Consider the following 57411-nt stretch of genomic DNA (forward strand, 5'->3'; position numbering starts at 1 on the left):
CTCCCGCCGCACCGTCCACCACCACCCCGAAGAACCGCGGCACCAGCCCGAAATCCCAGGCGACGCCCAACGAATCCGAGCTCGATCTGAGCACGCTCGGCGGTCCGATCACCACCGTCATGACGCTGCTCATGCCGCTGGCTCAAGCGCTCGGCATGGACGAGTCGACCATCCCCGGCCAGCTGATCAATCTCGCGTACACCCTGGTAGGCATGGTTTTCAGCCCGTCCTGACAACGGTTCGCCGCACGTCGACCCGCCCACCTCTGATCGCAGGGGTGGGCGGTGTGCCGCTTGGGGGCGGACGGAGCGAGTCCGGGCGTGGTGGACCGGTCGCCTTCGCCGCGGTGACGTGGTGGCAGCATGGGTGCGGTGATTCCTGTCGTGATCGTTGCTGGGTTTCTCGGTTCGGGGAAGACGACCCTGCTCAATTACCTGTTGCGCAACAATCGGGGGACCCGGATCGGGGTGGTGGTCAACGATTTCGGGGCGGTGAACATCGACGCGATGCTGGTGGCGGGGCAGGTCGACGCGATGGTGTCGCTCGGCAACGGGTGTGTGTGCTGCGCGGTGGACGTGTCCGAACTCGACGATCTGTTCGCGCAGCTGGCGCAACCGCGCAGCGCGGTGGACGTGATCGTGGTCGAGGCCAGCGGACTGGCCGAGCCGCGCAACCTGATCCGGATGGTGATCGCCAACCCCAACCCGCGCATCGCCTACGGTGGCCTGGTCGAAGTGGTCGATGCCGAGCAGTTCGCCGCCACCAGCACGCGACATCCCGAGCTGGTGACGCATCTGCGGATGGCGGATCTGGTGCTGGTGAACAAGGCCGATCGAGTCGGGGCCGAGGCGCTGGCCGGTTTGCGCGCCCAGCTGACCGACTGGGTGGGGCAGGTGCCGGTCTACGCGACGACGCACGGCCGCATCGACCCCGGCCTGCTGTTCGACGATCGGGCACCCGAGCAGCCGAAAACAGCCGAGCAACTGAGCTTCGACACGCTGCTCGACGACCATGATCACGACGACCCCGACCATCGCCACCTTCACGACGACTACGTCTCGGTAGCGTTCACGAGCGAGCGCGCGTTGAATCCGCGTGCGCTGGTGGCCTTTCTGGAAGATCCGCCGTCAGGACTGTTCCGTGCCAAGGGATGTGTCGCGTTCGCGGTGGCAGGCGAGCGCCGCAAGTTCGAAGTGCACCTGGTGGGCCGGCACGTGGTCGTCACCCCTGGAAGCTGGGCGCGCGGCGAGCGCCGTGTCTCGAATCTGGTGCTGATCGGTGCCGGACTGGATACGGTCGCGGCGTTGAAACGCTTGCACGACACAGTCTTCGACGGTGAGACGCCGTTGGACGAGCAGGAGATGCTCGGTGTGTGGCGGTACGCCACGCAGTAGCGTCAGCCGCAGGCGTTGACCCATTCGGAAAGCCCGTCGGCGAACAACTGCCGCTTCCAGATCGGCACCTCGTGCTTGATCCGGTCGACCAGCTCGGCACAGACCGTGAACGCCTCGGCCCGATGCGGCGCGGCCACCGCCACCACGATCGCCAGCCCGCCGATCGTGAGCGACCCGATGCGATGCGTCGCCGCGACCGGAAGTCCACTCGCCTGCGCCACTTCCGCGCAGATCGCGTGCAGGAAGCGCTCGGCCTGGGGATGCGCGGAGTACTCCAGCGACGTCACCGCCTGGCCGCCGTCGTGGTTGCGCACCTTGCCGGTGAACACCACCACCGCGCCGAATTCCGGTCCGTCGACCGCCTTCTCGACGGCGAGGGGATCGAGGTCCTGATCGCTGATGGTCGCCAGCCGAACCGCACCGAAGTCACTCATGGTTGCCGCCTCCGGCTACTTGCGCGAGCAGATGATCCAACAGCGGTTCCAGCACCGCCGTCCCGTCCTTCACCCCGCCGGGCGAACCGGGCAGGTTCACGACAACGGTCCCACCGGCCAGCCCGGCAACGCCGCGGCTCAGCGCGGCGAGGGGGAACTTCGCGGTCCCGCGCTGCCGAATGGCATCGGCGACACCGGGTAGCTCACGATCGAGCACGGCGCGGGTGGCCTCGGGCGTCGCGTCGGTGGGTGAGGCGCCGGTGCCACCGGTGGTGACGACGAGCGCCGGCGCCCCGCTGAGTGCGTCGGCCAGCCCGGCGGCGATCTCGGCATCGGCGTAGACCAGTGGCCCACGCACCGAAAAACCTCGCGCCGTCAGCCAGTCGACGAGGACGGGCCCGGTGGTGTCGGTGCGGGTACCGGCCGCGGTACCGGTAGACGCGACAACCACGACCGCGGTCCGCGAAAAGGTCGGGGCGTCAGGCGATTCCGCCGCAGCGCCGTCCCGGGATTCGGTGGTCGCCGGCAGCGCGGACTCGGCGCCGGCACCCGCGTCCACCTGTGCCGATCGGTCGAGCGCCGGTGTGCCGGTGTCGGATCGACCCTCGGGTCGCACCCAATGCCCGTGCTTTCCACCCTCTTTGGTGACCAGCCGAACCCCGTTCATCACGGCAGCGGGATCCACCGCCTTCACCATGTCGTGCAGGGTCAGCCCGGCCACGGCGACAGCGGTCAGTGCTTCCATCTCGACCCCGGTGGGCCCCTTGGTCTTCGCGGTCGCCTCGACTGTGATGGTGGTCTCGGTGAACCCGAACTCCACCTTCACCGACGACAACGCCAGCTGATGGCACAGCGGGATCAGCTCGGAAGTCTTTTTCGCACCGGCGATTCCGGCCAGTCGTGCCGTGGACAGCACATCGGCCTTGGGCATTCCCTCGGCCCGCACCAACGCGACCACTTCCGCGGTCGTCTGCAATTCGCCTGCGGCGACAGCGATCCGGGTGGTGTCGGCTTTCGCGCTGACGTCGACCATGCGCGCGCGACCCTCGCGGTCGACGTGGGACAACTCGCTCATAGCGATAAGATTCGCACAGCGACACCGGCAGCCAGCGAGGTGACCTCGGCGGGAACGTCGACGAGGACATCGGCCCAGGCCATCCCCGCGATGAGATGTGAGCCGGGGCCCGAGATCACTTCCACCCCGTCCTCGGTCAGCAGGCCGCGCAGGTATTGGCGACGACCGGCGGGGGAGCGAAGCGGCGTGAGCAGGGTGGTCTCGCCGCTCACGAGCTCCGGCAATCCGGCCAGCGCGCGCACGGCGGGGCGCGCGAACACGGCGTACGACACCATCGTGCTCACCGGATTGCCCGGGAAGCTGAGCACGGGGACCTCGTCGACCACGGTGTAGCCCTGCGGTCCGCCCGGCTGCACCGCGACCGAGCCGAAGGTCCCGCCGAGCGGACCCAACACATCCTTGACGACCTCGAAGTCACCCTTGGACACGCCACCGGAGGTGAAGACCAGGTCGGCGACGGCGGTCGCGGCGTGCAATACCGAGGTGAACACCGCGGGGTCGTCGGTGCTGTGCGCGACCTCGACCACCTCGACACCGTCGGCCCGCAACGCGGCGGCCAGCGCGATGCCGTTGGAGTTGTAGATCTGGCCAGGGGCCAGCGCGGTGCCCGCGGGCTGGAGTTCGTCCCCGGTGGTGATGCAGACAGCGCGTAATCGACTCAGGGCAGGCACCGTGGGCAGGCCGACAGCGGCCAGTGCGGCGATATGGCGGGGCGCGAGCACCGTGCCCGCCCGCGCGACGAGCTCGCCGGTGCGCACATCGGTACCGGCTTCACGCACGAATTCGCCACGTCCGCGGCCACGTTCGACCACGATCCGGCCCTCGACCGCCTGCACATCCTCGACCGGCACCACACAGTCGGCGCCGGGGGGCATCGGCGCACCGGTCATCACCTTCACCGCGGATCCGGCGGGCAGCGCGTCGGTGCCCGGCTTACCCGCCGCCACCACGCCGGCCACCGGCAGGGTGACCGGGGTGACGGCCACATCGGCCGCCCGCACCGCGTAGCCGTCCATCGCCGAGTTGCGGAACACCGGCAGATCGATCGGCGACACCACATCGGCCGACAGCGTGCGGCCGAGCGCCTCGGGTACCGGCACCTGTTCATCCGGGCGGTCGGCGAGGCGGGCCAGCAGCGCGGCGACGGTGTCGCGGTACTCGTCGACGCTGCGCGCCGACGCGGTAGCGGGCCGGGGAGTCATGCTGCCAGCTTAATCGCCGGCGTCGGGGCCGGTCGGCGTCGCGTTGCTCACGGTGGTAGGCGGTCGGCGGTGAGCTGACGAGTTCGCGAAGAATCGGCCCGGCGCACGGAATGTGACGGGCCTTACGGGTCATACTGTAGAGATGACGCTGGTCGAAATGGGGATACCCGCCGTGCGATCGGAGCGGCCGTCCCTGGACGGCAGGCCCGAGACGCCGTTCCTCGTCGACCGCTTCGGCCGGGTCGCCCGCGACCTGCGCGTATCCATCACCGAGAAGTGTTCGCTGCGCTGCACCTATTGCATGCCCGAAGAGGGCTTGCCGCCGATCCCGCGCCAGGAACTGCTCACCGCCGACGAGATCGTGCGGCTGGTGTCGCTGGCGGTGCGCGAGCTGGGTGTGCGGGAGGTGCGGTTCACCGGCGGCGAACCGCTGATGCGCCGTGAGCTGGAGCAGATCATCGCGGGCTGTCATGCGGCGGTGCCCGGCACCCCGCTGGCTATGACGACGAACGGCGTCGGCCTGGAACATCGCATCCATAAGCTCGCCGCGGCCGGGCTGACCAGGGTCAACGTCTCCCTCGACACCGTCGACCGGGAAGATTTCACCCGCCTCACCCGCCGCGACCGGCTGGAGTCGGTCCTCAACGGCATCCGTGCCGCGCGCGACGCGGGGATGGCGCCGGTGAAGGTCAACGCCGTGCTGATGCGCCAGAATCTGGCGGGCGCGGCCGACCTGCTCGCGTGGTGCCTGGCCGAACAGTGCGAACTGCGCTTCATCGAGGAGATGCCCCTCGACGCCGACCACGAGTGGGCCCGCGATCACATGGTGACCGCCGCCGACCTCCTCGACGTCCTCGGCGAGCGCTTCACCCTGACCCCCACCGCCCGCGCCGACCCGTCCGCCCCGGCCGAGAAATGGCTGGTCGACGGTGGACCGGCGACTGTCGGGATCATCGCCACGGTCACGCGCAAGTTCTGCGACAGCTGCGACCGCACCCGGCTCACCGCCGACGGCATGCTGCGTTCGTGCCTGTTCAGCGACCAGGAGTTCGACGTGCGCACCGCGCTGCGGGCAGGCGCCGACGACGACGAGGTCGCCGAGCTGTGGCGCGGTGCGATGTGGCAGAAGTGGGCCGGTCACGGTATCGACGCCGCCGGTTTCGTCCCCCCGGAACGCACGATGGGAGCCATCGGTGGTTGAGGTCCGCTATTTCGCCGCCATCGCCGACGCGGTCGGCAAGAACACCGAATCCCTCGACCTACCCGACGGCGCCACCGTCGCCGACCTGCGCGCCACCCTCGCCGCCACCTACGGCTCCGATATCGACAGCCTCGTCGGCGTCTGCGCCTTCCTCATCGGCGACGAACTCACTCGCGACCCGTCGGCCATGCTCCGCGACCGAGTCGACGTTCTCCCGCCTTTCGCGGGCGGCTAGCCGTGGTCCAGAGCAAGGCCCCCGACGTAGCGACCTACCTCGCCGAACTCCCGGCCGATCGCCGCGAGGCGCTCACCAGGCTGCGCGACCTGTGCCTCCAGGAACTGCCGGGCTTCACCGAGGTGATGTCCTACGGGATGCCCGCCTACGAACGCGACGGCACCGGCGAGGTCGCCTTCGCCAGCCAGAAGCAGTACATCTCCTTCTACCTCCTGCGCTCCGACGTCCGCGCGGCCTTCGCCGACCGTCTCGCGAGCCAGGACATGGGCAAAGGATGCCTGCGTTTCCGCAAAGAACCGGACTACGAGCTGGTTCGGGACCTGCTGCGAGCCACCGCCTCCGGTGAAGGCGCCCAGATCTGCTGATCCGGTGGGGCCGGGATCACGCCCCTAGCGCCACCAGGTGTCGAGCGGGGTCACCGGGACGGTGCGCTTGTGGCGGGTGTTGGTGAAGATCGACTCCACGCGGGCGGCCACCTCGGGGGTGACGTCCTTGCCTTCGAGGTAGTCGTCGATCTCGGCGTAGCGCAGGCCGAGTGCGTCCTCGTCTGCGAGGGCGGGGCGGTCGTCTTCGAGGTCGGCGGTGGGGACCTTGGACCAGATGCTCGACGGGGCGCCGAGTTCTTGCAGGAGGGCCGCGCCCTGGCGCTTGGTGAGACCGGTGAGGGGAGTCAGGTCGACACCGCCGTCGCCGAACTTGGTGAAGAACCCGGTGACCGCTTCGGCCGCGTGATCGGTGCCGACCACCAGCAGGCTTTCCTGGCCCGCGAGGGCGTACTGGGCGACCATCCGCTCACGCGCCTTGATGTTGCCGCGCACGAAGTCGCGCAGGCGCTCGTGATCGAGCGCGCCCGCCACCTCGATGCCCACCGCGTCGGCGCTGGGCCGGATGTTCACCACGACCGTGCGATCGGGGTCGATGAAATTCAAGGCGGTCTGCGCGTCGTGCTCGTCGGCCTGCACGCCGTAGGGCAGCCGGACCGCCAGGAACTTCGCCTCGACACCGTCGGCGCGCAGCTCCTCGACGGCCAGCTGGCACAGCCGACCGGCCAGCGCACTGTCCTGCCCGCCACTGATCCCGAGGGCGAATCCCTTGGCCGGGGTGGTGGCCAGGTAGTCCTTCAGGAAGTCGACGCGCCGCCGGACCTCCTGCTTCGCCTCGATCTCGGGCAGCACACCCAATTCGGCAATGATCTGTTCACGCAGTGTCCCCATGCGGTCTCACTCTACTTGGGGGACAGGCGAAACGACCCGGCGAACGAGCCATTCCCAGTTGTCGCCGATCTGATCGCGGGTGTAGCCGAGCACCTCGACCTGGTGGATGACCAGCGCCGCCGACAGTGTGGACAGCAGGGTGTCGGCGATCAGCGGCACCTCACCGTCGACGCCGATCGCGCGAAGGAGCAGCATGATGTGCGCCTTGTGCAGGGCGTAGGGTCCACCACCGAAACGCCCGTCCTTCTCCGCGGCCTGGTGTAGATCGCCCTCCACCTCGATGTCGAGCAGCCGGGTTCGCCCGAAGGCGATCAGCCGCTCGACCGGGCCTGCCTCGGGACCGAGCGGCGCGGGCCCGAACATGAACGCGGCCTGGAATTTCTGCTCGGAGTGATCCAGCAGGGCCAGCATGAGCCCGGTCCGGTTGCCGAACCGGCGGAAGACCGTGCCCTTGCCGACGCCCGCGCGCTTGGCGAGCGCGTCCATCGTGAGTCCGTCGACGCCGTGCTCACGCACCAACTGCTGGGCCGCGTCGAGCAGCAGCGCGCGATTGCGCGCGGCGTCGGCACGTTCGACGGGTTCCGCGCTGCCGGGCAGCGGCCGTCCGATTCCCAGCAGGGGTGGCTCGTCGGACTTGGGTGTGCCATAGCTCACGCCGCTCACGCGTCCTCCGCGGGAAGTAATCGGACCGGGGTCCGGTTAATGTCGGATGAAACTTGGATCATTCCACTGAGTACACCAGGAGTCGCAATGAGCGAGACCCGCATCCTTACTCTTGTCGGAAGCCTGCGCGCGGGCTCCATCAATCGCCGCCTGGCCGAGGCTGCCGTACAGACCGCGCCCGCCGGTGTCGACATCACCATCTACGAGGGTCTCGGCGAGATCCCGTTCTACAACGAAGACCTGGACGTACCCGGTGAGGTACCGGCGCGGGCCGAGGCGCTGCGTGCCGCCGTCGCCGCCGCCGACGCCGTCCTGCTGGTCACCCCCGAGTACAACGGCACCCTGCCCGCCGTGCTGAAGAACGCCATCGACTGGGCCTCGCGTCCGTACGGCGCCGGTGCGATCAAGGGTAAGCCGGTCGCCGTGGTGAGCGCGTCGATCAGCCCGAACGCCGCGGCGTGGGCACACGGCGACACCGTCAAGTCCGTCGGCGTGGCGGGCGGCGTCGTCGTCGAGTCGGCGCACGCGCAGTTCGCGACCATCGGCGAGCGTTTCGCGCAGACCCATCCGGCCGAGGACGCCGAGGCGCTGACCCAGCTCGGCGCGACCGTGCACGAGTTGGTCGCCGCGGTGAACGGCACGTTGATCACGGCGTAAGCTGGTCCTTCGGCAGGGCGTCGCATCCGTCACGGATGCGACGCCCTTTCGCTGTCCACGAAGTTTGCTGAAGACTCGCCGGTAGATGAAATCGTGATCTGAACCACTGTTTTCCCTGCTGGTCGGCGGCCCGTCCTGGGACTTACCGCGTGGGAATTACATCCGTGCGACTCGCAACACCTTGTGTTGTTCCCATCTGTCGGACACTAGGTGTAGTGTCTGTCGTACTGGAAGACGGTGTGGAGCCACCACTGATCGGGCCCAAGGGAAGGGGTTGCGAGCAGGGCTTTCTTCGCCAGATCCAGGAGTTTGCGCAGCATCACCCGTTCGTGCATTGCATACGGATCACAGGCTGTGGATCAGGCATAGGAGAGAGGGACTTCCATCATGACCATCACCGTGTACACCAAGCCCGCTTGCGTGCAGTGCAACGCCACCTACAAGGCTCTCGACAAGGTCGGCGTGGACTACGACGTCATCGACATCTCGGAGAACGACGAGGCGCGTGACTTCGTCATGGCCCTGGGCTACCTGCAGGCGCCGGTCGTCGTCGCGGGTGACGATCACTGGTCGGGCTTCCGTCCCGACCGCATCAAGTCGCTCGCCGTCGCGGCTGCGTAGTTCGCGCCGGTTCGCCGGTAAGGAGGCGCCATGCCCGAGCAGATGACTCCGGGCGGGCTGGTCTACTTCTCCAGCGCTTCGGAGAACACTCATCGTTTCGTCGAGAAGCTCGGTCTCCCGGCAACTCGACTTCCGCTACACACCACCGCTGAACCGCCGCGGATCGACGAACCCTACGTGCTGATCACCCCCACCTATGGTGGTGGTCGGCACGTCATGGGCGGACAACGTCCCGACAAGGACCTCGTTCCACGGCAAGTCGCCAAGTTCCTCAACGACCCACACAACCGCGCGCTGCTGCGCGGGGTGATCGCGGCCGGCAACACGAACTTCGGCGATACCTATTGCGTTGCAGGAGACATCATCTCGCAAAAATGCGGGGTGCCGTATCTGTATCGCTTCGAACTCATGGGAACCGCTGAGGACGTCGCGCGCGTCCGAGAGGGATTGGGATTGTTTTGGCAACAGCAACCACAGCACCGGCAGGCAAGTCAGCACGCCTAGAGCAGTCGGCGGTGCGCGGCGAGGCGGGCGAGGTGCTCGACTACCACGCCCTCAACGCGATGCTGAACCTGTACGGCCCCAACGGCGAGATCCAGTTCGACAAGGATCGCGAGGCCGCGCACCAGTACTTCCTGCAGCACGTGAACCAGAACACCGTCTTCTTCCACAATCTGGACGAGAAGCTGGACTACCTGGTCAAGGAGAACTACTACGAGACCGAGGTGCTCGACCAGTACGGTCGGCCCTTCGTCAAGCAGCTGTTCCAGCAGGCCTACGCCAAGAAGTTCCGGTTCCCGACCTTCCTCGGCGCGTTCAAGTACTACACCTCGTACACGCTGAAGACCTTCGACGGTAAGCGCTACCTGGAGCGTTTCGAGGATCGCGTCTGCATGGTCGCGCTGACGCTGGCCGCCGGCGACGAGGTGCTGGCGAGCAACCTGGTCGACGAGATCATCGACGGCCGGTTCCAGCCCGCCACCCCCACCTTCCTCAACTCCGGCAAGAAGCAGCGCGGCGAGCCCGTGTCCTGCTTCCTGCTGCGTATCGAGGACAACATGGAGTCCATCGGGCGCTCCATCAACTCCGCGCTGCAGCTGTCCAAGCGTGGCGGCGGTGTGGCGTTGCTGCTCAGCAACATCCGTGAGCACGGTGCCCCGATCAAGAAGATCGAGAACCAGAGCTCGGGTGTCATCCCGATCATGAAGCTGCTGGAGGACTCCTTCTCCTACGCGAACCAGCTGGGTGCGCGTCAGGGCGCGGGCGCGGTGTACCTGCACGCCCACCACCCCGACATCTACCGCTTCCTCGACACCAAGCGTGAGAACGCGGACGAGAAGATCCGCATCAAGACGCTCTCGCTGGGTGTGGTGATCCCCGACATCACCTTCGAGCTGGCGAAGAAGAACGAGGACATGTACCTGTTCTCGCCCTACGACGTCGAGCGCATCTACGGTGTGCCGTTCGCCGATGTGAACGTCACCGAGAAGTACTACGAGATGGTCGACGACAAGCGCATCCGCAAGTCGAAGATCAAGGCGCGCGAGTTCTTCCAGACCATCGCCGAGCTGCAGTTCGAGTCGGGCTACCCCTACATCATGTTCGAGGACACGGTGAACCGGGCCAACCCGATCAAGGGCAAGATCACCCACTCGAATCTGTGCTCGGAGATCCTGCAGGTCTCCACCCCTTCGGAATTCAACGACGATCTGTCGTATTCCAAGGTGGGCAAGGACATCTCGTGCAACCTGGGTTCGCTCAACATCGCCAAGGCGATGGATTCGCCCGACTTCGGTCAGACGATCGAGACCTCGATCCGCGCGCTCACCGCCGTCTCGGACCAGACGCACATCTTCTCGGTGCCCTCGATCGAGCAGGGCAACAACGAGTCCCACGCCATCGGCCTCGGCCAGATGAACCTGCACGGATACCTGGCGCGTGAGCGGGTCCACTACGGCTCCGAAGAAGGTGTGGACTTCACCAACATCTACTTCTACACCGTGGTCTACCACGCGATTCGGGCCTCGAACCTGATCGCCAAGGAACGAGGCTCCGCGTTCGGTGGGTTCGCCGACTCCAAGTACGCCAGCGGCGAGTACTTCGACAAGTACACCGACCAGGCATGGGAGCCCAAGACCGACAAGGTGGCTCAGATGTTCGCCGACGCCGGCGTGCGCATCCCCACCCAGGACGACTGGCGGCTGCTCAAGGCCTCGGTGCAGGAATACGGTATCTACAACCAGAACCTGCAGGCCGTGCCGCCGACCGGTTCGATCTCCTACATCAACCACTCGACCAGCTCGATCCACCCGGTGGCGTCGAAGATCGAGATCCGCAAGGAAGGCAAGATCGGCCGCGTCTACTACCCGGCCCCTTACCTGGACAACGACAATCTCGAGTACTACGACGACGCCTACGAAATCGGCTACGAGAAGATCATCGACACCTACGCCGCGGCCACCCAGCACGTGGACCAGGGCCTGTCGCTGACGCTGTTCTTCAAGGACACCGCCACCACCCGTGACTTGAACAAGGCGCAGATCTACGCATGGCGCAAGGGCATCAAGACGCTCTACTACATCCGCCTGCGTCAGATGGCTTTGGAGGGCACCGAGGTGGAGGGTTGCGTCAGCTGCATGCTGTGAGCTGAGCTCGAAAAAGGGGCGGTCTCCCGAGGGAGACCGCCCCTTTCGTGTCAGCGGGCACTGTCGAAGAGATCGAAGCAGGACCAGCCGCCGCGGAACCACTGGGCGGTCAGCTGCCAGGTCGACGGGTAGGTGCCGTCGGCGTGGCGCAGTCGGAGTCCGTACCGGCACTTGCCGATCGTTGTCCGGGTGAGGTGCTGGATGACGGTGCGGTGCAGGAAAGACGCGCTCAGCCAGGCGAGGATGCCGTACAGAACGGCTGTCGTGCCGGGCGCGAGGTACCAGGCGGTGACGCCGATCGCGGCGTGCAGCGCCATATCGATGAGGAACGCGGGGATCACGCCGGTCTCGTCGCCGCTGGAAGTGCGCCCGGTGAGCGGGAATTCGTCCTTCGGTCGTGCGGGGCCGCGCTCGTATCCGCTGTTCCTCGCCGCGTGCCGGGGCGGTGCTGCGTTGCTCATGGGGCTCAGCGTGGTCGACGCCGCTTAACAAGCACCCGGTGTCGACCTTGCCGACCTGATCACCTCCGGTGTCAGCCCGCGGACCCGGACGACAACCAGGGGAATCCCGAGGCCGATCCCGTGCCGCCGCCGGTGGGAAGGTCCGCGCCCGCCGAGCCAGGGCGGTGGATGCGAACGGTGACCGGGTCGGTGCCCTCGGCTTCCACGGTGACGATGCGCGCGCCGGGCGCCGAGGTGACCCGACCGCCGGTGACCTTCACCTCGTAGCTGTCCGGATGGAACAGATCCGAGACGTAGATCTCGGTCGGCGCCGAGGCTGGGCGAGGGCGGTACCGGTAGGCGAAATCGCCTGTGCCGGAATCGAAGATCATGCCGTCGGGGGTTCCCGCGGTGGCCTGTGGATAAGTGCGGATCAGTTCGCGGCCGAGTTCACCGCGGAAGGGATCACCGTCGCGGGCGCTGTAATGCCAGTAGTGCCAGCCGACGAACCGTTCGTCGGCCCGGGTGGTGGTGTTGCGCAACACGGTCGGATCGCCGTCGCCGAATTCGGTAACCATGGTGGGGATATCGGTGCGGTCGGCGAACGCGTCGATGTTCGACCAGGTCCGGTCCTGCTGCGGTGGGCACAGTGCGCGCAGCTCCTCGGGCAGGCCGAGGTAGATCGCGAGCTGGCTGGGAATGCAGTAATCGTGCGGGGAGAAAACGATATTCGGGCTGGTGATCGGTGGATTCTTGCCCAGGTGGCTCGGCATGGTCTCGTTCCAGGTGACGTTCGGCTCCCAGAACACCGGCACCGTGGCATTGCGTGCCCGGACCGCATCGGTCAGCTGTTGCAGTGCCCGTTGATATTTCACGTCGAAGTCGGGGCAGCCGTCGGGATAGCAGGTGAGAAACGGTGAACCGGGCCACGGTTCGTTGAGCAACTCGATCCCGAGCACGCTCGCTCGCCCGTTCATCCGCTCGGCGAGCGCGCCCAGCGCCACTCCCAGATGGTTCAGCACCCCGTAGGGGTTGTTCCACACCTCGTCCCACCCGGCATTCATGCTCGGCATCAGGTAGTACAGCGGGAATCCGGGATTCGGCTCACCGTCCGAGGGCCGGGCGCGGATCGCCCATTCGGGAAATCCGTTGCCGTTCCAGATCTTCGACAATCCGTCCTGGTGATTGTCGAGCAACGTGTAGATGCCGTGCGCGGCAAGGGTATCCACGACATTCTCGACCCGGTCGAGGTAGGCGGTATCGACAACACCCGCTGTCGGCATCAGCCCGTCGAACGACACCCCGAGCCGGACCGTGGTGAACCCGTGCCGGGCCAGTATCGCCGCCGATTCGTCGGTGAGGGTGAATCCGTCGCCGGGTTGCAGGTAGGGCGCGTCCTTGTCGACGGTGTTCACCCCGTGGAGCAGCACGGTGCGTCCGTACCCGTCGATCAACGCGGACCCCTGTGCCCGCAGCGGCGTCAGCGGTGTCGCGGGGTCGGCGGTCACCGGGGCGCTGCTCACGGCCAGCCCGGCTGCGAGTGCGACCGCCGTCAGCCAGCGCACCGGTCGCCTCATCGTCCTCATCATCTGCGTCCTCGATCCCCAGGTGGACGCTCGTTCAACTGAACGAATGTCCAAGTCTGTTGGCGGGAGAACATAGCCGGATCCCACCGATGTGGTCAAGGCCACAATCGCGAAAGAGCGTGAATCGCTTCGTGTTCGATGCCGAAGGCGCTGGGTGGGTGTTCGTCACAGTCGCGGTGTGAGGGGGGTGGTGATCGGACCAAGTCTTGTCGAACGATCGCTCGGTGAGGTTGCGAGCCTTGTTAACGTGGCCGCGTTTTGCGATGCACGGTGAGAGGGAACGGATGAAGCGCGCGCTCATGGTGGTGGCGACCGGGGGATTGGCGTTGGCGACGCTCGTCGGATGCTCGAGCGAGGAGTCCCAGGCCGCGCAGCCGAAGGCATTGTTCGAGCCGTGCACCGGAGTCACCGCGGACGCACTACGCAAGGCCGGTGTCGACCCCGCGACGAAGGTGGCGGCAGGTGCGGTGTCCGCCGGTTGGCAGACCTGCGAATGGACCGGCGCCACCGCCTACCTGAGGGTGTTCTCGACCTCGCGAACTCTCGAGGAGTTCGAAAAGGAAGCAGGTCCGACACCCTTCACCGACTACACAGTCGCGGGCCGCACCGGCCGTCGCCTCGGCGACACCCCCACCGCCTGCGACATCCTCTTCGCCGCGTCCCAAGGCGTCATCCGCATGGTGGTCGTGAACAACCCCACCCAGCAGACCGCCGACGCCTGCACCACCCTGCGCCACATGGGCGATTCGATCATTCCGACCTTCCCGACCTGAGCCGGGTCCGCGCCCTGCGAAGCGAGGCCGCGGACTGCCCGAGTTCACCGGCCGCGGATTATGCCAATGCCGGAATCACCTCGCGTTCGAAGAGTTCGATGCCGGAGGTGTCGTAGGCGGCTTCGGGGAAGTTGACGATGGTGTAGGCGAGGCCGAGGTTCTTGACCTCCGTGAGGCGTTCGACGATTTGTTCCGGAGTGCCGACCGCCGCGCTGGTCGCGAACTGTTCGTGCACGCGGGCTTTCGCCTCATCGGCGCCGAGGAAGGGGGTGAAGCGGTCGACGATGGTCGAGAGTCGTTCCTGCACTTCGGTTTCGGTGGTACCCACGATGGCGTTGAAGTTCGAGCTGCGGGTGATGGCGGAGAAATCGGTGCCGACCTCTTCGCAGTGCTGGCGCAGGATGTCGGACTTGCGGGCGAACTCGTCGGGGTCGCCGCTGAAGTTGGTGTAATCGGCGTATTTGGCGGCGATGCGCAGGGTCTTCTTCTCGCCGCCACCGGCGATCCAGATCGGAATCCCGTTCTCCTGCAACGGTCGTGGGTGCACGATGGCGTCGTCGACCTGGTAGTACTTGCCGTCCAATGTCGCTCGGCCGGTCTTCCACGCCTCGCGGAAGATCTGGACTCCTTCGTCGAGGCGGCCGAGGCGCTCACCGGCGGACGGGAAGCCGTAACCGTAAGCGCGCCACTCGTGTTCGTACCAGCCGCCGCCGATGCCCATCTCCACCCGGCCACCCGAGATGAGATCGACGGTGGCGGCCACCTTGGCGAGGTAGGCGGGGTTGCGGTAGCTCATGGCAGTACACATCTGGCCCAGCCGCACCCGGGAGGTGGTGGCCGCGAACGCCGCCATCAACGTCCACGCCTCGTGGGTGGCTTCGTCGGTGGGAACGGGCGTGGTGTGGAAGTGGTCGTAGACCCAGATCGACTCCCAGTCGGTGCCCGCGTCGAACCGCTGGGCCAGTTCGCGCATCACCGACCACTGGTCGGCCGGTTCGATACCGACCAGATCTAGCCGCCAGCCCTGGGGAACGAAGATGCCGAAGCGCACAGGTTTTCTCCTGGAGTGAGTAGAGCTCGAGCGGCGCCACACGCCGCGGCTGTCGAGATCCACTGTTCCACTTCTGCGCGCTCAGGCAACTATTGTGCGCGCACCGCGCTGAACCCTGGACCGGCCGTTATGCGCCGAAAATCTGTTGGCACGCGGGGAGAATCCGGGCATGCTTGCGGGCGTATGAACAATATTTCTCCACCCCGCCTCGGCGTCGACTTCGGCCGAGTGATCCAAGGGGCAGCGCTCGAACCGGGCGCCGCGGATACCGTATTCCTGTCGGGTGGCTTCGACGAAGCGATGAGCACTCCACCCGGTCCTGATGCGTTCGCCGTGCTCAACCGGCTGGTGAGAGCCTTCGACGGCAACGCCTGGGTGATCTCCAAATGTGGTCCGCGCATCGAACAGCGCACCAGGCAATGGCTCGACCATCACGACTTCGCCGCCCGCACCGGAATCCCCCGAGAACACCTGCGCTTCTGCAGAACTCGCGCGGGCAAGGCGCCGCACTGCGCCGAACTCGGCATCACGCACATGATCGACGACCGGCTCGACGTGCACGTGATCCTGCGCGACCTGGTGCCCCGGCTGTACCTGTTCGGCGCGCAGACCGGGCCGATCCCGCCGTGGCTGACCCACACGCCCGACTGGCCTGCCGTCGAGCGTGCGGTGGGCGCTGATCTCGCAGGTCAGGCGCTCGGGTCGCCGTAGGACGCGGCGATGTCCTTGCTGCTCGGCCAGCCGCTGTAGGTCGGTGACTGCGGCCAGCCCTCGGGGCTGTCCTGCCATTGCTCCTGGCGGCCGTAGGGGAGCGCGTCGATGAGGCCGAAAGTGTAGGCGAGTTGTTCGGTGCCGCGGCCGTCGGTGTGCCAGCTGCGGTAGACGGTGTCGCCGTCGCGCAGGAATGTGTTCACGGCGAAACCCGCGCCGGGGCCTGCGCCCATGTCGGCGCCGAACGGGCTGTCGGCGGTCGAATACCAGGTCATCGCGTTGCCGACGCGCTTCTTGTAGGCGAGTACCTCGTCCATCGGCCCCTGCGTCACGATGACGAATCGCGCGTCGTAGTCGTCGAGGAAGTCCAGTCGTGCGTACTGCGCGGTGAGGCCGGTGCAGCCGGGGCACTGCCAGGTGTTCCCCGGTGTCCACATGTGGTGGTAGGTGATCAGTTGTGAGTGTCCGTCGAAGACCTCGGCGAGCGAAACATCTTTGCCGTCTTCGGCTTCGAGCGTGTAGTCGGGCAAGCGGACGGCGGGCATGCGCCGGCGTTGGGCGGCGACGGCGTCGAGTTCGCGGGTCGCGGCCTTCTCCCGGATCCGGAGCTGATCGAGTTCGGCCTGCCAGACGTCTTGATCGACGATGGTGGGCAATGCGGTCATGGTGAGCCACCCTTCGATGTGTACGGCGTGCACATTTGATATGTTCACACCGTACACTTCGTCGAAAGGGGGTTCAAGAGTTGGCCTATCACCACGGTGACCTCGCGGCGGCACTGGTCGAGGCCGGGCTGGAACTCACCAGGGCCGGCGGCCCCGACGCCTTGACCATCCGTGCGGTCACCCGACAGGTCGGCGTCACGCCGAACGCCGCCTACCGGCACTTTCCCGACCGGCGTGCCCTGCTGCGCGCGGTCTCGGCCGCGATCGAGTCCAGGATGGCCGAGGGGATGGAGCGCGGCCCCGCGACCGGTCGTGCGAGCCTGCGCGCGGTCGGTCTCGGCTATATCGGCTTCGCGCTGCTCGAGCCCGGCTGGTTCGCGGTCGCGTTCTTCGGCGCCGGTGACACCTCGCCCGAGTCGGTCGTCGACTCGCCCGCCTACCTCGCCCTCGCCGACGCCCTCGACATGATGGTGCACATCGGCGATCTCGCACCGGCGGCGCGTGCGGGTGCGACCTGGAGTTGCTGGTCCACCGTGCACGGATTCGCGGAACTGGCGTTGCGCGGGCCGTTGCGGCACCTGGACCCCACCGAGCTGTGGCCGCTCGCCGAACAGGCGGTCGACACGGTCATCGCGGGGCTGCCGTCGGTGGTGTGATCGGTATCACTGTGACCAGTGGTACGCGCGCTGAAGGTGAAACGATCGGCCCTCGCATGTAGTCTCATCAGTGGAAGGGTGTGCCCGAGTGGGTACTCCAAGCGATCCGCGGAGCGATCACCCGCGGCGACTGCGAGGAGGTGGGGTTGCAATGCGCAATGAACCTCCCAGTCGAAGGCCGCGCGGCGTCACCCCTTCGTCCTCGTACTGCCGATCCTGACCTGCTCGGTCCGGTCTGTGCGTGCCGGCCTCGGTGGTGGACGCCCCGCGGTGTGAACCACCGTCACTCGTTCCACTTCTCGCGCATCCTGTAGCTGTTGTGCCGCAGGCGTGTGCGCTGTCACGCCAGAGGACTCGATCATGTCGAACGTCGATCTCGTCACCACCCGTCATGTACCCACCGAAACCGTTGTGCCCGAGGTGGTTTCAGCGCGACGCGCAGCCGTGGAGGACCACGCTGTCACCGAGGCGCTCGCGATCCTGTCCGAATCGGTGCGCGACATCGTCGAGACCCACCGGGTCTGTGGCGGCCTGGACTGGCTGGACAACCGTCCGCCGCACGTCATCGCCGACGCGCTGGCCCGCATGGACGCCGTGCAGGCCGGTGTCGTGTTCCGGCTGCTCGACAAGGAGCGCGCGCTCAGCGTGTTCGAGGAGCTCGAGCCGGTCGACCAGCAGCAGATCCTGCAGGGCCTGCGCGAGAAGAGCTTTCGCGATCTCGTCGAGGCGATGGACCCCGACGACCGCGCCCGCATGCTGCACGAAGCGCCCGCCAAGGTCGCCAAGAAGGTCCTCGCCGGGCTGAGCCCGCGTGAGCGCCGGATGACCGCCACGCTGCTCGGCTACCCCGAGGGCTCGGTCGGGCTGTACATGACGCCGGAAGTCGTTGCGCTGCCGGACAATCTGACCGTCGCGCAGGCGCTGGGTTGTGTGCGCGCCAAGGGCGCCAACGCCGAAACCGTCTACACGCTGCCCGTGGTCGATCGTGGCCGCCGCCTCACCGGCATCGTCGAACTGCGCGAGCTGGTGCTGCACGCGCCGGACGCGATGGTGTCCGAGCTCGTCGTCACCGAGCCGCCGTTCGTGCGGGCAACCGACGCCGCGGAGAAGGCCGCCCGGCTGATGAGTTCCACCAACCTCATCAACCTGGTGGTCGTCGACAGCGAGGACCGGGTGGTCGGGCTGCTCACCATCGACGACGCGATGGAGGTGCTCGAGGCCGCCGACAGCGAGGACGTCGCCAAGCAGGCCGGTTCGGCGCCGTGGGAGGGCCACTACATGGCCGCCAAGGTGTTCCAGCTGGCGCGGTATCGGGCGCTGTGGTTGATGTTGCTGCTGTTCGCGGCGACCCTGACGGTGAGTGTCACCGACATGTTCGCCACGACGCTCGAACAGGCCGCGAGCCTGGCGTTGTTCATCCCGTTGCTGATCGGCGCGGGCGGCAACGCGGGTGCGCAGGCGGCGACGGCGTGCGTGCGCGCGCTGGCCGTCGGCGAGGTGCGGGTCTCGGACCTGTTCAAGGTGATCTGGCGCGAATGCCGGGTCGGGCTGGTGCTCGGCAGCATGCTGGCCGCGGCCGGGCTGCTGATCGGCACGGTGTTCGTGGGGCCGAAGATCGCCATCGTCGTGGCCATCACATTGGTGGTCATCTGCGGCTGGGCGGCGACCATCGGCGGCACGATGCCGTTGCTGGCCAAGAAGTTCCGGATCGACCCCGCGGTCGTGTCGGCGCCGATGGTGACCACCCTGGTCGACGCGACCGGGCTGATCATCTACTTCACGACCGCGAAGCTCGTGCTGGGGATCTAACGCTGCGGAAAGAGCGTGAGCGCCTGTGCCATGACGTCTTTCGCGACGTCGTCGGTGGCGGCGACCACCTCGACCACTGGGATGCGCCTGCCGAAAACGGTGGATTCGGCGGGCAGCTCCGGGCCGACGGCCGCGGTGTAGATCGGGATCGAGCTGTCGTACACCGAGACCGAGCGGTGCACGGTGCGGCCGTTGATGTGGTCCTCGGTGCTGTTGGCGGCCAGATACTCGGGTACCCGGTACTCGTAACTCACGGTGATCTTCTCGCCGCGGTATCCGAACAGGCACTGGGTGAGCCGCTGTTCGTCGTCGGGGACGGCGCCGGCCAGTTTGCCCCGGACCGTGCACGGATCCGCGCCCAGCAGCACGGTCGGCGCGGTGTCGGGGGAGGTGCCCTGTTTCGGCGACTGACGCCAGCGCTCGATCATGCCGGGCATCAGTTCGTCGGCGACCGTGCACGGGTTCTTGCCCGGTGTGGAAAGGCCGAGATAGAAGGCCGCGCTCGACGGGAACTGGGCGGTCACGCCGCAGGCGCGCGGTTCACCCGTATCGCGGTCGGGGACCGTGCGGACGTTCGCGTCGCCGATCTGCCGCGTGGTGCCCCGGCCACCGGCCGACAGGCTGCCCAGCAGGGTGGCGTGCCAGGTCAGGGTCGAGCCCTCACCGGCTTTGTCGCTGCCGATGATGGCCCGGCACGAATCCAGGCCGACGGTCACGCTCTTGACCTCGCCGAGCCGTGCCAGAGTGTCGCGCGGAAGCAGCGCGCAGACATCGACCTGGCGGGTCGCCTGGGCGACCTCGGCTCGCTGGGCGAAATCCTGGGGGACCTTCGACCAGAACTCGGGGGGCTGGGCGGGCATCACCGGTGCGGGCGGCGGCGGCAGCTCCCCGTAATCGGGTGGGTTGCCCGCGTCGTCACTCCCGCATCCGGCGCACACGAGCAACGCGGCAGCGGCCAGCGCCATCCTGCGATACATCGGCACCCCTGTCCTCGACAGATACGGGCCCGGACCCGCGCCCGACCACCGAGTCTGCCCGCGACGGCAACACTCGCGCAAACATCACGCCAGGTCGTTCTCAGAACGTTGTCGTGATCGCACCGGTGCCGAGCTGTCAGCGCACCAGCGGCAAGGTTTCGCGCATGACCTTCTCCGCGATCGTCGAGTGGGCGGTGACCGAGACCGTCGGCACGCGCCGGCCGAGCAGTGCGTCGGTCGGTCCCGGTGCGAGGCCGGGACCGACGACGGCCGACAGCGACGCCATGTCGGCCTGGGCCGTATCGAATCGGTACACCTGGCGCGAGCCCACGGTGAAGGCCGGGGTGTCGTCGATGATCGAGCGTTCTTCGTTGTAGTCGAAGGTGACGATCGCGTCGTGCCCGTCGACGCTCACCTTGCACGTGGTGACGCGCTGATCGGCCACCGGCACCCGAACGCCGAGCAACGGCGCGACCGCGCACGGATCGGCGCCGGTGATCACCGCCCGATCCGAATCCGGCGAGGAACCCTGGGGCGGCTCCTCGCGCCACTCGGTCAACGCGATCCGTACCAGCGTCTTCGCCGTCGCGCACGCGTCCTGCGGCGCCCGCACGCTGAAGGACAGGTCGGCCCCCGCCACGAACCGCGCCCACGCCTGACAGGCCCCGCGCACCTGCGGATCATCCGACGCGGCGGGCTCGTCGTTGAACAGCACCCGCACGTCGCCCATCGACTCCTCGTCCACCGGGCCGTCCATGCTCGGCTCGCCCTCGAACATCACCCCGGTACTCCAGGTCGCGTCGATGCCGGTGAGATGACCCGGCACGGCGATGCTGAGCCGGCACTGATTCGGATGCGCGTTCTCGACGTCGCGCACTGTGCCGAGGGTGCCCAGTGCCACGCGCGGGAGCAGCGCGCACACATCGATCGCCCTGACCTTACGCAGAACTGCGACCTTCTCCTGATCGGAAACCGCTGCGGTGGACCAGAATCCACCCTCGAGCATGGAGTCCGGTGCGGGTTCGCTTCCGCAGGCGACCATCGTCAGCACTGCGGTGGCGAGCAGGATGAGCTGTCGCACAGGGGTTCTCCTTGTCCGGTCAGGTGGCGGGGAAGAGTTCGGTGGTCGAACGGAGGACGGATTCGAGGGCGGCACGGTCCGTGCCGAAGACGCGGATGGTGGGGACGGCGGGGCCCATCAGGTCGGAACCGGGTCCGGGCAGGCTGGGGCCGACTATCGCTGTGTACGAGGCATATTCGCTCGTGTCGTCGCTGGGGCCGTACCCTGTGTGGCCGTTGACGGTGAAGAGCGGCTTGCCGCTGTCGGCGTAGCCGCGCGCCTCGTAGCCGTAGTCCACATCGATGGCCGCACCTCGGAAAGTGAACTGGCAGGACCATATCCGCAGATCGAGGACGGTCACCGCGGTGTCGAGCGCGGCGGCGACCTCGCACGGGTCCTTGCCGTGCAGCGCGGTCCGCGGGGTGTCCGGGGAGGTGCCCTGTGCCGGTTCGGCGGCGAGCCCGCCCATCGCGCGGGCCAGCGCGGACTGCGCGGCCGGGCACGGTTCGGTGCCCAGTGGCGTTCGCACGTGGACCGGGAGCGTGGTCGTATTGGCGAAAGCCGCGGTGGCGAGACAACTTCGGTCGAGCTGTCCTTCGACCTGGGGGCCGTTGTCGAGATCGCGCAGAACGCCGACGGTGATGCCGTCGACCTCCTCGCGCTGGGACTGTCCCCAGCCGTACCCGGTCGGCGCGACGCCGATCGCCCAGCTGACCGAGGTGCCCTTGCCGCTCTCGGTGGAGTCGAACGTCGCTTCGCACTTGTTCGGGCCGTCGTTCTCGACCTCGAGCAGGGTGCCGATCTTCGCCAGGTCGGTCCGGGGGATGAGCGCGCACGGGTCGATCGCGCGCAGCCGTCGCAGCAGTTCGAGGCGCTGATCGTCGGAGGTCGGCGCCGTCTTCCAGTACGCGGGCATCGCCGAGGCCGCCTCGATCGGGGTGACCGGCCGGTGCCCGGGTAGGTCGTCCTGGCAGGCGGTGAGCCCGATCATGACAGCGGCGGCCACCGCGCAACGACGCCACAGCATCGACAAATCCCCCTCGCGCGGGACGACTCCCGCCTCCCTCCGGCTCACGGTCGAGCCCTGTCGAATGCCCAGTGTGCCGGAATCGGCGCCCCGTATCCGCACCGGGCCCGGGTGCGCCGGGCAGTGGCGGCGCTCACCGGTGAAGCGGGTGCCGGCACACATGTGGCGAATCACTGGCGATGCGATGGTGGTGACTTCGCGATCGTGCCGCACAATGGGGGCCGCGTGTGTGGCGTGGGTGTTCGGCCGGTCGGGTCGAGTTCCGCGCGCCGCAACACAAGCTGTAGTGCTCCACGAGGTTGTCACCCACTACGAGTAGTGTTCGTGGGTGAAGGGCTTCGCGCACGGCGGCGGGTGCGGGTCAACAGGTCTGGCGGAAAGGTGTGGAGGCGGAATGAAGCTCATCGATCGGGCGTCGGCCATCAATTGGAATCGGGTGCCCGATGAGAAGGATGCTGAGGTCTGGGATCGGCTGACCGGCAACTTCTGGTTGCCCGAGAAGGTCCCGGTGTCCAACGACATCCCGTCCTGGAACACCCTCACGCCCGACGAGAAGCAGCTCACGATGCGGGTCTTCACCGGCCTGACGCTGCTCGACACCATCCAGGGCACCGTCGGCGCGGTCTCGCTGATCCCCGACGCGCTCACTCCGCACGAGCAGGCGGTGTACACCAACATCGCGTTCATGGAGTCGGTGCACGCCAAGAGCTACAGCTCGATCTTCTCCACCCTGTGCTCCACCAAGGAGATCGACGAGGCGTTCCGCTGGTCGGAGGAGAACCGCAACCTGCAGCGCAAGGCCGAGATCGTCCTGTCGTACTACAACGGCGACGACCCGCTCAAGCGCAAGGTGGCCTCCACGCTGCTGGAGAGCTTCCTGTTCTACTCCGGCTTCTACCTGCCGATGCACTGGTCCTCGCGGGCCAAGCTCACCAACACCGCCGACATGATCCGCCTGATCATTCGCGACGAGGCCGTGCACGGGTACTACATCGGCTACAAGTACCAGAAGGGCCTCGAGCTGGTCTCCCAGGCCGAGCGCGACGAGCTCAAGAACTACACCTTCGAGCTGCTCTTCGAGCTCTATGACAACGAGGTGGACTACACGCAGGACCTCTACGACGAGGTCGGCCTCACCGAGGACGTCAAGAAGTTCCTGCGCTACAACGCCAACAAGGCGCTGATGAACCTCGGCTACGAGGGCCTTTTCCCGAAGGACGAGTGCGAGGTGAACCCGGCGATCCTGTCGGCACTGTCGCCCAACGCCGACGAGAACCACGACTTCTTCTCGGGTTCGGGTTCCAGCTATGTCATCGGCAAGGCGATCAACACCGAGGACGAGGACTGGGAGTTCTGAGCCCACCAGCACTGTGAACGACGGCGCACCTGTTCGGGTGCGCCGTCGTTGTCTATGGCGCGGTCTTCGGATGACCGCGTTTGCGCCACCGCAGGGGTGGCATGCCGAACCGGCGGTGGAAGGCGCGGTTGAACGCGGCTTCCGAGTGATAGCCGACGGCGCCGGCGATCCGGCCGACCGGTTCGGCCGTCGAGCCGAGCAGACGGGCCGCGTGTTCGAGGCGCCGGTCGGTGACGTAGGCGCCGGGTGACTGCCCGAGCAGCCGGGTGAACCGATCGGTGAACGTGGACCGCGACATCCTGGCCTCGGCCGCGAGTTCGGGGATCGGCCACGCGCGGTCCGGATTGTTGTGGATCCTGGTGAGCACCGGACCGAGGTCGGGGTCGAGAGCGGCGGTGAGCCAGCCGGGCGCGGTCGCGTCGTCGGCGGACCAGGCCCGCAGCGCGTGGATGAACAGCAGGTCCAGGATGCGCGAGATCATCACTGCGGCACCTGGTCTGGCGTCGGTGATCTCGACGACGAGCAGCCGCAGACTCAGCGTCAGCCAATCGCGGTCGCCGACTCCCGCCCGGATCAGAACCGCAGGCGGCAGGACCGAAAGCAGTGGATCGGCGATAGCCTCCTCGACACCGAAGGTGCCGGTGACCCAGCGCGGCGCCGCCGGATCGGTGAGCTCGGCGACGCGGCGGACGCTGTCGGCGGCGGTGAGCCCGCGTGTGGGCGCCGAGGGTGTGCCCACGGAGATCACGTGCGGGTCGCCGCGCGCGAGCAGTGCCATATCGCCGTCACGCAGGGTGTAGGACCGGCCGCCGACGCGGAGCTCGAGGTCCCCGCGTTCGGCGATGTGCAGCAGCCGGATGCCGCCGGGTATCCCGATCGCGAAGGGTGCCGGGGGTGCGCAGCGGATGAGCCGATCGCCGCGCAGCCGGACGGTGTGCAGGATGTCGGACAGGGCGTCGAGGGTGGTGTCCCGCGCGAAGGTATCACCGACGCTCGGTTGATCGGCAAAATATCCCGGGTCTTCGGTCATGGTATTTGCCTCATCATCCAAATATCGTCAATGGTGCTCGTCGGGTCAACCGGCTCCGCGGTATCGGGCCGATCCGGCCGGCGAGAAAATCCGACCGAGAGAGAGGCCTCGCAATGGCTGCCAAGCCGACAATCGTTCTGGTCCATGGATTCTGGGGTGGTGCCGCGCACTGGGCGAAGGTGATCGTGGAATTGAACCGACGCGGTTATCCGGCGCAGTACGCGGTCGAGAACCCGCTCACCTCGCTGGCCGATGATGCCGAGCGCACCAGGAAGATGGTGGCGCAGATCGACGGCCCGGTGCTGTTGGTCGGTCACTCCTACGGTGGCGCGGTGATCACCGAAGCAGGCGATCTGCCCAATGTGGCGGGCCTGGTCTACATCGCGGCCTTCGCGCCCGACGCGGGGGAGAGCCCCGGTGCGATCAGCGAGCAGTTGCCGCCCGCCGCGTTCGCGAACATCGCGCCGGACTCCGACGGCTACCTGTGGATCGCGCAGGACAAGTTCCACGAAAGCTTCTGCCAGGACCTGACTTCCGAGGAAGCGCTGGTGATGGCCGTGACGCAGAAGGCGCCACTGGGCTCGACGTTCGGTGACACGGTGACCGCGCCTGCCTGGAAGGTGAAGCCCACCTGGTACCAGGTGTCCACCGAGGATCGGATGATCCACCCCGACAACGAGCGGCGGATGGCCGCGCGGATGAACCCGCGCAAGACCATCGAACTCGCCGCGAGCCATGCCTCGCTGGCCTCGCAGCCCGGCGCGGTCGTGGATCTGATCGACGCGGCCGCGCTGGACATCGCGGGCTGACCCGGCTTCGTCGCCGCGCTACTCCGGCGCCGCGCTGATCGCGCGGGAGTAGCGGGCGGCGATCCGGCGCAGGTGCTCGGTCAGTTCGGGGCCGTGCTCGATGTCGAAATCGGTGTCGAGGGCACCGAGGAGGAAGGTCAGGCCGCGCGGGTTGTCGGCGCCGATCTCGAGGCGGCAGGTCTCGGCGTCGATCGGTTCGACGGTGCCGTAGGTGGCGGCCGAGCGCGCCTGTTCGGAGTCGGCGGGGACGTGTAGCCGGATGGTGGCGCGGTAGTGCCACAGTTGCGCGACACCTTTCGCCACGTGTTCCGCGGCGTTGCCGCCCGGGATCTCGCGCGGTGAAAAGCGCGGGCCCACCGGGATTTTCGGTGACATGCGGTCCACCCGGAAGGTGCGCCAGCCGTCGCGGTCGATATCCCAGGCCACCAGGTACCAGCGCGGGCCCCAGGTGACGAGTTCGTGTGGTTCGGTCTCGCGACGGGATTCGCGGCCACCGCTGCGATAGTCGAATCGCAGGCGTTGACGGTCGCGGCACGCGGCCGCGACGGCGGACAACACCGCCGGATCGACATCCACGCGGGCCCGGCCGGGGGTCTGGACGCTCGAGACCTGCATGGCGTGCACGCGGTGCCGCAATCGGGCGGGCAGCACCTGCTCGAGTTTGACCAGCGCGCTGAGCGCGGTCTCGCCGATCCCGCTCACCCCGCTGATCGACGCCGTGCGCAGCGCGATCGCCATCGCGACGGCTTCCTCGTCGTCGAGCTGCAACGGCGGCAGCTGCGCGCCCGCCTCGAGGTGGTAGCCGCCGTCGATGCCCTTCACCGCGCGGACCGGGTAGTCCAGCGCGCGCAGCTTGTCGATATCGCGGCGCACTGTGCGGGTGCTGACATCCAGGCGCGCGGCGAGCTCGTCGCCGGACCATTCGCGCCGCGTTTGCAGCAGGGAGAGCAGCCGAAGTAGCCGCGCCGAAGCTTCTTTCACGAATTCGACTCTGCCAGTTCTATAGGACAGAAGGTGTCCGCTTGTGGTCATACCGTTGTCCTCATGACCAACGAGATCACCCCGTTCCACCTCGACATCCCGCAGTCCGATCTGGACTACCTGCGAGCCAGGCTGACCGATGCGCGCTGGCCTGCCGAGCAGCCCGGCGCCGAGTGGAGTCGCGGTGTGCCGGTGGCGTACCTGCGCGAACTCGCCGACTACTGGCGCACCTCCTACGACTGGCGCGCGGCCGAGGCGGAACTGAACGGGTTCGCGCAGTTCACCACCGAGATCGACGGCCAGCGCATCCATTTCCTGCATGTACGTTCGGCCGATCCCGATGCCACGCCGCTGATCCTCACGCACGGCTGGCCGGGTTCGGTCGTCGAGTTCCTCGATGTGATCGGTCCGCTCACCGACCCCGCGGCCCACGGTGGCGATCCGGCAGATGCCTTCCACCTGGTGATCCCGTCGCTGCCCGGCTTCGGATTCTCCGGGCCGGTCGCCGAGGAGGGCTGGGATCCGGCCCGCATCGGCAGGGCGTGGGTCGAGTTGATGAGCAGGCTCGGTTACGAGAGCTACGGCGCGCAGGGCGGAGACTGGGGCGCGTTCGTCACGCCGGAGGTGGGCCGCGCGGGCGGTGACAAGGTGATCGGCGTGCACGTCAATGCCGCGACCTTCGGGTACATCCCGTTCGGCCCGGTCGCCGACGACGAGAAGGCGACGATGACTCCCGCCGAGCTCGCCCGGCTGGACCGCCTCGCCCTGTTCAAGAGCGAGGGCAACGGCTACTTCAAGATCCAGGCTTCACGCCCGCAGACCCTGGCCTACGGCCTGCACGATTCGCCGATCGGCCAGCTCGCGTGGATCGTGGAGAAGTTCAAGGAGTGGACGTTCCCGGCCGCGGGCCTGCCCGAGGACGCCGTGAACCGGGATCGGCTGCTGACCAACGTGATGCTGTACTGGCTCACCGGCACCGCGGGTTCATCGGCCGCGCTGTACTACGAGGCCACCCACGTCCGCTCCTGGGAGACCACGCCGCTGACCACGCCCGTCGGCGTCGCGGTCTTCGCCGAGGACATCGCGATCCGGCGCTACGCCGGCGCGGACACCGACATCGTGCACTGGTCGGAGTTCGATCGTGGCGGCCACTTCGCGGCGATGGAAGTGCCGGACCTGCTGGTCGACGACATCCGCGCGTTCTTTCGTGGACTGCGCTGAGTCAGCGATCCCAGGGCGCCCGCAGTGACGGGTCGTCGAAGGCCTCGGCCGCGTCCCGGTAGAGCTCGGAGATCCGATGCTTCACCGTGGCGCGGTCGGCTTCGGAGATGTGCGCCTCGTCGAGGCGGGACGCGGCGTTGGTGACCGCGTGGAAGACCCGTGTCGGCTTGCCGTCGATGATGTCGGCGACCGGGAACTTGTAGTCGGCCTCGGTCGCCGGATTGCCACCGGGCTCGCGATACAGGTAGATGCTCGCCAACTTGAGCGCGTCGCCGTCGGCCCACTTCAGTGCGTCGTGTTCGGCCTTCGGGCCGCTCCACTTGTGGTCGCGGGGCGCCCACGGCAGGTCGAGATCGGCGGCGTTGTCGGATGTGGGCGGGACTCGATCATCGGCATGCTGAGCCATGTTTCCTCCTCGAGCGCTGGGTGGCCGAGCTTCGTCGCCGGGCGGGCGCGACATCATGGAGCACTGTTGGCCATGATAGCAATGGGGCCGCTACCAGCGGTTTCTCGGCCGAGCGGGCGGCGCCGACCCCTCGTCGGCGCCGCCGGGTTCGGTCAGCTCAGTGCAGCGAGGCCGCGGCGGTCGATCTTGCCGGTCGGGGTGCGCGGTAGTTCGTCGACGAACAGCACATCGCGTGGGGCTTTGAAACGGGCGAGGTGGGTTTTCACGTAGGTGCGCACGGTCTCGGCGTCGATCTCGCCCGCGGGCACCACGAACGCGGCGAGCCGCTGACCGAATTCCTCGTCGGGCACACCGATCACGGCCGCTTCGGTGATCGACGGGTGCCGGTAGAGCAGGTCCTCGATCTCGCCGGGGAAGACGTTCTCGCCACCGGAGACGATCATGTCGTCATCGCGTCCGTCGATGAAAAGCCGACCGCCGGAATCGAAGTGACCGAGGTCGCCGGTGCTCATCAACCCTGCACGGAGTTGCTTGGACCCGCCACCGGAGTAGCCCTCGAAGGCGATGGTGTTGCCCACGTAGACGGTGCCGACCGCGCCGGGCTCGGTGATCCGGGTGCCGTCGGCGTCGTAGAGCGCGACGGTGATCCCGACCGGAGGTTTGCCCACGGTACCCGGTGCGGCGATCCAGTCTTGCGGGGTCGCGATGGTGGCCGTACCGGTCTCGGTGCAGCCGTAGAAGTTGTAGATCACCGGGCCGAAGGTGTCGATCGCCCTGGTGCCCAACGACGACGGCAACGCCGCCCCGGCGGTGAACACGATCCGCAGGGAGCGGGTATCGGTGGTGGACAAGGACTTCGGGTCCAGATCGAGGATGCGACGCAGCATGGTGGGCACCAGCACGACCATGTCGGCGCGATGCTCGGCGATCTGGGCGAGGGCGCGGGTGGCGTCGAACCGGCCGTGCAGCACGATCGTCGACCCCAGGTTCAGCGAGAGGATGAACTGGGACAGCGCGGTGCCGTGGAACAGCGGCGCGCACAGCAGCACCGTCTGCCCGCGTCGCAGCGGAACCCGGTCGACGAATTGTGCGGCGGCCAAAGGTGATTCGACTCGTCGTGGTGCGCCCTTGGGCGTACCGGTGGTGCCACCGGTGAGCAGGACGAAACCGCCCTGCTGTGCGGGCGCGTCGACCGATGGGACGTCGGAGCGAATCGTGTTGTCCAGCAAGACTATCCGTTCGGGTAGATCCTGAGCCACCGTGGACAGGGCGGGGTCGAGGACGAGTGCGCTGACCCCCTCTCGGTCCAGCACGTCACGCAACTGCGCCGCACCGAATCCGGTATTGAGCAGCACCAGTCGAGCGCCGAGTTTCGCGGTGGCGGCCATGGATTCGACGAGCCGCACTCCGTCGGGACAGAGCACGCCGACCGTGTCACCCGCGTCGAGGCCGTCGGCGTGCCAGGTGGCGGCGAGTGCGTCGGTGCGTTGATCGAGTTCCCGGTAACTGATCCGCTCGCCGTCGCAGATCAGCGCGATGCGCGCGGGTGCGCGTCGCGCCGAGGAACGGATCCCACCGGCGATCGGGCCGAACGCGCGCATGGTGCGGGCGGTGCGCAGGATCTGCGCGGGGTGACGTGGATCGATGATCCCGGCCCGTGCCAGGGCGCGGATCTGGCGTAGCGAGGTCGTGGCGGCGCTCAACATACTCGCGGCCCCGGGTCGGCGCCCGCGGCGACCGCGAGCAGCCACGCGACCGTGCCCAGTTCGGGGACGATCTCGGCGCTGATGTGCTCCGAGAACGGCACCCTGATCATCCGCATGTTCACGCCGCGGGCGCAGTAGTCACCGGCGATCGTGTCGATCGCCAGCTCGGCGGGCAGCAGTTGGTCGGTGGTCGAATGCCACATCAGCAGCGGCATATCGGGGGTGTTCTCGGGTCTGCCGAAACTCGCGGCGGACAGCGCGGGTCGCGCGGCAACCAGCGCGGCCTGCGGATCGGTCAGGTACTGCGCCATCGGGCGGAGCAGGGTGGTCGCCACGGAGGTGTAGAGACAGCGTTCCCGCAGGTCGTCGGCCACCCGGCGGCCTTCCGGAGTCAGGTACTGCTGTAGCTGGGCGTCGAATTCTGGGTATTCGCGGGCCAGTCCGAGCACGGCGAGCCAGCCGGTGAAGTTGGCCTGCGGCTGCTGTCCCGAGATCGCGAACGGGGCGATCGCGACCTTGTCGCCGGGGATTCCGCCCTGCACGCTGCCCTTGATGTCGAGCTCGGGAGCGTAGTGGCGGCGTTGCTCGGCGGCCGAGGCGGACGCGTTGCCGCCTCCGGAATAGCCCCACAGCCCCACCGGCGCGGCGTCGAGCCCGAGTCCGCCGCGCTGGGCCGCGCGGATGCCGTCGAGCACCATCCGGCCCTCGCTCGGCGACATGATCGTGTTCTCCTTGCCGTCGAAATCGGTGACCACCACGGCCGCGCCTGCCGCAAGGAACTGGCTCATGATGGCCACCTCCTTCTGGATGCCCGCGCGCAGGGTGTAGGACGGATTGCACTGCTGACCGAGGCTGTCGATCGCCTCCTGATACGAAATCAGCGGGCGCGCACCGGGACCCGGCCACGGGATGCCCGGCATCAGCACGGTGGTGGCGGTGGCGATCGGGTTGTCGTGCACGTCGGAGCTGCGTAGCAGGAGCTGGGTGGTGTGTACGGGCGCGGGCAGGCCGAGCACGTGAGTCTGTACCACCCGGCTGCGGATCACGTCCCCGTTGGTGTAGCCGGCGAGGTCGGCCGGGTCGGCGTACCAGGGGTCGTGCTGCGGCGTGGGGATAGGCACGACCGCCGGATACACCTGTGCCTCGTTCGGCAGTGGCGGCAGTTCGAAATCCTGGGCGCCCGCCGGACCCCCTGCCGCCAGCGCCGTCATCGCGAGCAGGGGCAGGGCTCGGGCACCGAGCCGTCGGAGCCGGGGCGACCGGCAGGTGGCCGTGCTGCGCTGCATGGCATCTCCTTCGATAGGTGATGCTGATTACAGCACGGCGCCTTGTTGAGAACAAGAGTCCTTGTTTATATTCGGGAATCTGTAGGCTGAGCTGCGTGACGTCGACCGACAAGAGCCAAGTCCGCTCCCGGCGCATCCAGGGCCTGGACGCCGAACAGCGCCGCGCGCGCAGGCGCGAACAGATCCTGGCCGCCGCCTTCGACCTGATCGCCGCCGAGGGCTACGTCAACACCGCGATCGAGCAGATCTGCCAGACCGCCTTCGTCGGCAACAAGGCCTTCTACGAGCTCTTCGACAGCAAAGAGGACTGCTATCTGGCGCTGCTGCAGCAGCAGAGCGAACGCGCGCAGGACCGGGTCGCCACCGCGCTGTCGGAATCCTCGAGCGCCCGCGACGAGGTGGTCGCCGCCGTCATCGGGGCCTTCGCCCACTCGATGGTCGACGACCCCCGCGTGGCGAAGGTGACTTTCGGTGAAGCCAGCGGCATTTCGGCGAAGGTCGAACAGCAGCGGCGCGTCAACCGCCGCTGGGCCGCCCAGTTCCTCGAAACCCTGTGGCGCGAATACGGATTCGTGCCCCCCGAGGGAATCGGCGTCGACCTGCACGCCCTCGCTGTCTCCGCGATCGGCGGCCTGTTCGAAACCGTCGCCGACTGGCTCCACACCGACGCGGGCGCGCAAGGCGACATCGACGTCCTGATCAGAGATCTCACGGCCTTCATCGAGATCGTGCACCTGGGACTGGCCGCCGCCGCGGACCGTTCAGAAGCGTTGCGCCACTGAGTTTCCCGGTGCGGCTGTCATCGGCGAATTCGGATTCGAGGGGATAGCTGAGGGGTGAGGATGCCGGCCCGCGGGCCCTTCAGCGGGGTGGTGGGCCGGCGGGTGGTGGGCCGCCTGGTGCGCCGGTGCCCGAGGGGGGTGAGCCCGGGAAACCGTTGTCGGACTGGGTGTTCTGGGATTTGGCGGCTACGCCGATGGTGAGGGAGACGGACATGCCGGTGGTGGGGGTGCTGGTGACGGTGGCCAGTTCGGCGTCCCAGCCGTCGCCGAAGACGCCGTCGGAGGCGAGGGTGACGCCGGACAGGTTGCGGGTGCTGTTCACGTAGCCGGAGTCGGCGTCGAAGACGGCGGTGCACGCGTCTTGGGGGAGGGCGATCTGGGAGGTGAGGCGGGCGTTGTCGCCCGCGACCGCGGTGGCGAGGGAGTCGTAGACCTCGAAGTGGATGTGTGGCCAGCGACCGGCGTAGCAGGCGGGGAAGATCGAGGTGAACCGTACGGTGCCGTCGTCGTCGGCCACCTGGACGCCGCGCAGGTAGTTCTGTTCGGTGGCGCCCTCGGTGTAGAGGGAGTACCGGCCCTCGCGGTCGCAATGCCAGACGTACACCGCCATTCCGGTGCCTGCCGCGTTCTGCACGAGGTCGCGCAGATTCAGCGTGAGTGTCATCGGAACACCCTGGGCGGTACCGGAATACGTGCCGAAGCTGGTGGTGATATCGGAGCGCACCACACCGGATTCGATCAGGACATTGGGGCCGTTGGAACCGTCACCGGGGTAGGGACCCGCTGTCTCCTGCGGCGCCGCGGCGGGAGTTTCGGCTGACGCGGAGGTGGCACTGTCGGCCGAGCTCGTGCTCGTGCCGGAGCTGTCGGTCGAGACCGCGCAACCCGCCGCCGCTGCCGCGACCCCGGCGACGCCGAGGAAACTCAGTGCTCGCCGCCGTGACATCACTCGAAGGTCGTGCCCCAGTCCCAGATCGTGCTCGCCCATAGCTGCTCCTTCGCTGCCTTGTTGGCGACCACGCTAAGCAGGTGGACTGCGCTGGGACTGCGAACACGCTGGGAGTCAGCTGGGAGTCAATCGGTGACGTAACCGTTGAGGCTGTTGCGCAGGTCGGTGAGGACCGCGCGGGCGGCGGTGAGACCTGTGGTGTGCCAGATCTTGTCGTCGACCGCGAAGACCCGCTTGTCGGTCGAGGCGCCCAGTTCCTCGAACTGGTCGGAGCGCAGAACCTGTTTGCCGTGTTTCTCGCCGTCCGGGCCGTCGAACATCACGTAGATGATGTCGCCTTCGGCTTTGGTGGCGAGGTCGGCTTCGGTGATGTCGAAGGACGGTCCGCGCTGGGCGGTCGGGCGCTGGACGCCGACATCGGACAGGACTTGGGCGGCGAAGGTTTCGGCGCCCTGGACCTGCGTGGTGTCGGCGGTGAAGCGCAGCACCGAGGCCTGGGACTGGCGCGCGTTCAGCGCGGGGCCGAGGTCGTGGGCCTCGGTGAGGTAGTTCTGCAGGGCGGTTTCGGCGGCATCGTTGCGGTTCATCCCCGCGGAATAAGCGGCGAAATCGGACTGCCAGCTGCCGCCCGCGCCGATCAGCACGGTGGGGGCGATCTTGCTCAGCGCCTCGTACCCGCCCGCGGCCGGTGCGACGTCGCCGAGGATCAGATCGGGCTTCAGCTCGGCGATGCGAGCCGGATCGGGCTGACCGATCGGTCCGATGCTGGGCACCTTCACCACGCCGTACCCCAGGTACATCGGCTGCGAACGGTCGCCGTCGAGGGTCACCGCGCCCGCGACCCGCTCCCACAGACCGACCGCGCAGGCCGCGTCGAGCGCCGAGGTGGTGAGCACGACGATGCGTTGCGGGTCGGCGGGAACCTGCGAGGTACCGGCGGTGTGCGTCACCGTTCGGGTGCCGCCGGGGCCCGCGTCGGGCGCACTCGGCAACGGGCACGCGGTCGCGGTGTCGCGATCGGCCCCGACCACGCCCGCACCGGCGATATTCGTGGTGGTGCGGATGATCGTGCTCGCGTCATCGTGCTTGTCCGCGCATCCCGCGGTGAACACGGCGGCGCACAGCAACGCGGCAGCCACGACGACGCCGCGTGAGCGGACGCGCCCGCCCTGCTCTGCGGTGCGACGGAATCGGGTGCGGTTTCGGACGCTCGCCAGCATGCGCACGAGGGTACTGCGTAGCCGGCGGCGCGAATGCCGCGGGCCGAGCTACCGGCGGCTCGCGCGCCGGAAGCCGACGGCGGCGGGCACGGCGAACAACAGGAGCGCGGCGCCGGACCAGGCGAGGGTGAGCAGCAGGGGCACGGCGACAGGACCCTTGTCGGACAGTCCGCGCATCGCGTCGACGGCCACCGACATCGGCTGGTAGCGCACCACCGGCTGAATCCAGGTCGGGAAGGCGACGAGCGGCACGAATCCGGTGCTGAAGAACATCATCAGCGAGGCGAGGATCGTGATGCCCTCGACCAGTGAGGCCTTCGCGCTGTAGACGGCGACGGCGGTGACCATGGTGGCGAAGGCGAGTCCGAACACCACGGGGATCGCCAGGAATACGAGGCCGGCCAGTGGACCGTGGTGGAAGCGGAAGCCGAGCAGGTAGCCCACGATCAGCACCGCCACGGTGCCGAGCAGGATCCGGCAGCCTTCGGCGAGGATGCGCGAGATCAGGCCCGACGCACGATGCACGGGCAGCACCCAGAATCTGGCCAGCAGACCCGCGTCGCGTTCGCGGCCGAGCAGCACGCCGCTCGCGACGGCGCCGGACAGCGCGCCGACGAGGGCGACCATCGGCACCGAGCCGTAGAGGGCATCGTCGCCGGTGAACTTCTCGATCTGACCGCCCACCACGATGTTGAGCATCACCAGCAGCAGACACGGGATGAGCAGGGTCTCGAGCAGCGTCACCGGGTTGCGTGCCCAGCGCACCAGGAGCCGCTCGGTCTGGATCAGCGTGTGCCGCAGCAGCGACACCGCCGAGGTCTCCGATTGTTCTGCCATCAGGCCCTCCTCGAACTCAGCCGGATGGCCACCGGCGCGCAGATCGCCACCATGGCGGCGAGCCAGAGCAGCGACGGGGTCACCAGCGACCAGGTCACCGTCCCGGCGTTGCCCTTGGTGTCACCGGCCAGCGCGCGCAACACGATCGCGAACTGGGAGACCGGTTGATTGCGCACGAACCACTGGATCCACTCGGGGAACTGGCTCGCCGGTGCGAGACCGGTCGAGAGCATGCCGAAGATCAACGGGGGCAGCAGCAGCGCCTGCGAGGTGGCTTCGGGGCTCTTGGACAGCGTGCCGATCACATCCGCGCCGAGGGTGAACGCGAGTCCGATGAGTACCGAGAACGCCAGATAGCCGAGGGTATGCGCGGCGTCGAGCCGGAACCGGAAGCCGATCACATAGCCCGCGGCGATCCCCGCGGCCAACGAGATGAGCAGCCGGAACAGGTTGGCCGACATCCGCGCCGCGACCGGAACCAGCGGGCGCAGCGGCATCGCGCCGAAGCGGCGGTTGAGGCCGGCCACGGAATCGGTGGCCGAGCGGAACGCCGCCGAGATGGCGGTGAACGCGGCGGCCTGCAGGATCACCAGCGGCATCATGTACTGGGCGTAACTGCTGAAACCGTTGCCGGAGAACGTCATCACCGTTTTCAGCGGGATGTAGAAGCTGGCCGTGAAGGCCGCGGGCGCGAGCACCGAGGCGAGGAACTCGCCGGATTTGATCGAGGGCACGATCAGCCGGGTGCTCAGGACCCACCACTGCTGCACCGTCTCCGGTGTCGCGCGCACGGAGGTGTTCCAGGTGATGGCGGTCATGGGGTGGCCGCCGATTCGTCCTCGGTCGAGGCGAGGTGACCGGTGAGCTGCAGGAACACATCGTCGAGCGAGGGTCTGCGCAGGGCGATGTCGACGAGCTCGACCGAGGCGTTGTCGAGTCTGCGCAGGGCCTCGGCGAGCGTCTTGGCACCGTCGGGCGCGGGGATGGTGATGCGATCCGATTCGGGGGTGAGCGCGGCCAGGTTCTCCGCTGGCAGCAGCGAGCCGAGCGCGGCGACGATGGTCGGTAGCCCTTCCAGATCCAGCGGCACGATCTCGCAGTAGCTGCCGCCGGTACGGTGTTTCAGCTCGTCCGCGGTGCCGGAGGCGATCACCACGCCGTGGTCGATCACGATGATCTGGTCGCTGAGCGCGTCGGCCTCCTCCAGGTACTGGGTGGTGAGCAGGGTGGTGATCCCCGCGGTCTTGAAGCTGCGCACCAGGTCCCAGACGCCCTGTCGGCTGCGGGGATCGAGGCCGGTGGTCGGTTCGTCGAGGAAGACGACGTCGGGCCGCACCACGAGACCGCACGCGATGTCGATGCGGCGCCGCATGCCGCCCGAGTAGGTGCCGACGCGCCGATTCGCCGCCTTCTCCAGATCGAATTCGCCGAGCAGTTCCCTGGCCCTGACCTGCGCCGCCGGTTTGCGCAGCCCCATCAGCCTGCCGAACATGACGAGGTTCTCGTAGCCGCTGAGCATGTCGTCGAGCGCGGCGTACTGCCCGGTGAGCATGATCCGTTTGCGCACCGCGGCGGGGTCGGCGACGACGTCGTGTCCGGCGACCACCGCTCGCCCGCTGTCGGGCGTGACGAGAGTGGACAGGATGTTCACCATCGTCGTCTTGCCCGCGCCGTTGGGGCCGAGGATGCCGAGCACCTCACCGGGGGCGGCCTCGAAATCGACGCCGCGCAGCGCGTGCACGTCGCCGAAGGACTTCTCGATCCCTTCGACCACGACACCACCGGTGCGCGGGTTGCTCTGCACGAGAGTGTGTTCGACGCTCATATCCGGTCTCCTGCTTCCAAGTGGTCATCGAGCAGTGGCGAGATGACCGACAGTGCGTAGGGATTGGTCATGTCGTCGTGGGTCACGTCGACGTCGTGGTCGGTGATGTCGCCGGTGACGTAGGGCCGCCAGCCGTCGGGTCCCATCCATTCGGCGGGATCGACCGTGGCGCGGAAATACACGACGTCACCGTGGTAGACCGGGCGCTGATAGCCGGTCCGGGTGCCCGCGGAGGCGTTGTAGGAGCCCGCCATGCGCTCGATGGTGGCCGCGTCGATGAGCTCGACCCCGCCGAGCCGGGCGGTGATGAGCTCGGCCGCTTGTTCGGCGGTCGATTCGGCGGGCACGTCGTCGATGCCGAAGATGGCGCCGAAGGTGTTGATGAAGGCGCCCGGCGACAGGCGCTCGATGGTGTCGCCGTCGATATCGGCGGTGTCGGTGTCCAGCAGCGCCACGACGCCGACCTGCTCGCCCGCTGCCCGCAGTTCCACCGCCATGGCCTGGGCGATGAGCCCGCCGAAGGACCAGCCGAGCAGGTGATAGGGGCCGCTCGGCTGCACCGCGCGGATCTCGCGCACGTAGCGCTGGGCGAATTCCTCGATGGAGCGGGCGGAGGGTTCGCGGCCGCTGAGGTCGGGCGCCTGGAGCCCGTAGATCGGGCGGCCCGGCCGGAGCTGTTCGGCGAATCCCAGGTAGCTCCACGACATTCCGGAGGAGGAGTGGACGCAGAACAGCGCCGGTCGATCGCCGTCGGGGCGGATCGGTAGCAGCACGTCGAGACCGAGTCCGGTCGGTCCGGGCTCCACGACCGCTGCCGTGCGCGCGGTCATGGCGGCGGCTTCGTCGGCCGAGGCGATCTGGGCCGCGGGGGTTTCGGCGAATCGTGCCGCCGCGTCGAGTGCCTCTACCCAGAGGTGGGCGAGTTCGGCGACGTCCGCACGATCCAGCAGCTGTGCCGCGTAACCGAACTCGGCCTGCAGCCTGTTGCCGACGACCATGGCGTTGATATCGATCGGCGACATGATCGGCACGTCCGGATGCTCGGCCGCCTCGAGATCGCCGAGCGCGTCGGTGGGTAGCCAGCCGAGACCTTCGAGGCCGGGCGGAGTGTCGACGGAGGTGTGCCTGCCCAGGTAGTTCACACAGATCTGGCCGGGCAGCCGGGTCGGAAGGTGCTCGGCGGCTTCGGGATTCAGGTAGCGCAGCATGCCGAAGCCGATGCCCTTGTCGGGGACCGCGAGCAGGTCGTGCTTGACCCGGCGGATGGCCGCGCCCATGGCGGGGCCGCCCGCCAGCGCGTCGTCGATGTCGATGTCGGCGAGATCGAGGCGCACCGGGTACAGGTTGGTGAACCAGCCGATGGTCCGCGACAGATCGGCGCCGGGCACGACTTCTTCCTGTCTGCCATGGCCTTCCAGACGCAGCAGCGCCGAACGCTCGTCCACGCCTCTGCGCGCACGCCAGCGCACCAGCGCCACCGCCAGGGTGGCGAACAGCGCGTCGGTGACACTGCCCTGGAACAGGCGGGGCAGGGTGGTGAGCAGCGCTGTCGTGGTGTCCTCGTCGACCTCGATGTCGAGACGGCGGACGGTCTGCCCCTGATCGGTGTCAGGATCGAGGTGACGGGCGCCGAGCAGTGGGTCGGGACCGTGCACCACCGCTTGCCAGTACGGGAGTTCGGCGCGGCGCCGCTCGGAACGGGCCTGCTCGGTCATGGCGTGCGACCAGCGCCGCATCGACGTACCGATGTCCGGGAGGATCGGGGTGGCGCCCGCCGATACCTGGGCCCAGGCGGCGATCAAGTCCTGCACCAGGATGCGCCACGACACGCTGTCGATCGCGAGATGGTGCGCGACGATGATCAGGCGACCGGGCCCGGGGTGCGCGCCGGCGTCGCCGACCGGATCCAGCCACACGAACTGCAGGACGACCCCGTCCGCCGGATTCAGTCGGTTCATCGCGGAGTCGAGCTCGGTCTGGGCGTATTCGCGCAGCTCGATCGGGTCGATGGCGGCGTCGAAGGCCGTGCGGTGCACCAGTGCGTCCACCTCGACCGACCCGGGGTCGGCCACGCGCAGCCGCCAGCCGTCCTCGGCCGCCCACAGGTGGGCTCGCAGCATGTCGTGCCGGTCGATCACGGCCGAGACAGTGGCGACGAGTTGCGCGCGCTCGATGCCGACGGGCAGTTCCAGCACCGCGGTCTGGGCGAACCGGTCGAAATCGCCGCCGCGTTCGACCATGTAGCGCACGATCGGGGTCAGCGGCAGGTCACCGGTGCCCCCACCGGGCAGTTCGGCGAGTGCTTCCACCGTCTCGGCGGCGTCGACGGCCGCGCCCAGCGCCGCTACCGTGCGGTGTTCGAAGACCTGCAACGGCGTGCAGTGCACGCCGCGCAGCTTCGCCTGGCTGACGAGCTGGATGGCGAGGATGCTGTCGCCGCCGAGGGCGAAGAACGAATCGTCGATGCCGACCTGTGGACGGCCGAGCAGTTCGGCGTAGACCTCGGCGAGTACCAGTTCGGTCGGTGTCTCCGGTGCGCGGTACGGGGTGTCGTCGGTGACGAACACCGGCTCCGGCAGCGCTGTGCGGTCGAGTTTGCCGACCGCGTTGATGGGGATCTCGTCCAGCACCACGAAAGCGGCGGGCACCATGTACGCGGGGAGCGTGTCGGCGGCGAGGGCGCGGATGTGCGCGATGTCGAGGTCGGCGCCGGGCACGCGTACCAGGTAGGCGGCGAGGGCGGTGGCACCGGTGGGGCCCGCAACGCCCAGCGTCACAGCGAAATCGACGCCGTCGATGGCGCCGAGCACCGCGTCGATCTCGCCGAGCTCGATGCGCTGGCCGCGCACCTTGACCTGGAAGTCGGTGCGGCCGAGATATTCCAGCGCCAATCCGGTCGGTGTGTCGGTGGGGCCTGCGGTGCGAGTCCACCGCACCAGGTCGCCTGTGCGATAAAGGCATTCGCCGGGACCGCCGAAAGGATTGGCGATGAATCGGGCTGCCGTCAAGCTCGGCCGCGCGTGGTAGCACCGCGCGAGCGCAGTGCCCGCGAGGTACAGCTCACCCGCGACGCCGACGGGTACCGGGCGCAGGCGGTCGTCGAGGACGAGTGCGGACGCACCGCGAACGGGAGCGCCGATGGTCACCGGCTCCGTAGCGGACAACGGCGCGGAACCTGTTGCCCAGATGGTGTATTCGGTCGGGCCGTACAGGTTGACCATCGTCCGCCCGCCTGCGCCGCCGCACCAGCGCGCGACGAGATCGGGGCCGACCGCCTCACCCGCGACCGCGAGCACCCGCAGGCTCGACACGTCGGCGGGATCGATGGTGGCCAGTGCCGACGGCGTGATCACCATGTGGGTCACCTGCTCGGCGGCGATCAGTTCCGCGAGGGGGGCGCCGCCGAAGACATCCGGCGGGGCGATCACCGAGGCGCCGCCGCAGCCGAAGGCCATGAGTGCCTCGAAGATCGACGCGTCGAAGCTCGGCGAGGCCACCTGCATCACCCGGGCGTGTTCGTCGAGGGCGAGATCGGTGCGCTGGGAGGCGACCAGGTCGGCCAGGCCACGATGGGTGACGGTGACGCCCTTCGGGGTGCCGGTGGAGCCGGAGGTGTAGATCATCCACGCCGGGTTCTCCACCCTGATCGGAACCGGCAGTTCCGCGGGGGTGAGGTCAGCGTCGTCGGTGTCGGCCATGCGGGTGGCGAAGCCGGGGTCGTCGAGGATCAGCCAGCGGGTGGTGTCGGACAGCTGCGGCCGGTACTCGGCGAGGGTGATTCCGACGCGCGCGCCGGAATCGGTGAGCATGTGGTCGATGCGGTCCGCCGGATGTTTCGGGTCGACCGGCAGGAACGCCGCGCCCACCTTCGCCGCGGCCCAGATGCCGACGTGGAGCTCGACACATCGTGGGAGGCCGAGGGCTACCACAGATTCCGTGTGCGCTCCCGCCTCGATGAGCATCCTGGCCAACTGATTCGACCGGGCATTCAGCGCGCCGTAGGTGATCGCGCCGGATACCTGCGCGGGTTGTGCCGCGTCGTCGGCGGATGTGGGCTCGGTCGGGGAGATGGTGCCGGTGACCGTGGTGGCCTGGGTCGCGGTGGCCGTCGCAGTGTCGGCAACCAGCGCCGGTCGGTCGGCGAAGGTCGCCGCGGTGGCGGTGAGCAGGTCGGCCAACGTCGTGGTGCCCGCGGTGGAGGGGCCGTGGACCGGAACGAGTTCCGCGCGTTCGGATTCGGCGAGGAGGTCGATATCGGCGAGGCGGATGTCGATGTCGCTGAGGACGGTGGCGAGCACCTGCCGCCATCGGGTCGCGAACGAGGTGACGGTGGCCGCGTCGAACAGGTCTGTCGCGTAGGTGAGGACACCGTCGATGCCCACCGGGCCGGTCTCGTCGAACCGTTCGCGCAGGTCCAGGGTGAGGTCGAAGGCCGAGGAGCGGCGGTCGAAGTCCTCGACTTCGAAACACAGTCCGGGTAGTTCGAGTACCGGTTCGATGAAGTTCTGCAGCGACAGCGACACCTGGAACAGCGGGTGATGGGCGGTCGACCGGGTGGGGTCGAGTGCCGCGACGAGCTGCTCGAACGGTACGTCGGCGTGGCCGAAGGCGTCGAGGTCGGTGTCGCGGACGGTGGCGAGCAGCTGCCGGAACCCGGTGCCGGGGTCGACCGGCGTGCGCAGGGCCAGGGTGTTGACGAACATGCCGACGAGCTCGTCCAGCGCGGCCGCACCGCGACCCGCGATCGGCGTGCCGATGACGACATCGCCGGTACCGCCGAGCCGGGCCAGCAGCACTGCGAGGGCGGCGTGGACGACCATGAAGACGCTGACATTGTTCGCGGCGGCGAAGTCGATCAGCGCACGGTGGGTCTGTTCGTCGACGGTGAAGTCGACATCATCGCTGCTCATGGTCTGCACCGCCGGACGGGGGCGATCGGCGGGGAGTTCCAGCGCATCCGGTGCGCCCGCGAGTGTCTCGCGCCAATACCGGATCTGCTGTGCTGCAACGGACTCCGAATCCGTGGCGCTGCCGAGAAGCTCGCGATGCCACAGCGCGAAGTCCGCGTACTGCACCGTGAGCGCAGGCTGCGTGGGTGCTGAACCCGACACCCGCGCCGAGTAGGCGGCGACCAGGTCCGCCGCCAGCGGGGCCATCGATGCGCCGTCTGCGCTGATGTGGTGTACGACGAGGACGATGACATGTACTGGCACAGGGTCTTCGGATCGATGAGCATTGTGGGGTCCGGTCTCGGCTGGGCGACTGTTGAGGCGGAACAGGCCGACACGCAGTGGTGCCTGACGGGTGAGGTCGAAGCCGGTGCCTGCCAGTTCGTTGATCTGCTCACGCAGTGGCGCGCCGTCTTCGGTGTCGAGCAGCGGCATCGGCGGAACCGCGGTGTCGATGCCGACGACGACCTGACGCGGGCCCTCGGCGTCGGCGGGGTAGCGGGTGCGCAGGCTCTCCTGCCGTTCGACCACGTCGGCGAGAGCGCGGCGCATGGCTTCCACATCGAGGGTTCCGGTGAGGCGCAGGGCGATCGCGATGTTGTAGGCCGACGAGTCGGGGTCGAGTTGATTGAGTACCCACATACGCTGCTGGGCGGGGGACAGCGGGATGCGGTCCGGGCGCAGGCGGGGAGCCAGCGCGGGCAGGCCCGGACTGCCCTCGGCCGCGGGGACGACCCGCGCCGACAGCTGGGCGACGCTCGGCGCGTCGAACAGGTCCCGCAGAGCGATGGTGGAGCCGAGCGCCGAATTGACCCGGGCGACAACCTTCGTCGCGCTCAGCGAGTTGCCGCCGAGTTCGAAGAAGGACTGGTCGACGCTCACCCGTTCGCTGCCGAGGACATCGGCGAACACCACGGCCACAGCCTGTTCGATCGGTGTGCGCGGTGCGAGATAGGACTGCTGGGTGGCCGAGAAGTCCGGTATCGGCAGGGCTTTGCGGTCCAGTTTGCCGACCGGGGTGAGCGGGATATCGTCCAGGACAACGACATAGGCGGGCACCATGTATCCCGGCAGTTCCGCCGCGACCTCGGCGCGCAACCGTTCGGTGTCGAGCGCGACATCCGGCACGGGAAGCACGTAGGACACGAGCACGGTGGCGCCCGCCGGTCCTTCGCGCCCGATCGTCACCGCGTAGTCGACCTCGTCGTCGCGCGAGAGCACCGCGTCGATCTCGCCGAGTTCGATCCGCAGGCCGCGGATCTTCACCTGGAAGTCGCTGCGGCCCAGGTATTCCAGGGTGAGCGCGGCGTTCTCGCCCGTGACCCAGCGCACCATGTCGCCGGTCCGGTACATCCGTTCCCCGCCGACGCCGAACGGGTTGGCGACGAACCGGCTCGCTGTCATCTCGAACCGGTTGAAGTAGCCGCGCGCCAGCGCGGGCCCGGCCAGATACAGCTCACCGGCGATGCCGACCGGCACCGGACGCAACCAGCTGTCCAGCACCACCAGTGCCGCACCGCGAATCGGTCCGCCGATGGTGACCGGCTCGCCGGGGAGCAGTTCGGCGGGACCGGTCGCCCAGATGCTGAACTCGGTGGGGCCGTACAGATTCACCATCCGCCTGCCCGCGGCCCACTTCTCGATGAGCTCGGGGGTGGCCGCCTCACCGGCCACCGACAGCACCCGCAACTCGGTGAGATCGGTGGGCTCCATCGTCGCCAGCGCCGACGGGGTGATCACCGCGTGGGTGACCCGCTCGGTGCGCAGCAGCGTCTCGAGTTCGCCGCCGCCGTAGACCTCCGGCGGTGAGACCACCAGGCGTCCACCCGCGGCGTGCGCGGTCAGCATCTCGAAGACCGAAGCGTCGAAGCTGGGGGAGGCGACCTGGAGTGCGCTGGAGGTGGGGTCCAGCGCCAGGGTTTCGCGCTGGGTGGCGACGAGATTCGCGATGCCGCGATGGCTGAGCAGAACTGCCTTCGGCTTGCCGGTGGAACCGGAGGTGTAGATCAGGTAGGCCGTGTGGTCGATATCGAGCGGGCCGCCGCGTTCGGCGTCGGTGATCGGTGCGTCGGAGACCAGCATGGCGCGGCGCATGGTGTTCAGGTCGTCGAGCAGCAGCCAGTCGATGGACCCGGGCAGGTCTTCGCCGGTGGCCGTCACAGTGACGCCGATCGGGGCCTTCGAATCGGAGAGCATGTGCTCGATCCGCTCCACCGGATAGCTCGGATCCAGCGGGACGAAGGCCGCCCCCGTCTTGGCCAGCGCCCACACGGCGACCACCGATTCCAGCGACCGGGTGAGCGCGAGCACGACGAAGATCTCGGGCCCGATCCCGCGGCGGAGCAGGACCCGGGCGAACCGGTTGGACCAGGCATCGAGGTCGCCGTAACTCATCCGCAGCTCGCCCGAGCTGACCGCGATCGCAGTGGGATCGATGCGCGCGCCGGCCGTGAGGATGTCGGGCAGCGTGCGCATCGGCAAGGGCGGTGGCCCGTGGACCGGTGCCAGCGTGGCCAGTTCCGCGTCGCTGCAATTTCGCAGTTGCGAGACCAGGGCGTGCGGATTCTCGGCGAGCTGGGCGAGCACCCGGACGAACCGGTCCAGGAGTGTCTGTGCCGCAGCGGGTTCCAGCTGATCGGCCATGAACTTCACCGTGATGCGCAAGGCGTCGCCCGCACCGGCCTCGCCGCGCAGCGGAATCACCATCAGGTTCAACGGGTACGGCGTGGCGTCGGTGCCCTCGACATCGAGCACCCGCATGCCCGCGATGTCCAAGGCCTGCGACAGCGCCTCCCGATCGATGGGGTAGGACTCGAAAACAGTGAGGGTGTCGAACAATTCGGCCAGCCCGGCAACGCGGTGGATGGCGGCGAGGCCGACGTGCTGGTGGTCCATGAGCCGCGCCTGCTCGGCCTGCACACGGGCCAGCAGGTCGCAGACCTTCTCCGACGGATCCAGCGTCACCCGCACCGGGACGGTGTTGATGAACAGCCCGACCATCTCTTCGACACCGGGCAGCTCCGGCGGCCGGCCGGACACCGTGGCGCCGAACACCACATCGGTGCGACCGGTGAGCATGGCCAGCAGCAGCGACCAACCGGCCTGGACCAGCGTGTTCACGGTCGCACCCGCTTCTCTGGCCGCGGATTCGAGTACCGCGACCGTGGCGGAGGACAGATCGTGCGAGAGCATCGCGGTCTCGGTCGACTCGATGCCGACGAGGGTGGGGACGGCGCGGGTCGGCGTGTCGATCCCGGCCATGGCCTGTTTCCACGCCGACAGCGACGCCTCCGCATCCTGGTCTCCGAGCCAGGACAGGAAGTCGCGGTAGGACGGGGCCGGCGGCAACATCGACGCGTCGCCCGCGGTGACGTACAGGGTGAGCAGCTCCCGCACCAGCAGCGGCGTCGACCAACCGTCCAGCACCAGATGGTGATTGGTCATGACGAGCCGGAACGTTTCCTCGCCGGTCCTGACCAGGGTGAAGCGGAGCAACGGGGGCCGGGTCAGGTCGAAGCGGGTCAGCGCGTCGAGCTCGATCACTCGATCGAGCTCGCGAGCTCGCTGGTCTTCGTCGGCGATCCCGGTGAGATCTACTTCTTCCCAGCGGATCTCGGCGGCGGACAGGACGAGTTGACGAGGGCCGTCGTCGGTCTCGACGAAGGCCACACGCAGGTTCTCGTGCCGGTCGACGAGCGCCTGCGCGGCACCGCGCAGCCGGGTGGCGTCGACCGTGCCCGCGAGGGTGAGCAGCGATTGGACCGTGTAACCGTCGGCGGTGTCGGAGTCGTAGAGCGCGTGGAAGAGCAGGCCGTATTGCAGCGGCGAGAGCGGCCAGACGTCGGTGAGCGTCGGGTAGGCGTGCTCCCAGCGCTCGATCTGCGGCTGATCGACCGTGACGAGCGCGAAATCCGAGGGAGTGCGGCCACCCGCGTCGCCGGTTGCGGCATGGGTGACGAGTGCCCGCAGGGCCTGCGACCACAGCGCTGCCAACTCGCGCACGTCGGCCTCGTCGAGCAGTCTGCTCGCGTAGGCCCAGGTGACTTCCAGTCCGGCATCGGTCAGCACCGCGTTGATGTCGACGACGGCGGCCAGCGGGGCCCGGTCGTCGTTGGTCGCGGCGAAGCGCCGCGGTACCCAGGGATCGTCGCCGGTCACCGCCCTGCCGAGATAGTTGAAGCTCAGCTGGGGTGTCGGCGCGTCAGCCAGCGCCGCGGCGGACTCGTCGTTCAGATAGCGGAGCAAGCCGAAGCCGACACCGCGATCGGGGACCGACCGCAACTGCTCCTTGGCTGCCTTGATCGCCGAACCCGCCGCACGGCCACCGGCGAACGCGTCGCCGAGATCGATCCCGGTCAGGTCGAGCGCGACCGGGTACACGCTGGTGAACCAGCCGACCGTGCGCGCGACATCGGCGCCGGGCAGCAGGGATTCGTCGCGGCCGTGGCCCTCCAGCGTCAGCAGGGCACCGGTCCGGTCACGCCATCGGCACACGGCCATGGCGAGCGCGGCCAGCAGCACATCATCAGCGCCGCAATGGAACTGTTCGGGCACGCCGTGCAAGACGGCCTGCGCGACATCGGAAGGCACCGTCGACTGCCACTGCGCCATCGTGGCGACCACGTCGAGGGCGGGGTCGAAGGCGCAGGGGACCGAAACGGTCTCCGCCACCGAGTCGGACAGCTCGGAGCCGGCAGCCGGCGAGGCGACCTGCGCGGTGTCGCCGGACCGATCGGAAGTAGCCGAGGTGGCCCTCGCGCTGTCGGCGCTCCGACGGCCGGTGCGGGCGAACGGCGGGTCGGGCGTGGCCAGGATTCGCTGCCAGATCGGCAGTTCGTCGAGACGTGTCGCGGCGTTCTCGGGCTGGCCGTGCGCCCACCGGCGGAAGGAGGTGCCGACCTGGTCGAGCGCGCCGCCGAAGGACGCGGTCGCCAAGTCCGGCAACAGGATTCGCCAGGATATGCCATCGGTGACCAGGTGATGCAGGACCAGCCAGCACAGTGGGGCGGCGTCGGCGCGTTCGATCAACACGAACCGGGCAACGACGCCCGCGGTGGGATCGAGCAGGTCCGCGGCGTTCTGCAGGGCGCGCTCGACCGTGTCCTCGGTGTCGGCCCGGGTCACCTCGATCAGATCCTCGGCGTCGACCGAACCACGCTCGGCCACCACCCATTCCCAGCCGTCGGCGGTCGGTCGCAGTGACGAACGAAGGAGATCGTGGTGCTCGAGCAGGACCTGTAGCGCCGCCGCGAGCCGGAGACGGTCGAAACCGTCGGGCAGCCCGATCAGGACGGCCTGCCCATAGCGGCCCCAGGTGTCCGGGTGCTCGACCATCGCGTGCACGATCGGGGTGAGCTCTACCGCGCCGACCCCGCCGCCGGGCAGCTCGTCCACCACGGGTACCTGGGTGTCGTCGGCGACAGCGGCCAGCGCGGCGACCGTCTTGCGTTCGAAGACGTCGCGGGCGCTGAACGAGATACCGGCGGCCTTCGCCCGCGAGACCAGCTGGATCGACACGATGCTGTCGCCACCGAGCGCGAAGAAGCTGTCGTCGACACCGACGGTGTCGAGTCCGAGCACCTCGGCGAACAGGGCTGCCAAGGCTTCCTCGCGCGGCGTGGACGGTGCCCGGCTCACGACGGTGCGGGCACCGAAGTCCGGTGCGGGCAATGCCTTTCGGTCCACTTTGCCGAGCGGTGTCAGCGGCACCCGGTCGAGCACCATCACGACGGCGGGCACCATATAGGCCGGAAGCGTCTCGCCGACAGCGGCTTTGACCGCCTCGGGATGGACATCGGCACCCGGTTCGGCCGTGACATAGGCGACGAGCGCGGTGGCGCCGGTCGGCGACTCGACACCGAGCGTGATCGCGAAGTCGATCTCGGGAAGCCGCTGCAACGCGGCATCGATCTCGCCGAGTTCGATCCGGTAGCCGCGCACCTTCACCTGGAAGTCGCTGCGCCCCTGGTATTCCAGGGTGACACGGCCCTCGGTGTCGGTCCAGCGCACCAGATCGCCGGTGCGATACATCCGGTCGCCGGGTGCGTGCGGATTCGCCACGAACCGGCTCGCGGTCAAGCCGCTGCGCCGGTGGTAACCGCGCGCGACACCGGGGCCCGCGAGGTACAGCTCACCCACGGTGCCCGCCGGTACCGGACGCAGCCACGGGTCGAGGACCAGGCCGGAGACGCCACCGACCAGGCTGCCGATCGTCACCGGGGCGCCGGGCACCAGTGGTTCGCTCAGGGTGGTGGTGATGGTCGTTTCGGTGGGGCCGTACCCGTTGATCAGCGAGCGACCGGCCCATTTCGCCACCAGTTCCGGCGGGCACGCGTCACCGCCGACCACGATCGTGCGCAGGTCGGGCAGCGTCACCGGGTCGAGTGAACCGACAACCGCCGGGGTGACGTTGAGATGGGTGACGCGGTGGGTGCGCAGCACGTGCGCCATGTCCTCACCCGCGTAGGCCGACGGCGGGACCACCGCGAGGGTGGCACCGGCGGCCAGGGTCACCACGATCTCTTCGACCGAGATGTCGAAGCTCGGCGAGACCGCATGGGCGACAACAGAGTCCGGTTCGACCCCGAACCCGGCTCCCGAACTCGCCGCGAGGTTCGCCAGGCCGCGATGCGAGACCAGCACACCCTTGGGCAGTCCGGTCGACCCGGAGGTATAGATGACGTAGGCGACCTGATCCGGCGCGATCGCGGCAGTGCGGTCGGCATCGGTGATCGGCGCGGGGTCATGGGTGGCGAGTTCCGCGGTGGTGGCCGCGTCGTCCAGCGAGAGCCAATCGACCTTGTCGGGCAGGGACTTTCGTACCTCGTCGACCGTCAAGCCGGTGACGACCCCGCTGTCGTCGATCATGTGCTCGATGCGATCGTCGGGGTAGGTCGGATCGATGGGCACGAACGGCGCACCGGTCTTGGCCACCGCGATGGTGGCGAGCACGGACTCCGCGGACCGCGGAATCGACAGTGCTACCGCGTGTTCAGGCCCCGCACCGGCGGCGATCAGCAGACGGGCCAGGCGATTGGTGTAGTCGTCGACCTCGCGATAACTCAGTGTGTCGTCGGCCCCCCAGCGCAGCGCCACCGCGTCCGGGTCGAGCGCGGCGCCCGCCGCGAGGATCTCGGGCAGGGTGCGCGTCGCGACGCCGGCCGGGCCGCGCGCGGGCACCGAGGCCGCCTGCTCGGCCTCCGAGAGAACGGGCACCGTCGACAGCGGGGCGTCCGGTCCGGCGACGAGGAACCGGTGCAGGAACAGCAGGAATCGTTCGTGATGGCCCGCCAGGTCGGCGTCGCTGTACAGGTTCGCGTTGCCCTGCAGGTCGATGTGGGTGCTCTCGCCGCCGACGCCCGGGTACAGGTTGACGAACAGGTCGTCGATCAGGCCGGAGGTGAGCACGTGGAGCCGCCCGACGACCGGGCCCAGCGCGATCTTGGTGTCCACCATCATGAGATTCACGGCGGGACCGAACGACGCCGCCTCGTCCATCGCCCAGCCGAGATCGCGGACGATGTCCTCCTGGCGGTAGCGCTGGCGTCGCAGCGCACCGGTCAGCTCGCTCTGCACGGCGAGAATCGCCGCCCCGACGGTGGTGGTGGGGTCGAGTCGCACGCGCAGCGGCACGACATTGGCGAGCATGCCGCCCGAACGACGCAGGGTCGCCGAGGTCCGTGCGGAGACCGGCAGGCTCAGCACCACTTCCGGCGCGCCGGTCATCGCGGCGAGATAGGCGCCGAAGGCCGCGACCACGGTCGGCGCGACACCCGAATTCACCGAGGCCGCGACCGAATCCAGCAGGGCTCCGGTCTCGGCGGGCAGCGCGCCCGATACCCGGTTGGGGTGGGCGTCGACCTCGGCATCGCGGCCGGCGAGCGTCACCGGGTCCGCCAGCGCGGCCAGGTGCTCGCGCCAGTATTCGCGGTCGGTGGTGAAACGGCCGGAGGTGCGGTACGCCAGATCGGCATCGACGATCTTCTGCAACGGCTCGGCCTTGGTGGCCGGCGGCTCACGGCCGTCGAAGGCGGCGTTGTAGAGCTCGCCGACGCGCTGTACCAGCGCCAGCGCGCCCATCCCGTCCAGCACGATGTGGTGCATGCGCGCGTACCAGAACCAGCGATCCTCGGCGACACGCAGCAGGGCGATGCGGACTAATCGGTCGTGCATCACATCCAGGGGTGCGGTGTACTCGGCGCGCATCCACGCGTGCGCGGCCGCTTCCGGGTCGGGGCGGTCACGCAGATCCAGTTCGGCGACGTCGTCGTCGAGGGTCAGGTCGACGACCTGATGGGGGTGGCCGTCGATATCGACCAGCCGCAGATAGCCGGTACCGAATTCACGACCGGTCCGCTGGACCGCGTCGATCAGCAGCGCGAGGTCGACCGCGCCGGACAGCTCCACGTACTGGGCGATGGAGATAGGGGTATCGCCCGCGATGTGCTGGGCGAACCAGATGCCGCGCTGGGCGGCCGACAGGGGAAATGGGCCTTCGGGTGCGACGGCATCCGACGCATGCGAAGAGGACTGGATCATGAGCGAACCTGCGTTCTCATGTCTGGAGCTGGGCGTTCACCTCTGGTTCCCGACCGTCGGGTAGCTACCTGGTAGGTAGTACCCGCCGTTGCGTACTGCGCTCTATGTTCATTCTGAACCTGTATCGAGCGCATCGGAATGGGTTCAGCAGACTGCGCGCAGTTCCGTGGCCGCCAGCGGCGCGTCGGAGGTGACCAGATAGCGCTGCAGGGTCGAGCGCTCGTCGAGCACCAGCCAGTCGGCGCCGTCGCCGAGTTCGCCCCGGCGGGCCCTGGTGGTGATCCCGAATCCGGCGCCGTGGGCGGTGGACGCGCCCTCGATCGGCGACACCGGGATCGCACCGATCTTGCGCACCGCGGCCTCGGCGACGACCGACTCGATCCGGGGGTCGACAGCGAGGGCGATCCGGTCGCCGGCGTCGGCGCCACGGGTGAGCAGGAGCCGGGCCAGGCGGTTCGCCCAACGGTCCAGATCGGCGTCGGCGAGGTGACCGGCGACCGGCGCGGCCGAGCGGCTGCGCATCGGGATGACGTTGTCGGCGGGTGCGGTGACCAGGGTGCTCATCGTGTTCCCCTTCGAAGGCTTGACGGGTGTCTGTGGGTACACCTCTAATCTCGTCTTCGGGAGGGGGATCCGACAGCAACCCCAGCGTTGGTGCGCCGACTCCCAGGGGGACCGATTACCACCCCTGGGTGGGCGAACCCCGGCGGCGGCAGCCTCGTGCGCGCGCCGCCGGCCGCCGTGGGTTTCGCCTCAGCGGGCGTTTCCGCCGATGCTGAAATGCGCGCCGGTGGGGTCGATCAGGCCGGCGAGGCGGCCGTAGGGGGTGTTCATCGGTTCGAAGGCGACGGTGCCGCCGAGGGCGACCGCTTGTTCGGCGGACTTGTCGACGTCGTCGGCGCCGAAGAAGACCGTCCACGAGCCGGGTACGCCGTCGGCGAGATGGCCGTTGGCGTCGAGGATGCCGCCGCCCATGGGCGGGGTCGCGTGGATGGTGGTGTAGCGGAAGTCCGCGGTGTCGGCGATGGTGAGGGTGTCGCGCCAGCCGAAGATGTCGCGGTAGAAGACCAGGGACTCGTCGTAGGCGCGGGTGATCAGCTCGAACCAGGACGGGACGCCGATGTGGTCGGTCCATGTCCCGTCGGCGACGATGCCGACCGCTTCGAAGCCCGCGAAGGTGTCGGCTTGCCAGACACCGACGCCGATACCGCTGACATCGGCGATCACCGCCATCGCACCGAGATCGCCGACCGCCATCGGTTCGACGATGACATTGCCGCCCGCTCGACTCACCTTCGCCGTCGTCGCGAGGGCGTCGGGGGAGTTCAGGTAGACGGTCCAGCGATCGGGGTACGGGTCGCCCGGATCGTCGTGCCGACCCATCGCACCGGCCACGGCTCGGCCGTCCTTGCGCAGGGTGGTGTAGCCGCCGAACTCCTCGCCGCCGCGTTCGGCGGTCCAGCCGAACAATTCGCCGTAGAAGGCGATCGCGCGGTCGAGATCAGTGGTGTAGAGGTCGACCCAGGTGGGATCACCGGGTTTCGGGCTGAACGACATGACTTCTCCTCGGCTGAAGGGGTAGCGCGATAGAGACGCTGGCATGTTCGCGCGTCGGCATCGATCATGACGCGCCGACCGCCGAAAAGTCATCGCCGACAACCGTTGCACCCACGCGACCTGCGGAGGAAGATCGGGATCGCGAACTACGGCGCGCCGAATACGACACAGAGTAGGACCCGCGCGGAATGCTGCGGCAGCACGGTTTACGATTCACTCCAACGCATGTCTGCTGCTGTCCGTCATGGAGGCGCGGCCGACGCTGCGAGTGACGTACAGGCATCTTCAGGAGGATCAGTGACTGCGGTAGAGCCCAGGCCAGTCCCTCAGTTGGAAGCGACTCGACCGTATCCGGCCCGGACCGGGCCGAAGGGCTCGTTCCTCTACAAGGCGGTCACCACCACCGACCCCAAGGTGCTCGGCACCATGTACCTGGTCACGGCGATCAGCTTCTTCATGATCGGCGGCCTCATGGCGCTGCTCATGCGTGGTGAGCTCGCACGTCCGGGTCTGCAGTTCCTCTCGCCCGAACAGTTCAACCAGCTGTTCACCATGCACGGCACGATCATGCTGCTGTTCTACGCGACGGCGATCGTGTTCGGCTTCGCCAACATCGTCCTGCCGCTGCAGATCGGCGCCCCCGACGTCGCCTTCCCGCGACTGAACGCGTTCAGCTACTGGCTGTACCTGTTCGGTGCCTCCATGGCGACCGCGGGCTTCGTGACCCCCGGCGGCGCGGCGGACTTCGGCTGGACGGCTTACGTGCCGCTGACCGACATCCTGCACTCGCCCGGTGTCGGCACCGACCTGTGGATCCTGGGTCTGGCCGTCTCGGGTCTGGGCACGATCCTCGGTGGCGTCAACATGCTCACCACCGTGGTCTGCCTGCGCGCACCCGGTATGACCATGTTCCGCATGCCGATCTTCACCTGGAACATCGCGGTCACCTCCGTGCTGGTGCTGCTCGCGTTCCCGCTGCTCACCGCGGCGCTGTTCGGTCTGGCCTACGACCGCCACCTGGGCGGCCACATCTACGACCCGGCCACCGGCGGCATCCTGCTCTACCAGCACCTGTTCTGGTTCTTCGGCCACCCCGAGGTCTACATCATCGCGCTGCCGTTCTTCGGCATCGTGTCGGAGATCTTCCCGGTGTTCAGCCGTAAGCCGATCTTCGGTTACACCACGCTGGTCTACGCGACGCTGGGCATCGCGGCGCTGTCGATCGCGGTGTGGGCGCACCACATGTACGCCACCGGCGCGGTGCTGCTGCCGTACTTCTCCTTCATGACCTTCCTCATCGCGGTCCCGACCGGTGTGAAGTTCTTCAACTGGATCGGCACCATGTGGCGCGGTCAGCTGACGTTCGAGACACCGATGCTGTGGTCGATCGGCTTCCTGGTGACCTTCCTCTTCGGTGGTCTGTCGGGCGTCATCCTGGCCTCGCCGCCACTGGACTTCCACGTCACCGACTCGTACTTCGTCGTCGCGCACTTCCACTACGTGCTCTTCGGCACCATCGTGTTCGCGACCTTCGCGGGTATCTACTTCTGGTTCCCGAAGATCACCGGTCGCATGATGGACGAGCGTCTGGGCAAGTGGCACTTCTGGACCACCTTCGTCGGCTTCCACACCACCTTCCTGGTCCAGCACTGGCTGGGCGCCGAGGGCATGCCGCGTCGCTACGCCGACTACCTGCCGTCCGACGGTTTCACCACGCTGAACACGATCTCCACGATCGGTGCGTTCATCCTGGGCTCGTCGATGCTGCCGTTCATCTGGAACGTCTTCAAGAGCTTCCGCTACGGCGAGGTCGTCACGGTCGACGACCCGTGGGGCTACGGCAACTCCCTCGAGTGGGCCACCACCTGCCCGCCGCCGCGCCACAACTTCTACGAGCTGCCGCGGATCCGGTCCGAGCGTCCCGCGTTCGAGCTGCACTACCCGCACATGGTCGACCGCATGAAGGCCGAGGCGCACGTCGGCTGGGGCTCGGGTAAGCACAGCACGCACGTGTCCGAAGGCGCGCTCGCGAAGAAGTAGGACACCACCGAACGACAGGGTGTGCACCTGCTGGGTGACCAGCGGGTGCACACTCTTTTTGTGGGTAATCGAACGGAGCAGATCGACTTGGCCGACACCACAGTTCTCGTGACCGTCACCGGCCCCGACCGACCAGGCGTCACCTCGGTGCTGCTGGCGACGTTGTCCCGGCATCAGGTGAGCTTGCTGGACGTGGAGCAGGTGGTCATCAGGGGTCGCCTCACCCTCGGGGTGCTGGTGTCGTGCCCCAACGACCCCGAGGCGTTGCAGGACGAGCTCGAAGAGGCGATGAACACCGTCGGCATGCAGGTCGACGTGTCGGTCGACGCGCAGATCGGCAAGCCGCCGATGTCCACGCACGCGGTCGTGGTGCTCGGCGCCCCGGTCACCGCGAAGGCCTTCAGCGCCATCTCGCGTGAACTCGCCACCGGTGGCGCCAACATCGACTCCATCCGTGGCATCGCCGACTACCCGGTGACCGGGATGGAACTGATGGTCACCGCGACCGACACCAGCGACGAAGGCGACGCGCGGCTGCGCACCGCACTGGCCGAGGTGGCCGTCGCCGAACAGGTCGACATCGCGGTGGAACGGGCCGGGCTGGCCCGCCGCGCCAAGCGCCTGATCGTGTTCGACGTCGACTCCACCCTGATCACGGGCGAAGTGATCGAGATGCTGGCCGCGCACGCCGGCGTCGAAGACCAGGTCCGCGAGGTCACCGAGGCCGCGATGCGCGGCGAGCTCGACTTCGCCGAATCGCTGCGCCAGCGCGTGGCCACCCTCGAGGGCCTCGACGAGTCGGTGATCGAGGAGGTCGCCGACCGGATCGAGCTCACCCCGGGCGCGCGCACCACGATTCGTACCCTGCGCAGGCTCGGCTTCCGCTGCGGCGTGGTCTCCGGTGGGTTCCGGCAGGTGATCGAGCCGCTCGCGCACGAGCTGGAACTCGATTTCGTGCAGGCCAACACCCTGGAGATCGTCGACGGCAAGCTCACCGGGCGGGTCGTCGGCGAGATCGTCGACCGGGCGTTCAAGGCGACCGCGCTGCGCAAGTTCGCCGCCGAGGCGGGGGTGCCGATGGAGCAGACCGTCGCGGTCGGTGACGGCGCGAACGACATCGACATGCTCAACGCGGCCGGGCTCGGCGTGGCGTTCAATGCCAAGCCCGCGCTGCGCGAGGTGGCCGACACGGCGCTGTCGCACCCCTACCTGGACGCGGTGCTGTTCATCCTCGGCGTCACCCGCGACGAGGTGGAAGCGGCCGACGCGCGTGACGGTGGCGTGCGACGGGTTCCGCTGCTCGGCCGGTAGCGTCACGCGGAATCGCGACCTCACCGACGTAGAGTGACGGCACAGGCACGTCGTCACCGCTCGTCACCGGGAGGTTGTTTGTGCGCAGGTCATTGCTCGTCCTGGTCGCCCTGGCGGGGCTCGGCGGATCGACCGCCGCATGCGGTGGCGACGAGACCGAACCGTATGACGTCACCCTCCAGCCGACCGCCGTCGCGCAGTCCGCGGCCGATCCGCTGACGATCGAGCTGCTCGCCAACGGCAGCACGGTCGTGGCGACAGTGGGCCAGCGCCTGTTGGTGCGCCTGCCGCGGGATCCCGCGTCGACCGGCGAGTGGGGGATGGTCAACGCCGAGAAGGGCATCCTGATCACCGACGGTGGGCCGACCAGTGAGGGCAACGCCACGGTGTGGCCGTTCCGGGCGATCGAACGGGGGGTGACCTCGCTGCAGTTCACGTACGGGCCGGCCAGCGAACCATCGATCGGCCCCGAGCCGACCTTCATGGTGGATGTCCGGGTGATCTGAGCCCGGTCGGCGCGAGACCACCCTTGTCCCGGGGAAAGGCCCGGGAAGGCCACGCGCCCGCACTATTAGGCTGGCGGGCGGACTGGTGTCGATCGAACGGGTGTTGTGGCATGGGTAGTGGGTTGGAAACCGAGGAAGAGGCCGAGGTCCCGGTCCGCGACGAAGCGGCCGAATTCGCCGCTCGGCACGCGGAATTGGCGCAGGGCTACGGCGGCGGCGGTGACCCCGACGATCCGGCGATGGTGCAGGCGATGCAGATGGTGTTGCACATTCCCAAGGCTGACCCGCCCGCCCGCAGCGCACTGCTGGAAGCGGCCGCCGCCGCGGCGGTCGCGGTGTGCCTCGACCCGCGTTCGGGGCCCGGCGGGGAGTGGGAGCCGCGGTACCTCGCGTGGAAGCGGTCGCGGATCAGGAAGGTCGCCCGGCGGGCGCGTGGTGCGCAGTGGGTGGCCGCGGGAGACGTCGACGGGGTGACCGTCGAGGTCGACGGCGCGCAGGCCCGTGCGTTCGTTCCCGGCCCGGTCGGGGAGATCGATCAGCGCATCCGCAAACTGCAGATCGGCGGAACCGATCTCGACCACGACGAGCCGGGCCCGGCGGATCCGGCATCGCCGGTGCTGTGGGTGAACGCGGCGCTGGAGATGTCGGTGGGCAAGGCGGCCGCACAGGTCGGGCACGCGAGCATGCTGCTGGCGGGTGCGCTGCCCGTGGCCGCGGCGGCCGCGTGGGCGGAGCGCGGATTCCGCTGCGCGGTGCGCGACGCCGGCGAACAGCAGTGGGCGGGGTTGGTGGCCGAGGTGGCGGCGGGTCGTGCGGTGGCTGTGCGCGACGCCGGTTTCACCGAGGTGGCGCCCGGTTCGATGACGGTGATCGCGGTGCCGCCACGGCAGTGATCGCCGCGACACGCGCGACGCGAATCCGGCAGTTGGGTTGCGGTTTTCGCCACTCGCCGCGATAACGCGGTGTGGCGGCAGCGCCTCACGGGTATACGTAACCGACAGCCGTGCACGTCGAGGTACAGGGAGGTTCCGCGATGATGACGACGATTGTGGTGATCCTGATCGTCTGGGTTGTGCTGTCGGTGCCGGTCTCCTTCGTCGCCGCGCGGATGTTGCGCAGCGAAGTTCGCAGCCCGGGTGACCCGTCGACGACCAGGATCGACGAATCTCGCACGGGCCGGTCGCTGCGCTGAGAGCCCGCGTGGGCCAAGATGGAGCGCGTGTCGCAACCCGATCCCGATCTGCTCATCGACTTCTCCGATGTGACCATCCGTCGCTCGGGCCGAACCCTCGTCGGCCCGGTCTCCTGGCAAGTAGAGCTCGACGAACGCTGGGTGGTGCTCGGCCCGAACGGCGCGGGCAAGACCTCGCTGCTGAGAATGGCCGCCGCCGAACTCCATCCGACCTCCGGTAACGCGAATCTGTTGGGGGAGACGCTCGGTCGCGTCGACGTCAGCGAATTGCGGCCACGTATCGGACTGTCCTCGGCGGCGGTGGCCAGCCGCATCCCGGTGGACGAGAAGGTCAGTGACCTGGTGGTCTCGGCCGGCTACGCCGTGCTCGGCCGCTGGCGCGAACGCTACGAGGACATCGACACCGAACGCGCGGTCGACATGCTGGAAACCCTCGGCGCCGAACACCTTTCCGACCGTACCTACGGCACCCTGTCCGAAGGCGAACGCAAGCGGGTGCTCATCGCGCGCGCCCTGATGACCGATCCGGAACTGCTGCTGCTCGACGAACCGGCCGCGGGCCTCGACCTGGGCGGGCGTGAGGAACTCGTCGAACGGCTCGGCGATCTCGCCGCCGACCCCGACGCGCCCGCGATGGTGCTGGTGACCCACCACGTCGAGGAGATTCCGCCCGGCTTCACGCACGCGCTGCTCCTCAAGGAGGGGGAGGTGGTCGGCCAGGGTCTGCTGGGCGATGTACTCACCGCCGAGAATCTGAGCAACGCCTTCAGCCAGTCGATCGCGCTCGACCGGGTCGACGGGCGGTGGTTCGCG

48 protein-coding genes (2 of these 48 cut by a window edge) are annotated in these 57411 nt (G+C 68.3%); 23 read left to right on the plus strand and 25 right to left on the minus strand.

Translation table 11 applies throughout. The features are described from left to right. Positions 1-233, plus strand: partial view of an N-acetylmuramoyl-L-alanine amidase gene (locus ACFTS5_RS20440; RefSeq protein WP_378633137.1) — the 3' end only. The gene continues 1402 nt to the left of window position 1, outside the view; the window shows 233 of its 1635 coding nt (coding positions 1403-1635); its start codon lies off the left edge, out of view; it ends in the stop codon at positions 231-233. Between the two features lie 129 nt (positions 234-362). Then, a complete protein-coding gene (locus tag ACFTS5_RS20445; RefSeq protein ID WP_378633140.1) occupies positions 363-1394 on the plus strand; it encodes a CobW family GTP-binding protein in 1032 nt (343 codons plus the stop codon). 2 nt (positions 1395-1396) lie between these two features. On the opposite strand, the gene ACFTS5_RS20450 is transcribed toward ACFTS5_RS20445, so the two are convergent. The 3 genes from ACFTS5_RS20450 to glp are packed head-to-tail and all read right to left on the minus strand — an operon-like array spanning position 1397 to position 4105. Next, positions 1397-1828, minus strand: a complete 432-nt coding sequence (locus ACFTS5_RS20450) for a molybdenum cofactor biosynthesis protein MoaE (RefSeq protein WP_378633142.1) — start codon at positions 1826-1828, stop codon at positions 1397-1399. Beyond that, a complete protein-coding gene (moaCB, locus tag ACFTS5_RS20455) occupies positions 1821-2903 on the minus strand; it encodes a bifunctional molybdenum cofactor biosynthesis protein MoaC/MoaB (protein WP_378633144.1) in 1083 nt (360 codons plus the stop codon). The genes ACFTS5_RS20450 and moaCB overlap by 8 nt, the downstream gene beginning before the upstream one ends. Beyond that, positions 2900-4105, minus strand: a complete 1206-nt coding sequence (glp, locus tag ACFTS5_RS20460; protein WP_378633147.1) for a gephyrin-like molybdotransferase Glp — start codon at positions 4103-4105, stop codon at positions 2900-2902. The genes moaCB and glp overlap by 4 nt, the downstream gene beginning before the upstream one ends. Before the next feature lie 142 nt (positions 4106-4247). On the opposite strand from glp, the gene moaA reads away from it, so the two are divergent. From moaA to ACFTS5_RS20475, 3 genes are read left to right on the plus strand one after another with little or no spacing between them, the layout of a single operon-like run. Beyond that, positions 4248-5306 carry a GTP 3',8-cyclase MoaA gene (gene moaA / locus ACFTS5_RS20465; protein ID WP_378633150.1) on the plus strand — a complete coding sequence of 353 codons (1059 nt, stop codon included), beginning with the start codon at positions 4248-4250 and terminating at the stop codon, positions 5304-5306. Further along, complete coding sequence (locus tag ACFTS5_RS20470) at positions 5299-5541, plus strand: MoaD/ThiS family protein (RefSeq protein ID WP_056812377.1); 243 nt, start codon at positions 5299-5301, stop codon at positions 5539-5541. The genes moaA and ACFTS5_RS20470 overlap by 8 nt, the downstream gene beginning before the upstream one ends. Positions 5542-5543: 2 nt before the next feature. Further along, entirely contained in the window at positions 5544-5906 is a 363-nt protein-coding gene (locus tag ACFTS5_RS20475) for an iron chaperone (RefSeq protein WP_378633152.1), read from the plus strand. Between the two features lie 24 nt (positions 5907-5930). On the opposite strand, the gene nadE is transcribed toward ACFTS5_RS20475, so the two are convergent. Both nadE and ACFTS5_RS20485 read right to left on the minus strand, forming a co-directional pair. Beyond that, on the minus strand, positions 5931-6755 hold the full coding sequence (nadE, locus tag ACFTS5_RS20480) for an ammonia-dependent NAD(+) synthetase (protein ID WP_378633155.1): 825 nt from the start codon (positions 6753-6755) through the stop codon (positions 5931-5933). Positions 6756-6761: 6 nt separating this feature from the next. Next, on the minus strand, positions 6762-7409 hold the full coding sequence (locus ACFTS5_RS20485; protein ID WP_378633472.1) for a TetR/AcrR family transcriptional regulator: 648 nt from the start codon (positions 7407-7409) through the stop codon (positions 6762-6764). Between the two features lie 96 nt (positions 7410-7505). Between ACFTS5_RS20485 and ACFTS5_RS20490 the strand changes: the two genes are divergently transcribed. The 4 genes from ACFTS5_RS20490 (at position 7506) to nrdE (ending at position 11341) form a co-directional block, all read left to right on the plus strand. Continuing rightward, positions 7506-8075, plus strand: a complete 570-nt coding sequence (locus ACFTS5_RS20490) for an NAD(P)H-dependent oxidoreductase (protein ID WP_378633158.1) — start codon at positions 7506-7508, stop codon at positions 8073-8075. Between the two features lie 387 nt (positions 8076-8462). After that, positions 8463-8696: a glutaredoxin-like protein NrdH gene (gene nrdH, locus ACFTS5_RS20495; RefSeq protein WP_358184484.1), complete on the plus strand. Its 234-nt coding sequence runs from the start codon at positions 8463-8465 to the stop codon at positions 8694-8696. 30 nt (positions 8697-8726) lie between these two features. Continuing rightward, the gene (nrdI, locus tag ACFTS5_RS20500; RefSeq protein WP_378633160.1) at positions 8727-9200 is read left to right on the plus strand and encodes a class Ib ribonucleoside-diphosphate reductase assembly flavoprotein NrdI; all 474 of its coding nucleotides are present in this window, start codon (positions 8727-8729) and stop codon (positions 9198-9200) included. 59 nt (positions 9201-9259) lie between these two features. After that, entirely contained in the window at positions 9260-11341 is a 2082-nt protein-coding gene (gene nrdE, locus ACFTS5_RS20505; protein WP_378633474.1) for a class 1b ribonucleoside-diphosphate reductase subunit alpha, read from the plus strand. A 50-nt stretch (positions 11342-11391) separates the two neighbouring features. On the opposite strand, the gene ACFTS5_RS20510 is transcribed toward nrdE, so the two are convergent. Together ACFTS5_RS20510 and ACFTS5_RS20515 are read right to left on the minus strand one after the other, a co-directional pair. Continuing rightward, entirely contained in the window at positions 11392-11802 is a 411-nt protein-coding gene (locus tag ACFTS5_RS20510) for an RDD family protein (RefSeq protein WP_378633163.1), read from the minus strand. Between the two features lie 71 nt (positions 11803-11873). Next, positions 11874-13358, minus strand: a complete 1485-nt coding sequence (locus tag ACFTS5_RS20515; protein ID WP_378633166.1) for a cellulase family glycosylhydrolase — start codon at positions 13356-13358, stop codon at positions 11874-11876. 293 nt (positions 13359-13651) lie between these two features. Between ACFTS5_RS20515 and ACFTS5_RS20520 the strand changes: the two genes are divergently transcribed. Beyond that, positions 13652-14140 carry a DUF3558 family protein gene (locus ACFTS5_RS20520; RefSeq protein WP_378633169.1) on the plus strand — a complete coding sequence of 163 codons (489 nt, stop codon included), beginning with the start codon at positions 13652-13654 and terminating at the stop codon, positions 14138-14140. A gap of 58 nt (positions 14141-14198) precedes the next feature. On the opposite strand, the gene ACFTS5_RS20525 is transcribed toward ACFTS5_RS20520, so the two are convergent. Beyond that, positions 14199-15191 carry an LLM class F420-dependent oxidoreductase gene (locus ACFTS5_RS20525; RefSeq protein WP_378633172.1) on the minus strand — a complete coding sequence of 331 codons (993 nt, stop codon included), beginning with the start codon at positions 15189-15191 and terminating at the stop codon, positions 14199-14201. A 183-nt stretch (positions 15192-15374) separates the two neighbouring features. Between ACFTS5_RS20525 and ACFTS5_RS20530 the strand changes: the two genes are divergently transcribed. Then, positions 15375-15902 (plus strand): hypothetical protein, encoded by a 528-nt coding sequence (locus tag ACFTS5_RS20530; protein WP_378633174.1) that lies wholly within the window; start codon positions 15375-15377, stop codon positions 15900-15902. Here ACFTS5_RS20530 and ACFTS5_RS20535 read toward each other — a convergent pair. Next, the gene (locus tag ACFTS5_RS20535) at positions 15881-16567 is read right to left on the minus strand and encodes a DUF899 family protein (protein ID WP_378633177.1); all 687 of its coding nucleotides are present in this window, start codon (positions 16565-16567) and stop codon (positions 15881-15883) included. The two genes, ACFTS5_RS20530 and ACFTS5_RS20535, sit on opposite strands and share 22 nt — an antisense overlap. An 80-nt stretch (positions 16568-16647) precedes the next feature. On the opposite strand from ACFTS5_RS20535, the gene ACFTS5_RS20540 reads away from it, so the two are divergent. Further along, positions 16648-17223, plus strand: coding sequence for a TetR/AcrR family transcriptional regulator (locus tag ACFTS5_RS20540; protein ID WP_378633178.1), 576 nt, complete (start codon positions 16648-16650; stop codon positions 17221-17223). A gap of 360 nt (positions 17224-17583) precedes the next feature. After that, complete coding sequence (mgtE, locus tag ACFTS5_RS20545) at positions 17584-19032, plus strand: magnesium transporter (RefSeq protein ID WP_378633181.1); 1449 nt, start codon at positions 17584-17586, stop codon at positions 19030-19032. Here the strand turns inward: mgtE and ACFTS5_RS20550 are convergent. The 3 genes from ACFTS5_RS20550 to ACFTS5_RS20560 form a co-directional block, all read right to left on the minus strand. Then, positions 19029-20009, minus strand: coding sequence for a peptidase (locus tag ACFTS5_RS20550; protein ID WP_378633183.1), 981 nt, complete (start codon positions 20007-20009; stop codon positions 19029-19031). The genes mgtE and ACFTS5_RS20550 overlap by 4 nt on opposite strands. 136 nt (positions 20010-20145) lie before the next feature. Beyond that, positions 20146-21090: a hypothetical protein gene (locus tag ACFTS5_RS20555; protein WP_378633186.1), complete on the minus strand. Its 945-nt coding sequence runs from the start codon at positions 21088-21090 to the stop codon at positions 20146-20148. 19 nt (positions 21091-21109) lie between these two features. Further along, the gene (locus tag ACFTS5_RS20560) at positions 21110-22096 is read right to left on the minus strand and encodes a hypothetical protein (protein WP_378633188.1); all 987 of its coding nucleotides are present in this window, start codon (positions 22094-22096) and stop codon (positions 21110-21112) included. 394 nt (positions 22097-22490) lie between these two features. On the opposite strand from ACFTS5_RS20560, the gene nrdF reads away from it, so the two are divergent. Next, entirely contained in the window at positions 22491-23453 is a 963-nt protein-coding gene (gene nrdF, locus ACFTS5_RS20565; RefSeq protein ID WP_358105034.1) for a class 1b ribonucleoside-diphosphate reductase subunit beta, read from the plus strand. Between the two features lie 52 nt (positions 23454-23505). Here the strand turns inward: nrdF and ACFTS5_RS20570 are convergent, their stop codons facing one another. Next, positions 23506-24483 (minus strand): cupin domain-containing protein, encoded by a 978-nt coding sequence (locus ACFTS5_RS20570; RefSeq protein ID WP_378633191.1) that lies wholly within the window; start codon positions 24481-24483, stop codon positions 23506-23508. Positions 24484-24596: 113 nt separating this feature from the next. On the opposite strand from ACFTS5_RS20570, the gene ACFTS5_RS20575 reads away from it, so the two are divergent. Beyond that, positions 24597-25292, plus strand: a complete 696-nt coding sequence (locus ACFTS5_RS20575; protein WP_378633194.1) for an alpha/beta hydrolase — start codon at positions 24597-24599, stop codon at positions 25290-25292. Between the two features lie 18 nt (positions 25293-25310). On the opposite strand, the gene ACFTS5_RS20580 is transcribed toward ACFTS5_RS20575, so the two are convergent. Next, positions 25311-26273, minus strand: a complete 963-nt coding sequence (locus tag ACFTS5_RS20580) for a helix-turn-helix transcriptional regulator (RefSeq protein WP_378633196.1) — start codon at positions 26271-26273, stop codon at positions 25311-25313. A 63-nt stretch (positions 26274-26336) separates the two neighbouring features. Here ACFTS5_RS20580 and ACFTS5_RS20585 point away from each other — a divergent pair, with 63 nt between their 5' ends. Then, positions 26337-27494: an epoxide hydrolase family protein gene (locus ACFTS5_RS20585; protein WP_378633199.1), complete on the plus strand. Its 1158-nt coding sequence runs from the start codon at positions 26337-26339 to the stop codon at positions 27492-27494. Position 27495: 1 nt separating this feature from the next. Here ACFTS5_RS20585 and ACFTS5_RS20590 read toward each other — a convergent pair whose 3' ends face one another. From ACFTS5_RS20590 to ACFTS5_RS20600, 3 genes are all read right to left on the minus strand, one after another. Then, positions 27496-27900, minus strand: a complete 405-nt coding sequence (locus tag ACFTS5_RS20590) for a hypothetical protein (RefSeq protein ID WP_378633201.1) — start codon at positions 27898-27900, stop codon at positions 27496-27498. 152 nt (positions 27901-28052) lie between these two features. Further along, positions 28053-29606 carry an AMP-binding protein gene (locus ACFTS5_RS20595; RefSeq protein ID WP_378633204.1) on the minus strand — a complete coding sequence of 518 codons (1554 nt, stop codon included), beginning with the start codon at positions 29604-29606 and terminating at the stop codon, positions 28053-28055. Beyond that, a complete protein-coding gene (locus ACFTS5_RS20600) occupies positions 29600-30892 on the minus strand; it encodes a lipase family protein (RefSeq protein WP_378633206.1) in 1293 nt (430 codons plus the stop codon). Before ACFTS5_RS20600 ends, ACFTS5_RS20595 begins: the two co-directional genes overlap by 7 nt. 95 nt (positions 30893-30987) lie before the next feature. On the opposite strand from ACFTS5_RS20600, the gene ACFTS5_RS20605 reads away from it, so the two are divergent. Beyond that, complete coding sequence (locus ACFTS5_RS20605) at positions 30988-31674, plus strand: TetR/AcrR family transcriptional regulator (RefSeq protein WP_378633209.1); 687 nt, start codon at positions 30988-30990, stop codon at positions 31672-31674. Between the two features lie 79 nt (positions 31675-31753). On the opposite strand, the gene ACFTS5_RS20610 is transcribed toward ACFTS5_RS20605, so the two are convergent. The 8 genes from ACFTS5_RS20610 to ACFTS5_RS20645 all read right to left on the minus strand — a co-directional run bounded on the left by ACFTS5_RS20610 (position 31754) and on the right by ACFTS5_RS20645 (position 51549). Continuing rightward, positions 31754-32662, minus strand: a complete 909-nt coding sequence (locus tag ACFTS5_RS20610) for a dioxygenase (RefSeq protein ID WP_378633211.1) — start codon at positions 32660-32662, stop codon at positions 31754-31756. Positions 32663-32748: 86 nt separating this feature from the next. Next, the gene (locus ACFTS5_RS20615; protein WP_378633213.1) at positions 32749-33843 is read right to left on the minus strand and encodes an ABC transporter substrate-binding protein; all 1095 of its coding nucleotides are present in this window, start codon (positions 33841-33843) and stop codon (positions 32749-32751) included. 48 nt (positions 33844-33891) lie between these two features. Next, a complete protein-coding gene (locus tag ACFTS5_RS20620) occupies positions 33892-34680 on the minus strand; it encodes an ABC transporter permease (RefSeq protein WP_378633216.1) in 789 nt (262 codons plus the stop codon). Continuing rightward, positions 34680-35498 carry an ABC transporter permease gene (locus ACFTS5_RS20625; protein ID WP_378633218.1) on the minus strand — a complete coding sequence of 273 codons (819 nt, stop codon included), beginning with the start codon at positions 35496-35498 and terminating at the stop codon, positions 34680-34682. The genes ACFTS5_RS20620 and ACFTS5_RS20625 overlap by 1 nt, the downstream gene beginning before the upstream one ends. Next, the gene (locus ACFTS5_RS20630; RefSeq protein ID WP_378633221.1) at positions 35495-36505 is read right to left on the minus strand and encodes an ATP-binding cassette domain-containing protein; all 1011 of its coding nucleotides are present in this window, start codon (positions 36503-36505) and stop codon (positions 35495-35497) included. Before ACFTS5_RS20630 ends, ACFTS5_RS20625 begins: the two co-directional genes overlap by 4 nt. Then, a complete protein-coding gene (locus tag ACFTS5_RS20635; RefSeq protein ID WP_378633223.1) occupies positions 36502-49992 on the minus strand; it encodes an amino acid adenylation domain-containing protein in 13491 nt (4496 codons plus the stop codon). Before ACFTS5_RS20635 ends, ACFTS5_RS20630 begins: the two co-directional genes overlap by 4 nt. Positions 49993-50136: 144 nt before the next feature. Then, on the minus strand, positions 50137-50556 hold the full coding sequence (locus tag ACFTS5_RS20640) for an AMP-binding protein (RefSeq protein ID WP_378633226.1): 420 nt from the start codon (positions 50554-50556) through the stop codon (positions 50137-50139). Positions 50557-50745: 189 nt separating this feature from the next. Beyond that, a complete protein-coding gene (locus tag ACFTS5_RS20645; protein ID WP_378633228.1) occupies positions 50746-51549 on the minus strand; it encodes a VOC family protein in 804 nt (267 codons plus the stop codon). A gap of 297 nt (positions 51550-51846) precedes the next feature. Here ACFTS5_RS20645 and ctaD point away from each other — a divergent pair, with 297 nt between their 5' ends. The 6 genes from ctaD to ACFTS5_RS20675 form a co-directional block, all read left to right on the plus strand. Continuing rightward, entirely contained in the window at positions 51847-53589 is a 1743-nt protein-coding gene (ctaD, locus tag ACFTS5_RS20650; RefSeq protein WP_378633231.1) for a cytochrome c oxidase subunit I, read from the plus strand. Between the two features lie 81 nt (positions 53590-53670). Further along, complete coding sequence (gene serB / locus ACFTS5_RS20655) at positions 53671-54900, plus strand: phosphoserine phosphatase SerB (RefSeq protein WP_378633477.1); 1230 nt, start codon at positions 53671-53673, stop codon at positions 54898-54900. Between the two features lie 80 nt (positions 54901-54980). Beyond that, complete coding sequence (locus ACFTS5_RS20660; protein ID WP_378633233.1) at positions 54981-55406, plus strand: hypothetical protein; 426 nt, start codon at positions 54981-54983, stop codon at positions 55404-55406. Positions 55407-55516: 110 nt separating this feature from the next. Beyond that, positions 55517-56299, plus strand: coding sequence for a peptidyl-tRNA hydrolase (locus ACFTS5_RS20665; protein ID WP_378633235.1), 783 nt, complete (start codon positions 55517-55519; stop codon positions 56297-56299). Between the two features lie 140 nt (positions 56300-56439). Continuing rightward, the gene (locus ACFTS5_RS20670; RefSeq protein WP_378633237.1) at positions 56440-56598 is read left to right on the plus strand and encodes a hypothetical protein; all 159 of its coding nucleotides are present in this window, start codon (positions 56440-56442) and stop codon (positions 56596-56598) included. Between the two features lie 18 nt (positions 56599-56616). Beyond that, positions 56617-57411, plus strand: partial view of an ABC transporter ATP-binding protein gene (locus tag ACFTS5_RS20675; protein WP_358063630.1) — the 5' portion only. Its footprint extends 42 nt past the window's final position; only the first 795 of its 837 coding nucleotides appear in the window; the start codon lies at positions 56617-56619; its stop codon lies off the right edge, out of view.

It is taken from the genome of Nocardia sp. NPDC056952, from assembly GCF_042674185.1.
GTDB lineage: Bacteria > Actinomycetota > Actinomycetes > Mycobacteriales > Mycobacteriaceae > Nocardia.

What these genes read in the sequence shown, in the direction of transcription:
- ACFTS5_RS20445 (WP_378633140.1), top strand. Translation starts at nt 363, where the DNA reads ATGGGTGCGGTGATTCCTGTCGTGATCGTTGCTGGGTTTCTCGGTTCG.
- ACFTS5_RS20450 (WP_378633142.1), bottom strand. Translation starts at nt 1,828, where the DNA reads ATGAGTGACTTCGGTGCGGTTCGGCTGGCGACCATCAGCGATCAGGAC.
- moaCB (WP_378633144.1), bottom strand. Translation starts at nt 2,903, where the DNA reads ATGAGCGAGTTGTCCCACGTCGACCGCGAGGGTCGCGCGCGCATGGTC.
- glp (WP_378633147.1), bottom strand. Translation starts at nt 4,105, where the DNA reads ATGACTCCCCGGCCCGCTACCGCGTCGGCGCGCAGCGTCGACGAGTAC.
- moaA (WP_378633150.1), top strand. Translation starts at nt 4,248, where the DNA reads ATGACGCTGGTCGAAATGGGGATACCCGCCGTGCGATCGGAGCGGCCG.
- nadE (WP_378633155.1), bottom strand. Translation starts at nt 6,755, where the DNA reads ATGGGGACACTGCGTGAACAGATCATTGCCGAATTGGGTGTGCTGCCC.
- ACFTS5_RS20490 (WP_378633158.1), top strand. Translation starts at nt 7,506, where the DNA reads ATGAGCGAGACCCGCATCCTTACTCTTGTCGGAAGCCTGCGCGCGGGC.
- nrdH (WP_358184484.1), top strand. Translation starts at nt 8,463, where the DNA reads ATGACCATCACCGTGTACACCAAGCCCGCTTGCGTGCAGTGCAACGCC.
- nrdI (WP_378633160.1), top strand. Translation starts at nt 8,727, where the DNA reads ATGCCCGAGCAGATGACTCCGGGCGGGCTGGTCTACTTCTCCAGCGCT.
- nrdE (WP_378633474.1), top strand. Translation starts at nt 9,260, where the DNA reads ATGCTGAACCTGTACGGCCCCAACGGCGAGATCCAGTTCGACAAGGAT.
- ACFTS5_RS20510 (WP_378633163.1), bottom strand. Translation starts at nt 11,802, where the DNA reads ATGAGCAACGCAGCACCGCCCCGGCACGCGGCGAGGAACAGCGGATAC.
- ACFTS5_RS20515 (WP_378633166.1), bottom strand. Translation starts at nt 13,358, where the DNA reads ATGAGGCGACCGGTGCGCTGGCTGACGGCGGTCGCACTCGCAGCCGGG.
- ACFTS5_RS20520 (WP_378633169.1), top strand. Translation starts at nt 13,652, where the DNA reads ATGAAGCGCGCGCTCATGGTGGTGGCGACCGGGGGATTGGCGTTGGCG.
- ACFTS5_RS20530 (WP_378633174.1), top strand. Translation starts at nt 15,375, where the DNA reads ATGAACAATATTTCTCCACCCCGCCTCGGCGTCGACTTCGGCCGAGTG.
- ACFTS5_RS20535 (WP_378633177.1), bottom strand. Translation starts at nt 16,567, where the DNA reads ATGACCGCATTGCCCACCATCGTCGATCAAGACGTCTGGCAGGCCGAA.
- mgtE (WP_378633181.1), top strand. Translation starts at nt 17,584, where the DNA reads ATGTCGAACGTCGATCTCGTCACCACCCGTCATGTACCCACCGAAACC.
- ACFTS5_RS20550 (WP_378633183.1), bottom strand. Translation starts at nt 20,009, where the DNA reads ATGTATCGCAGGATGGCGCTGGCCGCTGCCGCGTTGCTCGTGTGCGCC.
- ACFTS5_RS20560 (WP_378633188.1), bottom strand. Translation starts at nt 22,096, where the DNA reads ATGCTGTGGCGTCGTTGCGCGGTGGCCGCCGCTGTCATGATCGGGCTC.
- nrdF (WP_358105034.1), top strand. Translation starts at nt 22,491, where the DNA reads ATGAAGCTCATCGATCGGGCGTCGGCCATCAATTGGAATCGGGTGCCC.
- ACFTS5_RS20570 (WP_378633191.1), bottom strand. Translation starts at nt 24,483, where the DNA reads ATGACCGAAGACCCGGGATATTTTGCCGATCAACCGAGCGTCGGTGAT.
- ACFTS5_RS20575 (WP_378633194.1), top strand. Translation starts at nt 24,597, where the DNA reads ATGGCTGCCAAGCCGACAATCGTTCTGGTCCATGGATTCTGGGGTGGT.
- ACFTS5_RS20585 (WP_378633199.1), top strand. Translation starts at nt 26,337, where the DNA reads ATGACCAACGAGATCACCCCGTTCCACCTCGACATCCCGCAGTCCGAT.
- ACFTS5_RS20590 (WP_378633201.1), bottom strand. Translation starts at nt 27,900, where the DNA reads ATGGCTCAGCATGCCGATGATCGAGTCCCGCCCACATCCGACAACGCC.
- ACFTS5_RS20595 (WP_378633204.1), bottom strand. Translation starts at nt 29,606, where the DNA reads ATGTTGAGCGCCGCCACGACCTCGCTACGCCAGATCCGCGCCCTGGCA.
- ACFTS5_RS20600 (WP_378633206.1), bottom strand. Translation starts at nt 30,892, where the DNA reads ATGCAGCGCAGCACGGCCACCTGCCGGTCGCCCCGGCTCCGACGGCTC.
- ACFTS5_RS20610 (WP_378633211.1), bottom strand. Translation starts at nt 32,662, where the DNA reads ATGGGCGAGCACGATCTGGGACTGGGGCACGACCTTCGAGTGATGTCA.
- ACFTS5_RS20615 (WP_378633213.1), bottom strand. Translation starts at nt 33,843, where the DNA reads ATGCTGGCGAGCGTCCGAAACCGCACCCGATTCCGTCGCACCGCAGAG.
- ACFTS5_RS20620 (WP_378633216.1), bottom strand. Translation starts at nt 34,680, where the DNA reads ATGGCAGAACAATCGGAGACCTCGGCGGTGTCGCTGCTGCGGCACACG.
- ACFTS5_RS20625 (WP_378633218.1), bottom strand. Translation starts at nt 35,498, where the DNA reads ATGACCGCCATCACCTGGAACACCTCCGTGCGCGCGACACCGGAGACG.
- ACFTS5_RS20630 (WP_378633221.1), bottom strand. Translation starts at nt 36,505, where the DNA reads ATGAGCGTCGAACACACTCTCGTGCAGAGCAACCCGCGCACCGGTGGT.
- ACFTS5_RS20635 (WP_378633223.1), bottom strand. Translation starts at nt 49,992, where the DNA reads ATGATCCAGTCCTCTTCGCATGCGTCGGATGCCGTCGCACCCGAAGGC.
- ACFTS5_RS20640 (WP_378633226.1), bottom strand. Translation starts at nt 50,556, where the DNA reads ATGAGCACCCTGGTCACCGCACCCGCCGACAACGTCATCCCGATGCGC.
- ACFTS5_RS20645 (WP_378633228.1), bottom strand. Translation starts at nt 51,549, where the DNA reads ATGTCGTTCAGCCCGAAACCCGGTGATCCCACCTGGGTCGACCTCTAC.
- ACFTS5_RS20665 (WP_378633235.1), top strand. Translation starts at nt 55,517, where the DNA reads ATGGGTAGTGGGTTGGAAACCGAGGAAGAGGCCGAGGTCCCGGTCCGC.
- ACFTS5_RS20670 (WP_378633237.1), top strand. Translation starts at nt 56,440, where the DNA reads ATGATGACGACGATTGTGGTGATCCTGATCGTCTGGGTTGTGCTGTCG.